Annotated in this window: 40 protein-coding genes and 1 tRNA gene (1 of these 41 running past the window's edge); 11 read left to right on the forward strand and 30 right to left on the reverse strand. The window is 71.4% G+C overall.

The annotated features are described in order from the left end of the window. Positions 1-193: 193 nt before the first annotated feature. The 4 genes from AB0959_RS39480 to AB0959_RS39495 all read right to left on the reverse strand — a co-directional run bounded on the left by AB0959_RS39480 (position 194) and on the right by AB0959_RS39495 (position 2928). A complete protein-coding gene (locus AB0959_RS39480; RefSeq protein ID WP_366831611.1) occupies positions 194-379 on the reverse strand; it encodes a hypothetical protein in 186 nt (61 codons plus the stop codon). A 117-nt stretch (positions 380-496) separates the two neighbouring features. Continuing rightward, positions 497-775, reverse strand: a complete 279-nt coding sequence (locus tag AB0959_RS39485; RefSeq protein WP_366831612.1) for an NAD(P)-binding protein — start codon at positions 773-775, stop codon at positions 497-499. A 42-nt stretch (positions 776-817) separates the two neighbouring features. After that, entirely contained in the window at positions 818-2179 is a 1362-nt protein-coding gene (locus AB0959_RS39490; protein WP_366831613.1) for a 6-phospho-beta-glucosidase, read from the reverse strand. Beyond that, positions 2176-2928: a DeoR/GlpR family DNA-binding transcription regulator gene (locus AB0959_RS39495; RefSeq protein ID WP_366831614.1), complete on the reverse strand. Its 753-nt coding sequence runs from the start codon at positions 2926-2928 to the stop codon at positions 2176-2178. Before AB0959_RS39495 ends, AB0959_RS39490 begins: the two co-directional genes overlap by 4 nt. A 338-nt stretch (positions 2929-3266) precedes the next feature. On the opposite strand from AB0959_RS39495, the gene AB0959_RS39500 reads away from it, so the two are divergent. The 3 genes from AB0959_RS39500 to AB0959_RS39510 all read left to right on the forward strand — a co-directional run bounded on the left by AB0959_RS39500 (position 3267) and on the right by AB0959_RS39510 (position 6428). Then, positions 3267-4541, forward strand: a complete 1275-nt coding sequence (locus tag AB0959_RS39500; RefSeq protein WP_366831615.1) for an extracellular solute-binding protein — start codon at positions 3267-3269, stop codon at positions 4539-4541. A gap of 166 nt (positions 4542-4707) precedes the next feature. Beyond that, on the forward strand, positions 4708-5598 hold the full coding sequence (locus tag AB0959_RS39505) for a sugar ABC transporter permease (RefSeq protein WP_366831671.1): 891 nt from the start codon (positions 4708-4710) through the stop codon (positions 5596-5598). Further along, positions 5595-6428 carry a carbohydrate ABC transporter permease gene (locus tag AB0959_RS39510; RefSeq protein ID WP_366831616.1) on the forward strand — a complete coding sequence of 278 codons (834 nt, stop codon included), beginning with the start codon at positions 5595-5597 and terminating at the stop codon, positions 6426-6428. Before AB0959_RS39505 ends, AB0959_RS39510 begins: the two co-directional genes overlap by 4 nt. Positions 6429-6465: 37 nt before the next feature. Here the strand turns inward: AB0959_RS39510 and AB0959_RS39515 are convergent, their stop codons facing one another. After that, entirely contained in the window at positions 6466-8148 is a 1683-nt protein-coding gene (locus tag AB0959_RS39515; protein WP_366831617.1) for a CocE/NonD family hydrolase, read from the reverse strand. 109 nt (positions 8149-8257) lie between these two features. Between AB0959_RS39515 and AB0959_RS39520 the strand changes: the two genes are divergently transcribed. After that, positions 8258-8974, forward strand: coding sequence for a TetR/AcrR family transcriptional regulator (locus AB0959_RS39520; RefSeq protein WP_366831618.1), 717 nt, complete (start codon positions 8258-8260; stop codon positions 8972-8974). 88 nt (positions 8975-9062) lie between these two features. Here the strand turns inward: AB0959_RS39520 and AB0959_RS39525 are convergent, their stop codons facing one another. The 14 genes from AB0959_RS39525 to AB0959_RS39590 all read right to left on the reverse strand — a co-directional run bounded on the left by AB0959_RS39525 (position 9063) and on the right by AB0959_RS39590 (position 38744). Then, a complete protein-coding gene (locus AB0959_RS39525) occupies positions 9063-10217 on the reverse strand; it encodes an amidohydrolase family protein (protein ID WP_366831619.1) in 1155 nt (384 codons plus the stop codon). Between the two features lies 1 nt (position 10218). Then, positions 10219-11622, reverse strand: a complete 1404-nt coding sequence (locus AB0959_RS39530) for a glutamine synthetase family protein (protein ID WP_366831620.1) — start codon at positions 11620-11622, stop codon at positions 10219-10221. Positions 11623-11651: 29 nt separating this feature from the next. Further along, positions 11652-12455: an SAM-dependent methyltransferase gene (locus tag AB0959_RS39535; protein ID WP_366831621.1), complete on the reverse strand. Its 804-nt coding sequence runs from the start codon at positions 12453-12455 to the stop codon at positions 11652-11654. A gap of 124 nt (positions 12456-12579) precedes the next feature. After that, on the reverse strand, positions 12580-14025 hold the full coding sequence (locus AB0959_RS39540) for an MFS transporter (protein WP_366831622.1): 1446 nt from the start codon (positions 14023-14025) through the stop codon (positions 12580-12582). Between the two features lie 160 nt (positions 14026-14185). Further along, positions 14186-15484, reverse strand: a complete 1299-nt coding sequence (locus AB0959_RS39545; protein ID WP_366831623.1) for an FAD-dependent oxidoreductase — start codon at positions 15482-15484, stop codon at positions 14186-14188. Between the two features lie 58 nt (positions 15485-15542). Further along, positions 15543-16226 (reverse strand): 4-phosphopantetheinyl transferase, encoded by a 684-nt coding sequence (locus tag AB0959_RS39550; RefSeq protein WP_366831624.1) that lies wholly within the window; start codon positions 16224-16226, stop codon positions 15543-15545. Between the two features lie 19 nt (positions 16227-16245). Next, positions 16246-18048, reverse strand: coding sequence for an acyl-CoA dehydrogenase family protein (locus AB0959_RS39555; protein WP_366831625.1), 1803 nt, complete (start codon positions 18046-18048; stop codon positions 16246-16248). Between the two features lie 11 nt (positions 18049-18059). After that, positions 18060-19793: an acyl-CoA dehydrogenase family protein gene (locus AB0959_RS39560; protein WP_366831626.1), complete on the reverse strand. Its 1734-nt coding sequence runs from the start codon at positions 19791-19793 to the stop codon at positions 18060-18062. Next, positions 19790-21409, reverse strand: a complete 1620-nt coding sequence (locus AB0959_RS39565) for a PfaD family polyunsaturated fatty acid/polyketide biosynthesis protein (protein WP_366831627.1) — start codon at positions 21407-21409, stop codon at positions 19790-19792. The genes AB0959_RS39560 and AB0959_RS39565 overlap by 4 nt, the downstream gene beginning before the upstream one ends. Before the next feature lie 31 nt (positions 21410-21440). Then, on the reverse strand, positions 21441-29144 hold the full coding sequence (locus AB0959_RS39570; protein ID WP_366831628.1) for a beta-ketoacyl synthase N-terminal-like domain-containing protein: 7704 nt from the start codon (positions 29142-29144) through the stop codon (positions 21441-21443). An 87-nt stretch (positions 29145-29231) separates the two neighbouring features. Further along, positions 29232-36188 (reverse strand): SDR family NAD(P)-dependent oxidoreductase, encoded by a 6957-nt coding sequence (locus AB0959_RS39575; protein ID WP_366831629.1) that lies wholly within the window; start codon positions 36186-36188, stop codon positions 29232-29234. A gap of 167 nt (positions 36189-36355) precedes the next feature. After that, positions 36356-37225 carry a thioesterase domain-containing protein gene (locus AB0959_RS39580; RefSeq protein WP_366831630.1) on the reverse strand — a complete coding sequence of 290 codons (870 nt, stop codon included), beginning with the start codon at positions 37223-37225 and terminating at the stop codon, positions 36356-36358. Then, on the reverse strand, positions 37209-37475 hold the full coding sequence (locus tag AB0959_RS39585; RefSeq protein ID WP_366831631.1) for an acyl carrier protein: 267 nt from the start codon (positions 37473-37475) through the stop codon (positions 37209-37211). Before AB0959_RS39585 ends, AB0959_RS39580 begins: the two co-directional genes overlap by 17 nt. Positions 37476-37946: 471 nt before the next feature. After that, entirely contained in the window at positions 37947-38744 is a 798-nt protein-coding gene (locus tag AB0959_RS39590; protein WP_366831632.1) for an AraC family transcriptional regulator, read from the reverse strand. Between the two features lie 239 nt (positions 38745-38983). Between AB0959_RS39590 and AB0959_RS39595 the strand changes: the two genes are divergently transcribed. Both AB0959_RS39595 and AB0959_RS39600 read left to right on the forward strand, forming a co-directional pair. Further along, on the forward strand, positions 38984-39775 hold the full coding sequence (locus tag AB0959_RS39595) for an IclR family transcriptional regulator (RefSeq protein ID WP_366831633.1): 792 nt from the start codon (positions 38984-38986) through the stop codon (positions 39773-39775). Positions 39776-40048: 273 nt separating this feature from the next. Next, positions 40049-40819, forward strand: coding sequence for an NPP1 family protein (locus AB0959_RS39600; protein ID WP_366831634.1), 771 nt, complete (start codon positions 40049-40051; stop codon positions 40817-40819). Positions 40820-40874: 55 nt separating this feature from the next. Here the strand turns inward: AB0959_RS39600 and AB0959_RS39605 are convergent, their stop codons facing one another. Next, positions 40875-41846: a TauD/TfdA family dioxygenase gene (locus AB0959_RS39605; protein ID WP_366831635.1), complete on the reverse strand. Its 972-nt coding sequence runs from the start codon at positions 41844-41846 to the stop codon at positions 40875-40877. A gap of 205 nt (positions 41847-42051) precedes the next feature. Between AB0959_RS39605 and AB0959_RS39610 the strand changes: the two genes are divergently transcribed. Then, positions 42052-42128 (forward strand) — tRNA-Pro (locus AB0959_RS39610). Positions 42129-42198: 70 nt separating this feature from the next. On the opposite strand, the gene AB0959_RS39615 is transcribed toward AB0959_RS39610, so the two are convergent. Beyond that, positions 42199-43557, reverse strand: coding sequence for a hypothetical protein (locus tag AB0959_RS39615; protein WP_366831672.1), 1359 nt, complete (start codon positions 43555-43557; stop codon positions 42199-42201). Between the two features lie 176 nt (positions 43558-43733). Between AB0959_RS39615 and AB0959_RS39620 the strand changes: the two genes are divergently transcribed. Continuing rightward, positions 43734-44999 carry a molybdopterin-dependent oxidoreductase gene (locus tag AB0959_RS39620; protein ID WP_366831636.1) on the forward strand — a complete coding sequence of 422 codons (1266 nt, stop codon included), beginning with the start codon at positions 43734-43736 and terminating at the stop codon, positions 44997-44999. A 316-nt stretch (positions 45000-45315) separates the two neighbouring features. Here AB0959_RS39620 and AB0959_RS39625 read toward each other — a convergent pair whose 3' ends face one another. From AB0959_RS39625 to AB0959_RS39635, 3 genes are read right to left on the reverse strand one after another with little or no spacing between them, the layout of a single operon-like run. Then, on the reverse strand, positions 45316-46119 hold the full coding sequence (locus tag AB0959_RS39625) for a methyltransferase domain-containing protein (protein WP_366831637.1): 804 nt from the start codon (positions 46117-46119) through the stop codon (positions 45316-45318). Beyond that, positions 46116-46733 (reverse strand): DUF2064 domain-containing protein, encoded by a 618-nt coding sequence (locus tag AB0959_RS39630; protein ID WP_366831673.1) that lies wholly within the window; start codon positions 46731-46733, stop codon positions 46116-46118. The genes AB0959_RS39625 and AB0959_RS39630 overlap by 4 nt, the downstream gene beginning before the upstream one ends. A gap of 20 nt (positions 46734-46753) precedes the next feature. Next, positions 46754-47473, reverse strand: a complete 720-nt coding sequence (locus AB0959_RS39635; protein ID WP_366831674.1) for a glycosyltransferase family 2 protein — start codon at positions 47471-47473, stop codon at positions 46754-46756. Between the two features lie 127 nt (positions 47474-47600). Here AB0959_RS39635 and AB0959_RS39640 point away from each other — a divergent pair, with 127 nt between their 5' ends. Together AB0959_RS39640 and AB0959_RS39645 are read left to right on the forward strand one after the other, a co-directional pair. Beyond that, entirely contained in the window at positions 47601-48347 is a 747-nt protein-coding gene (locus AB0959_RS39640; protein WP_366831638.1) for a response regulator transcription factor, read from the forward strand. A 2-nt stretch (positions 48348-48349) separates the two neighbouring features. Next, on the forward strand, positions 48350-49462 hold the full coding sequence (locus AB0959_RS39645; protein WP_366831639.1) for a HAMP domain-containing sensor histidine kinase: 1113 nt from the start codon (positions 48350-48352) through the stop codon (positions 49460-49462). A 29-nt stretch (positions 49463-49491) separates the two neighbouring features. Here AB0959_RS39645 and AB0959_RS39650 read toward each other — a convergent pair whose 3' ends face one another. Beyond that, complete coding sequence (locus AB0959_RS39650) at positions 49492-50493, reverse strand: NAD-dependent epimerase/dehydratase family protein (protein ID WP_366831640.1); 1002 nt, start codon at positions 50491-50493, stop codon at positions 49492-49494. 98 nt (positions 50494-50591) lie between these two features. After that, a complete protein-coding gene (locus AB0959_RS39655; RefSeq protein ID WP_366831641.1) occupies positions 50592-51329 on the reverse strand; it encodes a flavodoxin family protein in 738 nt (245 codons plus the stop codon). Between the two features lie 167 nt (positions 51330-51496). On the opposite strand from AB0959_RS39655, the gene AB0959_RS39660 reads away from it, so the two are divergent. After that, positions 51497-53188 carry an acetolactate synthase large subunit gene (locus AB0959_RS39660; RefSeq protein WP_366831642.1) on the forward strand — a complete coding sequence of 564 codons (1692 nt, stop codon included), beginning with the start codon at positions 51497-51499 and terminating at the stop codon, positions 53186-53188. Positions 53189-53272: 84 nt separating this feature from the next. Here the strand turns inward: AB0959_RS39660 and AB0959_RS39665 are convergent, their stop codons facing one another. The 4 genes from AB0959_RS39665 to AB0959_RS39680 form a co-directional block, all read right to left on the reverse strand. After that, the gene (locus AB0959_RS39665; protein ID WP_366831643.1) at positions 53273-53443 is read right to left on the reverse strand and encodes a hypothetical protein; all 171 of its coding nucleotides are present in this window, start codon (positions 53441-53443) and stop codon (positions 53273-53275) included. Positions 53444-53781: 338 nt separating this feature from the next. Beyond that, entirely contained in the window at positions 53782-56715 is a 2934-nt protein-coding gene (locus tag AB0959_RS39670) for a glycoside hydrolase family 2 TIM barrel-domain containing protein (RefSeq protein WP_366831644.1), read from the reverse strand. Positions 56716-56728: 13 nt separating this feature from the next. Continuing rightward, entirely contained in the window at positions 56729-57382 is a 654-nt protein-coding gene (locus AB0959_RS39675) for a polysaccharide lyase family 7 protein (RefSeq protein ID WP_366831645.1), read from the reverse strand. 46 nt (positions 57383-57428) lie between these two features. Further along, positions 57429-57671: the 3' portion of a polysaccharide lyase 8 family protein gene (locus tag AB0959_RS39680; protein WP_366831646.1), read on the reverse strand. The gene runs 2157 nt beyond the window's last position; the window shows 243 of its 2400 coding nt (coding positions 2158-2400); its start codon lies off the right edge, out of view; it ends in the stop codon at positions 57429-57431.

Raw genomic sequence — 57671 nt, forward strand, 5'->3', positions numbered from 1 at the left:
ACGACGAGCACTCACACCTTGCCTAACGACCGCCCACACCAGCCGTCACAAAATCATCCCTAACTACCAACTACTCAGATCAGATGCTCTCTTAGCACAGCACGTCGGACGGTCCAGCAGTGAGCCCGACAACCGTCAGCTGTGACAGCGCAACGCCCCCGCACCAGTCGGTGCGGGGGCGCCGTCGTGCGGGCTACATCTCGGACAACTCGTAGGCGTCCGGGAGTGGCGGTAGCTGTACGTGGAGCGCCTTGCCGAGGATCTCGCGCGCCATCAGCTCCCACTCCGCCGCCAGACGGTTCGCCGTCTGCACGAGAAGGATCGAGCCGTCACCGCGGAGCGGGGCGACGAAGCTCTGCCAGGCGCTCTCGCCGCCCACGTGGGTTCTCGGACCGCTTGAAGAGGGGGAGCACGCTGTTCCGGTCCCAGCCGGGACGGCCCTGGTAGGCCCAGGCGTCGTGGTCGCTGCGGTGCCCGCGGACGTAGATCATGCCGTTCAGCGGTTGCAGCCGCCGAACACCTTGCCGAGGGGCCAGTACAGGGGCATGTTGTCCGCGTGTCGCCGGGGCACGGTCATGGCCGCCCAGTCCAGCCGCAACTGGAGCAGCAGCGGCCAGCCCTGCGGACTGTGCACCCGCTCGTCGTCGTCCGGCGGACCGGCTTCGACGACATGCACGGAGTGCCCTCGGTTCAGCAGCCGCCTGACGATGACACTTCCGGACGAACCGGCCCCCACCACCAGGTAGTCGTGCTCGATACGTGTCCGGTCCGACATGGTGCCCCACTTACGTGACGTGAACTCGCCGTCGGGAACGGCTCAGCCGCCCAGGTAGCCGAGGTCGGGGAAGTGGCGCTGGTAGGCGTCCAGCAGGCGTCTGGCGACGGCGTACGAGTCGATCAGCGGGTGGATCGTCAGTGCCTTGACCGCGTCGGCGCGGTCGCCGGTGGTCGCGGCACGGATGACCGCGCGCTCGACCGACTTGACCGAGCACACCAGGCCCGTGCCGTGGTCGGGCAGCGGGGAGCCGGCGATGGGGTGGGCGCCGTTGGCGTCGACGTGGCAAGGGACCTCGATGACGGCGTCGTCGTCGAGGACCGGGATCCGTCCTCGGTTGCGGACGTTGAGGATGAGGGCCGTGCGCTCGTCCAGGGCGATGGCCCGCATGAGGGCGAGGGCCACCTGCTCGTAGCCGCCGGACTCCAGGTCGCAGGAGTCGCGTTCGCCCATGCCGACGGCGTCGCGGTTCTCCGCCATGTACGTCGTCTCGCGCTCCAGGCGGGTGGCGTCCCAGGCGTGCCAGGCCGCACGGGGTGCCGGCGGGCCGGTGCCGTCGGTGCCCATGGCCTCGTAGAAGCGCTGCTGCTGGGAGTGCAGGAAGGCGCCGCGGGTCTGTTCGGCGGCCCGGGCGGAGCCGACGGACTCGCGGTGGAAGTAGTAGTAGTGCAGGTACTCGTTGGGCAGCGCGCCGAGCGTGCGCAGTAGGTCGGCGCCGAAGAGCTTGCCCTCCTCGAAGGAGGTCAGCGCGGCCTCGTTCCCGAGCAGCGACGGCAGCAGGTCCCGGCCGTCGGCGTACAGGCCGCACAGCCAGCCCAGGTGGTTCAGGCCCACGTAGTCCAGGCGGACGTGGGCCGGATCGGCGCCGAGCGCTCCGGCGACGCGGCGGCCGAGGCCCACCGGCGAGTCGCAGATGCCGATCACGCGGTCGCCGAGGTGGGCGGTCATGGCCTCGGTGACCATGCCGGCCGGGTTGGTGAAGTTGATGACCCAGGCGTCGGGGGAGAGGGCCGCGACGCGGCGGGCGATGTCGACGGCCACGGGGATCGTGCGCAGACCGTAGGAGATGCCGCCGGCTCCGACGGTCTCCTGGCCGAGGACGCCTTCCTCCAGGGCGATCCGCTCGTCGGCGGCGCGCCCGGCGAGCCCTCCGACGCGGATGGCGGAGAACACGAAGTCGGCTCCGGTGACCGCCTCGTCGAGGTCGGTGGTGACGGTGACGGCGGGCGGGTCGGGGTGCCCGGCCGCCTGGTCGGCGAGGACCTTGCGGATGGTCGCCAGCCGGGAGGCGTCCAGGTCGTACAGGGTCACGTCGGTCACGCGTCCCTCGCCGCGGTCGCCCAGCAGCGCCCGGTAGACGAGCGGCACCCGGAAGCCGCCGCCGCCCAGAATCGTGAGTCTCATACCTCGACCACCTCAACTCCCGCCTCGCGCAGCCGACCGCAGGTCGCCTCGTGCCCCGGGGCGTTGGTCACCACGACGTCGAGGTCCTCCGGCCCGCACACCCGGGCCATCCCGGTGCCGGGGAACTTTCCCGCGTCCGCCACCAGGACCACCTGGGCGCTCGCGGCGATCATCGCCCGTTTGACGGGCACCTCGACGGCGGTGGTGTCCAGCACCTGGCCGTCGGGACGGATTCCGCTCGTGCCGAGAAACAGCCGGTCCGCGTGGATCTGTCGCAGATTGTCCTCGGTGAGGAAACCGACCAGCGAGCGGTAGTCGCGCCGGACCACACCGCCCAGCAGGATCAGCTGGACGTCCTTGTCGTCCTGGAGCTCCTCGTAGACGGCCAGGTTGCTGGTGATCACGGTCAGGGACCGGCCGTGCAGAAGGCGCGCCACTCTGTGGGCCGTGGTGCCGATGTCGAGCAGCACCGTCTCGCCGTCCTTGACCAGCTCGGCGCACCACGCCGCCAGCGCGTCCTTGGCCTCGACCCGGACCGCGGCCACGTCGGCGAACGGGTCGTCCTCACCGTCCAGGGGGGCCGCGCCGCCGTAGACCCGCTTGAGCAGCCCCTCCTCCTCCAGCTGCACGAGGTCGCGCCGGATGGTGGCCTGGCTGGCCCCGACCTTGTCGGCCAGGGAGGTCACCGTCGTCGGCCCCTCCGCGCGAAGGACGCGCAGGATCAGCTGATGTCTTCGGTCAGGGAGCATGCGCTGACCATACTCGCCAACTCGCCAAACTCAAGCAAAGTCGCGCAGGAATGTCTCGATCTCTGCTTGACCCTTGTCAAACTCGCGCACCGGGTGCACTCTCTTGCGTAATTCGAGCCAGGCCCGGACCCCACTCCGGTCGGCCGAAGCGGAGAAGAGGCATATTTCGCCGCCCCCGACGCATCGGCACCGTCCGAGAGGACCAGCTCACCACGTTCCGGGTAGCGAGGCGCGTTCACGGAAACCGGCGATCTTCAGCCAGCCGGAACCCCGCCGCGCCCACCGTCGCCCACGACCAGCAGGTCCTTGCCGGACATGTCGAACACCAGGAGAAGACCGTGGACCTTTCCCGCAGACGATTCCTCGAGGCCGCCGTGCTCACCGCCGCGGCGACGGGTCTGACCGCCGCGTGCGGCGGCTCCGGATCGAGTGGCAGCAAGGACAGCAAGAACCTGAAGTTCTGGTACTGGGCCGGCGGCCTGAGCGACAAGGTCGTGGCCGACGCCAAGAAGCACTTCTCGGACGCCACCATCAAGACCTCCGTTGTCGGCGGCGACTTCAAGACCAAGCTGCTCACCGGCCTGAAGGCCGGGGCGTCCGCCCCCGACATCACCGGCCTCAAGGGCGAGGACATCGCCTCCTTCCTGCCCAACGCCAACCGTTTCATCGACCTGAACACCCTCGGCGCCGACAAGCTGGCCCCGCAGTACCTGTCGTGGAAGCTGAAGCAGGCCACCACCCAGGACGGAAAGCTCATCGGCTTCCCCATCGACATCGGCCCCTGCGCGATGTTCTACCGCGAGGACCTCTTCAAGAAGGCGGGGCTGCCCACCGACCCGGCCAAGGTCTCCGCCGAGCTGTCCACCTGGGACGACTACTTCAAGGCCGGCGTCGAACTGCACAAGGCCCTGGGGAAGACCTTCCTGGTCAACAACATCAGCTCGGTGTTCACGATGATCATCGGCCAGGGCACCCAGCGGTTCATCGACGCGGACAACAAGTTCATCGGCGACCAGGACCACATCCGCACCGCCTGGACCACCGCGGTGAAGCCCTACACCCTCAAGATCGACGCCAAGATCAACGACAACACCTGGAACGCCGCCATCGGCAACGGCACCCTCGGCACCGAACTGGGCGCCGCCTGGCACGCGCTGGACATCTCCAACGCGGCCCCCGGCACCAAGGGCAAGTGGCGGGTGGCGAGCTCGCCGGGCGGGGCCTCCAACCTCGGCGGGTCCTTCCTGGCGCTGCCGGCGACCTGCGCCAACCCGGAACTCGCGTTCAAGATCATCACCTGGATCCTCAGCCCCGAGAACCAGGCCCGCGGCTTCACCGACGCCGCCCTGTTCCCGACCGCCCCGGCCGCGTACAAGCTGCCCGCGCTGACCGGAGGCGACGCCTTCTTCGGCGGCCAGAAGACCATCGAGATCTTCGGCCCGGCCGCCGAGAAGATCCCCGCGGCCTATGAGGCCCCGGCCGACGCCGCGGTCTCGGCCGCCTACTACAACGAGCTGACCGCCATCGAATCCAAGGGCAAGGACCCCGAGGACGCCTGGAAGGACGCGGTCAGCCAGGCCAAGCAGATCGCCCAGCGGCAGGGAGTGAAGTGACATGTCGTCAAGCCCGGTAGCCGGTCCGGCTCCCACCGGTCCGTCCTCGGGACCCGCCGCCGGACCCACCGGGCGGCCGGCCTCGGGCCACCGCCGTGGTCCGGGGCGGCCCGGCCGCCGGGTCCGGCCGGTGTCGGCCGGGGCCCCGCGCGGGCCGCGGCGCGGGATCGCCCGGTACTGGCCGCAGTACCTGGCGGTCTCGCCGTACTACCTGCTCTTCTCCGTCTTCATGCTCTTCCCGATGCTGTACACGGTGTACCTGGCGTTCCAGAAGTGGGACGGCATCGGGGACATGCAGTTCGTCGGCTTCCAGCAGTTCCGCTTCCTGTGGGACGACCCGGTCTTCTGGCTGTCCCTGCGCAACACCCTGGTCATCTGGGTGCTGTCGACCGTGCCGATGCTTTTGATGGCGCTGGTGCTGGCGGTCCTGGTGAACTCCACCAAGCGCTTCACCGGCTTCTACCGGGTCGCCCTGTTCATCCCGAGTATCACCTCACTGGTGGCCATCGCGATCTTCTTCGGCGCGATCTTCAGCAACAACTTCGGGCTCATCAACGCCATCCTGAAGGGGCTGCACCTGTCGGCCGTGCCATGGATGAGCAACGAGTGGACGATCAAGCTGGTGATCGCGGCCCTGATGACCTGGCAGTGGACCGGCTACAACGCCATCATCTACCTCGCCGGCCTCCAGGCCATCCCCTCGGAGCTGTACGAGGCCGCAAGGATGGACGGGGCCGGCCCGGCACGGATCTTCTTCTCCATCACGATCCCGCTGCTGCGGCCCATCATCCTGTTCACCGTGGTGATCTCCACCGTCACCGGCCTGCAGAGCTTCACCGAGCCCCAGGTGCTGTTCGGCAGCGAAGCCTCCACCAACCCCAACTCCGGAGGCCCGGGACAGGCGGGCCTGACCACGCTGCTGTACTTCTACCACCAGGCCTTCGACAACAACGACTTCGGCTACGGCGCCGCGATCGTCTGGGCCTTCTTCCTGCTGATCCTGGTCATCGTCACCATCAACTGGTGGCTGGTGCAGCGTAAGGAGCGACGGTCGTGAACAGCCAGAACCGCACACGCCTGAGGGGCCTGAGCGTCCACGTCATCCTGGTGACCTGCGTCCTCATCTCGGTGTTCCCGTTCTACTGGATCGTCGTCATGGCGACCAACACCTCGCAGGCCATCTACAGTTACCCGCCGAAGCTGTGGTTCGGCGGCAACCTGCTGACCAACATCCAGCACCTGTTCGACAAGATGGACTTCTTCGGGTCGCTGTTCAACACCATGATCGTGGCGGTCTGCACGACGCTGCTGGTGCTGTTCTTCGACTCGCTGGCCGCCTTCGCCTTCGCCAAGTACGAGTTCCCGGGCAAGAAGTTCCTGTTCGGACTGCTCCTGGCGATGTACATCCTGCCGACCCAGCTGGCGATCATCCCGCAGTACGAGATCATGGTGCAGCTGGGCTGGCTGGGCACCCTCAAGGCGCTCATCGTGCCGGCCGCCGCCAACGCCTTCGGCATCTTCTGGATGCGCCAGTACACCAGCTCCGGCGTCCCCGACGAACTGCTGGACGCCGCCCGCATCGAGGGCGCCGGGTTCTTCCGGCAGTACTGGCACGTGGTGCTGCCCTGCGTCCGCCCGGCGCTGGCGTTCCTCGGCATCTACACCTTCATCGCCGCCTGGAACGACTACGTCCTGCCCCTGGTCATGCTGGTCGACCCGAGCCGCCTCACCCTCCAGGTGGCACTGGCGCAGCTGTACGCCGGCCACTCCACCGACTACAGCATGGTGATGGCCGGAGTGCTGCTGGCGGTCATCCCGCTGGTGCTGGTGTTCACCTTCTTCGCCCGCGGGTTCATCGCCGACGCCACGAAGGGAGCCCTGCGCTGACGAACTCCCCGGCCTACCGCGCCGCGTCCCTCACCGCTCACTGAGGAAGCAGCAGCGCCGAGTCGCCGTGGAGGGTGATGCGCACCGGGGTGAAGTCGACGGCGTCCACCCGCGACCGGCCGGTGCCGGGGTTGCGCGCGTAGCGCGGATGGGCGCCGCCGCTGATCTGCCAGCGGATGCGGTGACCGGCCGCGAACCGGTGGGCGGTGGCGCTCATTCCCGCGGTGACCTCGGACGGAACCCCGCCGGACGTCGTCACCGGGACCAGCCCGTCACAGACGTTGACGGAACGGCCCTCGGCGTCCACGTCGCACAACCGGACGAAGACATCGGCGTGTCCGGTGTCCGTGGAGACGGACAGCCGCGCGGAGACCGGGCCGACGACGTCGACGGGCCCGGTCAACGGAGGACCGGTGAACGTCAGGACGTCCGCCCTGGCCTCCAGAGTGCCGTTGTCACGAGGCCCGGCGTCGGGGGAGAGCAGGGGGCCGCCGACGGACGGCGTGGGGTCGGCCGGGTCGTAGCGGAGGGAGGCCAGGGGGCCGTGGTCCGTGGGCGCCTGCTGGATGAGGTGTCCGTCCGGAGCGGGAAACCATGCCGTGGTGGCGGCCGGGGCCGTCGGCCAGTCGTCGAGGTCGCGCCAGGTGTCCTCCCCGCCGACGTGCACGCGCACCGCGGTGGAGCGCAGACCTGAGGGGTCGCCGCACAGATGCGCGCGCAGCCAGGCGAGGCTCTCGGTGAACACCTCGGGCCAGCCCTGTTGCATCGCGGAGGTGTGGGTCCAGGGGCCGACGAGCAGAGCGGTCTCGCATCCGGCCCGGCGCAGTCGGCCGTACTGCTCGAGGTTCTGGTCGACCAGTGCGTCGTGCCACCCGGTGATCACACTGGTCGGGACGGTCAACCCGTCCGCGGCTGCGGCCACTGACGCGCCGTGCCAGTAGGGGGCGTCGGCGTCCGGATGCGTCATCACCTCGTCCAGCCAGGGCACTTCGTCGCCGAGGGCTGATGCGTACGCCCCGCGCAGCGGCCGGGCGGTGGTGATCTCGCGCAGCCGGCGCTTCAGTCGCAGGGCCGCCTTCAAAAACGGTACGAAACCCCGGTGCTGATACGTCATACCCATGGCGACAGCGAGCGCGTTGTCCAGCCGGAGAGCGCTGTTCCCGTAGAACAGGGCGTGGGGATCGTGCAGACCCGACTGCATGACCATCGCCTTCAGCTCCGGGGGCGGGTCCAGGGCCAGCGCCCACTGCACGTAGCCCAGATAGCTGGTGCCGATTGTCCCCAGGGTGCCGGTGAACCAGGGCCGGCCCCGCAGCCAGGAGACCGTGGCCCGGCCGTCGGCGGCCTCGTTGCGCCACAGGTCGAACGCGCCGCCCGAGCCGCCGGTGCCGCGGCAGCTCTGCAGGACCACGTGGAAGCCCTGTTCGGCGAAGAGCACGCCGTACATCGGGGACCACGGTATGCGCCTGCCGTAGGGCGAGCGCACGAGGAGGGTCGGGAAGTCTCCCTCGGCGCGGGGGAAGTAGTGGTCGGTGACCAGCGGGCTGCCGTCGGCACCCGGGACCTTCAGCCCCGGCTCCCATCCGACCTCGTACCGCCTGGCCGGAAGGCCACGCCAGGTCGCCCTCAACAGCCGTGACGACAGCGGCGGTTTCCCGGTGGGAGGTGTCCAGGCAGGCCTCGACGCGGCGTCGGCGGTGTCGTGGGTGCGTGATGTCATGGGTCCCCCTTCTCTAATTCCGTACGTCGTACGAGAATAGAGCATGCTTGGATGACGACGGCAAGGGCCGCGGTGACGAGGCCGCGACGAGGAGAGGAAGAGGAACACGGTGACCCGTGACGGCGGGTCCGGCGCCACGGGCGTCGACCCCCAACAGCTCTGGCTCGGCCACGACCGGCCCCGCAGAGGCCGCAAGCCTGCCTTCAGCCGCGAGGCGATCACGGAGGCGGCCGTCGCCCTGGCGGACGCCGAAGGGCTCGAAGCGGTCACCATGCGACGGGTCGCCGAAAGGGTCGGAGCCGCCGTCATGTCGCTCTACAGCTACGCGCCCGACAAGGAGACGCTGCTGGAGCTGATGGTGGACCACGTCAGCGGCGAACTGCCGGCGGCCCCCGGCCCCACCGGCGACTGGCGTGCCGACCTACGGGCCGTCGCGCACCTCCAGCGTGACCTCATGCTGCGCCACCCCTGGCTGCCCGCCGCCCTGTCCACCCGGCGCGTGCCCGGCCCCAACACCCTTGCCTTCCTTGAACGTGCGCTTGCCGCGCTGCGGCCCACCGGTCTGGACGGCGTGGCGAGGGTGGAGGCGTTCGCCCAGCTCACCGCGTTCGTGGCCGGGCATGTGGCCCATGAGCTCGCGCAGGCGTCAGCGGCGCGGTCGGCTGAACGGGTGGCTGCGGAATCTCGTTACCTGGCTGCCGTTGCGGCCGACGGGCGGCATCCGGAGCTTGCCGAGGTGCTGGCTGCGCCGGGGCGTGCGCTTGATCCGGAGGCCACCTTCGCTCGTTTTCTGAATCGGCTGATCGACGGGCTGGGTACGGAGTGACTCCGTCGTGGGTGGGGAGTCGGGTCTGCCGGGTTGCGAGTGGGCGGCTGCGGGTTCGTCGTGGCTTGTCGCGCAGTTTTCCGTGCCCCTAAAAGCCGTAGACGTGACTTGCGTTCTCTCGGGCCGTCCAGCCGGCGATCCGTATGGCGTCCGGCAGGCTCAGTTCGTCGGTGTCCACCCGGGACTGGAGCAGGTCGGCCAGGCCGTGGCGGAAGGTCAGGGCACCGAGGTGGTAGAACTCGGCCACCCCGTACGCGTCCGAGCTGTGCAGCAGTTTGCGGAACGGGGTGATCTCCAGCGCCTCCTCCAGCACCGCACGCGCCCGCGTCGGGCCGACGTGGTGCAGGGTGAGGCCGACGTCGAGGTACACCTGCTCGAACACCGCCGACAGATAGGCGGCCTGGCGCTGGTAGGGCCAGCAGTGCAGCAGCATGACCGGGATGGTGCCGGAGGTCAGGTGCAGCCAGTCGGTCAGGTGGGTGGGGTCCACCCGGTGCATCCGGATGTCGCTGTCCCCGAAGCCGACGTGCAGTTGGAGAGGGAGTCCGAGGTCCACGGCGGTCCACAGCAAGTGCCGTACGAGGACGGGGTCCTCCAGTCGAAAGCCCGAACTCCTGGTGTTCAGCCAGCGCGTGGCCGCCGCCGTGACGTCCGCGTCCGACGGACGGCTCGGGTCCAGGTCGAAGCCCGTGCGGTAGGCCGTGACCGACTTCACCGCCACCACGTCCCGCCGCTCGGCTGCGTCCTGTGCGGCGGCGCGGAACGCGGTGGCGTACTCGCCCGGTTCCACGCCCGCTGCCGCGATGGTCTCGGCGACGCTCTCCAGTCGTACGACCTCGTAGGCTGCGGCGGTACCGGCCGACGCCGCCAGTTCCGCGGGTGTCGTGATGTCGTCCGGGGCGTACCCGGTGTCGACGCAGAACACGTCGGTTCCCGCGGCCGTGACGAACCGTCGGTTCACCTCGCGCCAGCCCAGCTCGGCACGCCGTGCCAGGTACTCCCCGGCGGGCGCGTGCCGAGGCAGGTTCAGGAGCGGAGCGCAGTGGCGGCGGATCGCCACGCCGAGCGGAGTGTCGAAGGGCGAGATTCCGCTGCCGGGCCAGGCATCGCCCTCAGTGATCAGCGACCCGAACCTCTCCATGTCCGGATCGAAGGTGACCACGCCGTGGCAGTGGTGGTCCACGAGCGGTAGTTCGGCCAGAGCCTCGTGGACCGGCCCCGTGGCGGAGGGCACGGCGCTCACGTCAGTACTTCCACCGGTATGCCTCCGCCACGAGCTCGTCGTCCAGTCCGGCCACGGCCTCGATCTCGCCGAGGCGCACGGCGATCACGGCGTCGGCCAGGACCGGCTCCAGCGCGGCGCGCAGCACCTCGTCGCGGCGGAACTCCTCGACGGACTGCGCCAGTGAGGTCGGCAGGCGGCGCACGCCACGGGCCGCCGCCTCCTCGGCGGCGAGACGCGCGGGGTCCCCCGTGGTCTCCTCGGGGAGGGTCGCGGCCGACTCCAGGCCGTCGAGTCCGGCGGCGATCACGCAGCCGAGGGCGAGGTACGGGTTGGCGGCCAGGTCGACGGGCTTGACCTCCAGGTTCGCCTCCCTGTCCTGGCGGCCCGTCGTCCCGGTGATGACGCGTACCGCGGTCTCACGGGTCTCGCGTCCCCAGGCGGTGAACACCCCGGCCCACTGCGACGGTCTGAGCCGCAGATGGCTGGCCGGGGACGGGGCGGTGACGGCCGTCAGCGCGGGGAGGCGCGCGAGCAGGCCCGCCGCGAACGCCTCGGCCTCGGCGGTCATGCCGTACCGTCGGTCGCCCCCGGCGTGGAGGTTCACCCCGCCGCGCCAGGCCGAGAGGTGGATGTGCCCGCCGTTGCCGACGCCCCCGGCGAGCACGGCCGGCGAGAACGACGCCCGGAGTCCGTGGCGCCGCGACACCGCACGGATGGTCTGCCGTACCAGCACGCTGCGGTCCGCGGCGGCCACCGGGTCCAGCGCGCCGACCGAGATCTCGAACTGGCCTGCCGCGTACTCGGGGTGGATCTGGTCGACCTCGACGCCCTGCTCCGCGAAGGACGTCAGCAACTCCAGTGTGTAGTCGCTCAGTTCGACCTGCCGGGTGGCGCTGTAAGCCGGGCCCGTGACGCCGGGGACGAACGTGTCGTCGGGTGCCGTGGCCTGACCGACGGACCACTCGACCTCGAAGGCCGCCTTGAACTCGACGCCGTGGCGCAGGACCGCGTCCCTGACGATCCGGCGCAGGAAGGTGCGGCTGCACGCCGGGTGCCGCGCCCCCTCCTGGGTGATCCGGTCGACCGGGGCCCACGCCCAGCCGGGCTGTGCCGACAGGGCCACGACCTGGTCGAGGTCGGGGTAGAGACGCAGGTCGCCGTCCGGTGAGCCGAGCACGTCGGTGGTGACGATGGAGTCGTTCGCGAGGAACGTGTCGAACACCGGTGACATCCCGACGCCCCAGGCCGAGGCCGAGGCGAGCCGGGACACCGGGATCGTCTTCACCCGGCAGATGCCCGCGGTGTCGACGTAGGCGAGGACGACACCGTGCACGCCCTTCGTGGACAGGTCCTTGGCCTGTGCCCTGGCCCGCCCGACGTCTTTCGGGCGGCCGCCGGGCACCGGATCGGCCAGGGTCGTCATACGTCCTCCTCGCGTGCTCGCTGCTCGGCTCAGGGTTTCACGGCCACCGCCCCGAACTGCGGTACCACGACCGGGGAGTCGGAGTCGGCACGCCAGTGCGAGCACGACACCAGCCCCGGACCGAGCAGCTCCAGTCCCTTGAAGAACGCCGTGACGTCCGCGCGGTTGCGGGCGGTGATGGGCGGAGTGGCGTTCTCGTTCCAGAACCTCATGGCGGGGATCTGGCCCTCACCACCGAGGTCGGCGTCGGACGTGGGGTGCGTCAGGACGAGGAAGCTGCCCGAGGGGACCGCCGCCATGGTCCGCCGCACGATGTCGCGCGCCTTGCCGGTGTCCAGGACGAAGTTGAGGACGCCCAGCATCATGACCGCGACCGGCCGGGTGAAGTCCAGTGTGCGCGCGGCCTGTTCGAGCACGGAGTCCGGGTCGTGCACGTCGGCGTCGATGTAGTCGGTGACGCCTTCGTGCGTGCCCGTCAGCAACGTGCGGGCGTGCAGGAGGACGACGGGGTCGTTGTCGACGTAGACGATGCGCGACTCGGGGGCGACCTGCTGGGCGATCTCGTGGGTGTTCTGCGCCGTCGGCAGTCCGGTGCCGATGTCCAGGAACTGCCGCACGCCGCGCTCCTCGGCCAGGAACCGCACCGCCCGGCCCAGGAACTCGCGGTCGGCGCGGGCGATGTCCCGGATGACGGGGAACATCGAGGCGACGTGCTCGCCGACCCGCTGGTCGACCTCGTAGTTGTCCCGGCCGCCGATCCAGTAGTTCCAGACGCGGGCGTTGTGCGCCACGGAGGTGTTCAGCCGGCCCGGCAGTCGCTGCTCGTCACTCACGTCTCTCCCCCTTCGGAACCGTCCGCCATTGTGCCGCCCGGTGATCACCGTGTCAGCACCTCGGCACAAGGGGCTGCCCGGTGCGTCCGTCCGCACCGGGCAGCCCCTGTCGGCTGAAGGAGACTCAGTCCTGTCGGTCCTCCGCGGGCCGCGGGTGCCGCGGGATGCCGAGCGCGCACAGCGCGCCGGCGAACACCACGGCCACACCGACCCACACCGCGGGCCGCAGCCCGTCGACGAACTCCTGCGGCGTACGCGTGCTGCCGTACGCCACGAACACGGTGCTGAGGACCGCGATGCCGAGGGCGCCCCCGATCTCGCGGACCGTGGTGTTGGCGCCGGACGCCTTGCCCGCGTGCTCCTTGGCCACGGAGCCGAGGACGACCGCGGCGGTGGGCGCGAACACGAAGCCCATGCCGATACCGGCCACGACCATCGGTCCGACCAGGGACGGGTACGCGGTGTCGGTGTCCGCGACGAGGTTGATCCAGCCGAGCCCGACGCCCTGGAGGAACAGCCCGAGCGCCATCAGCCGGCCGCCGCCCACCTTGTCCGTGAGCAGACCGGCGACGGGAGCCACGAACATCGGCATGAGCGTCCAGGCCAGGGTGCGCACGCCGGCCTCCAGCGGGGTGCGGGACGGCACGATCTGCAGATACTGGGCCAGCAGGAAGAGAGCGCCGAAGACGCCGAAGTACATGGCCGCCGACACGACGTTGGTCAGGGTGAAGGCCCGTACGCGGTAGAAGGACAGCGGCAGCATCGGCTGCGGGACCCTGGCCTCCCAGGCGACGAACAGGGCCAGCAGCACCGCGCCGCCCGCGAACGCGCCGAGCACCGTGCCCGAGGTCCAGCCGTCGGTCTCACCGTGGACGATGCCCCACACGACCGCGCACAGCCCGGCCGCCGCCAGCACCATGCCGACGAGGTCGAGACGCGTGCCGGGCAGCCTGCTCTCGCGCAGCGCGAACAGCACCAGTGGGATGGCGATCACGCACACCGGCACGTTGATCCAGAAGATCCACCGCCAGTCCAGTCCGTCGACCACCGCGCCGCCCACCACCGGGCCCATCGCGACGGCCAGACCGCTCACCCCGGACCAGACGCCGAGCGCCATGCCGCGCAGTCGCTCCGGCACCGCCTGGGACAGCAGGGTCAGCGACAGCGGCATCACGGCCGCCGCTCCGAAGCCCTGGAGCGCGCGGAAGGTGATCAGTTGCTCGCTGGTGTCCGCCAGTCCGCAGCCGATGGAGGACAGCGTGAACACGGTGATGCCGATGACGAAGACGAGCCGGCGGCCGAAGCGGTCGCCGAGCGCCGCGCCCGTCATCAGCAGACAGGCGAAGCTGAGGACATAGGCGTTGACGAACCACTGGAGCTGCTGGGTCGTGGCGTCGAGGTCGACGGCCAGGGTGTGCAGGGCGGTCGAGACGACGAGGTTGTCGAGCGCGACCATGAACATCGGCACGCTGGCCGCGACGATCGCCAGCCACAGCGGCACGCGCCGGCCCTCGCCCGGTGGGGTGACGGCTGCTTCCTCGACGTCCGGGGTCTTTTCGGAGAGCGTCATGGATGGGACTCCTGTGAGAGGGCTGGGGAGAGAGGTCATGCGGTCATGCGGTCATTCACGCAGTGCCTTGGATACCTCCACTATCCATCTTAGACAGTGAAGCTATCCAAAGGCTAGACAGTGGGACTATCCAATGGCCGGAGCGGAGCCCCGCCGAGGCTCAGCTCAGCTCGCTCAGCAGCTGTGCCGCCGCGTCCGCCCCGGACGAGAACGCGGCCTCGTGGGAGCCGATCAGGTCCGGGCCCAGCTGCCTGGAGTGGAAGTACGACCCGGCCAGCTTCACCCGGGGGCCCTCGTTGGCCTGGTAGATCACGGACTGCCGCTCGCGCACCGCCACGTCGATGACCGGGTGGGTGTAGTCGAACTCGGCGATCACCGACTCGGGGTCGAGGTCACGGGGCGGGTCGAGGATGACGAAGTAGTCCTTCTCGGCCGTGAAGTCCTGCAACTTGTTCAGGTAGTAGGTGACGAAGCAGTGGGTGCCGCCGTCCCTGCGGACCTTTCCGTAGTTCCAGGCCAGCCAGCTCTCCCGGGCGGTCGGCATCAAGGAAGGGTCGGTGTGGAGCACCGCCTTGGAACTGCTGTAGCGGATGCCCTCCAGCGCGGAGCGCTGTGCGTCGGTCGGGTTCTCCAGCAGGGCGAAGGCCTCGTCGGCGTGGGTGGCCAGCACCGCGTAGTCGAACGTCTCGGTGCCGGACGCGGTGGTCACGGCGACCCCGTCCGCCTTCTGCCGGACGGCGGTCGCGGGCTCGGACACGCGCAGGTCCGGACCGATCGCCGCGAGTGCCTTGCGGACGTAGGAGATCGAACCGCCGCCCACCGTCCGCCAGTCGACCCGCCGGCCCCCGAGTCCGCCCTCGCCGTGGCCGACGAAGAACGCGATCACCGTGGCCGCCGGAATCTCCCAGACCAGCTCCGCCGGCACCGACCAGACGGCGGAGCAGAGCATGATCAGGTACGAGTGGCGGAACTCCATGCTGTATCCGCCCTGATCGAGGTATTCGCCCATCGACATGGTCGCCCGGCCGCGCACGAAGTCACGGCGGCCCTCCTCGTGGAAGCGGCGCACCTCCCGCCAGACGTTCGGGAATTCGGGGTACCGAGCGGCGTAGCGCTCCTCGATGGAGGCCTCGTCCAGTTCGAGCTCGTCGCTGCCGAACTCCAGTCCGCTGTCGAGGTCGAAGAAGGTGAAGCCTCCGGGGTGGGGGACGGTCTCGACGCCGAGTTCGTCGAAGAAGCCGCACAGCCGCGGGTAGGCGGGCTGGTTGAAGACGATGAACGCCGTGTCCAGACCGAGGACGCGGCCGTTCTCCTCGACCTCGACCGTGTTGGCGTGGCCGCCGGGGCGGGGCTCGCGCTCGAAGACGGTGATCCGGGCGCGGTCGCGCAGTCGGTAGGCGGCGGAGATCCCGGCGGGGCCGGCGCCGATCACGGCGATGTTCGGGATGGGCTGGGACATGAGAGGTCCTTGTCTGTATGGGTCTGTACGGAGCTGTACGGAGCTGTACGGGGCGGGGTCACGGGGTTGGCGTGAGTGCGGTCCAGGCGGGTTCGCGGTGGCGCGGGGGCCCGCCGTCCTCGGTCGCGACGGCCACGAGGTGGTGCGGGGACGGGCGCAGCAGGTCGAGTCGCCAGCGGGCCGCCCCGGCCGGCCTGCGGTGGTCGGTGACGGTGAACCGGCCGCCGCCGTGACGTCGGAAGGCAAGACCCTGGAGCCCGTCCGCCAGACCGACGCCGAGTCCTTTGAGGTAGGCCTCCGTCAGCACCCATCGCTCGCTCACGGCGCCGCCGGACACCCCGCCGAGGAAGGTGTCGAGCAGCCGCGTCTTCTCGTCGTCGAAGGGAACGCGTTCCACGTCCACACCGCAGCGGCGCCCGCGGGTCACCACACAGACGATCAGGCCGTCGGTGTGGGACAGGTTGAAGCGCAGCCCGCCGTGGTCCGCGGCGAGTTCCGGACGCCCCTGCCGGGTGACGGCGAACCGCCAGGCGTCCGGCGGCAGTCCGGTGCGGGCGCTGAGGGCCAGCCGGCACAGCAGGCGCCCGCCCAGGAAGCGGTGCCGGGATCCGGTGCGCCGCAGTCGGCGGTGGCGTGTGCGTTCCTCCGGGGTGAGGAGGCCGAGTCCGCCCATGTGGAGGGACAGCTCCGGGACCCGGTGTTCCGGCAGCGTCCACAGGTCCACCGCCCGCGGATCGTTCACGTCGTCCTCCTGGTCGCGCTCAGTGGCGGGCGGCGGCCTGGTCGGCCGTGCGGGGGGCGAGTGGGAACTGCCAGTACGAGAACAGCCGGTCGCCCTGGTGCAGGTGGCGCAGCACCCGCATCACCTCGTCGATGTCGCTCTCGCCCGTGACCGCCTCGTGCGGACGCAGATGCCTGCGCAGCCGTTCGAGCTGGAGCAGCAGCACCGCCCCGCTGGGCAGTGGCTCCTCCAAGGCCTCGTGGGAGTGGACGAAGGTCAGCACGCACGCGGCGGCGGCGTGCACGAGGCAGTACTCCTTGGCCAGGTCGAACAGCTCGGCGCACTGGCCGAAGTCGCGGCCCAGCCGGGAACGCAGCTCCTCGCAACGGGTGGTGAGCGAACCGACGTGGTCGAGCAACTCCGTGGCCACGTCGGCGGCGCGCGACAGCCTGTCCCGCTCCTCGTCCTCCTTGTCCTCCTCCGCGAGGGCGCGCAGCCTGTTGATCCCGTCGGGCGCCGCGAGCACCGTGTCGTCCCGGCCCCGGCTGGACAGCTCCTGCCTCCACGGCTCGTACGCCGGCATGGACCGGGTGATGCCGTACAGGACGGCGGCCCGCTCCCGCGCCGTGCGGCGCAGGCCGTCGTCCTTGGGCGTGGCCGACGCCGTCACGAGCAGGGAGCGCAGTTGCTGCCCGAGGTTGCGCAGGTTCACCACCGTGTTGCCGTCGGCGAAGTTGGCCACCAGCAGGTCGCGCATCAGCTTCTGGAACACCCCGTAGTGCGGGTGGCCGCGCAGGAAGAAACGGGCGCCCAGCACCACCGACAGCTGCGACATGGAGCGCTCCATCAGCGTCGGCACGAAGTACTTGACCACCGACGACCCGACGCTGACCTGCTCGGGGGCCACCTGCAGGGCACGTACGGCACCGAGGCTGACCGCGTCGGCGACCATCAGGTCGGCGAAGCACTCGGTGATCTGGCGCCGACTGTAGGGGATGTCGCTGACCGGTTGGCCGAAGAGGACGCGGCCCTCGGTGAAGTCGAGGGTCAGCCGCAGCCCGGTGTCGACGGCCGACATGGCCAGGCAGCTGATCTGGGCGCGGGCGATCTGGGTGGACTTCAGGGCGATCTCCAGCCCCTGCCCCTCGGCACCGATCCGGGCCGACTCGGGCACGAACAACTTCTCGACGCGCAGACCGCTGATGTCCATGCCGCGCAGTCCGTGCAGCCGCTCGCGAGGCAGCTCCGCCACCGTCCCGACCGGGGCGGTCCGCTTGTCGAGGACGAAGAGCGAGAAGCCGGCCGGGCCGCCGCGCTCGCTCGTACGGACGAGCGCGGTCATCCCGTCGGACCAGGTGGCGTTGCCGATCAGCCACTTCTCACCGGTCAGCAGGTAGCCGCCGTCGACCCGCTCGGCGGTCATCGCGCCCGCCAGCAGGTCACTGCCGGAGGCGCGCTCCGACAGCCCCCAGGACAACCGGTAGCCGTGGAGGACGTCATGGACCACCCGCCGCTTCTGCTCGTCCGTGCCGGCGATCCAGAGCGGCATGAAGCCGAGGTTGGTGATGATCAGGGCGGTGGCGGTGGTCGGATCACGGCGGGCGACCAGGCGCAGCAGGTTGAACTCCGCCTCGACGTCACCCGCCCTGCCGCCCTGCTCCCCGGGCAGGGCGTACTCGGGCACGCCCCAGGCGCGCAGCGCGCCCACGAAGTCGTAGGGATATGTCTCGCGTTCGTCGTACTCCAGGACCGTGCGGTACGACATCCGGCTGCCCGGATCGTGCGGGTCGCCGAGGTGTTCCTCGAGCCGCGTCGCCAGGTCGGTCAGGTCGGCCTTGGGCATGAACGGTCTCCTCAGGACTCGGCCGCCACCCGCACGGGGGCGGCGGTGAACAGCAGGCCGTTCTCGCGCAGCGCGGACACGGCGTCGACGGCGGGCAGCAGATCGGGGCCGCAGCGGCGGGGATCGACGCCGTCGGCGCGCGCGAGCAGGAAGGCCAGGGCCGCCCGCAGCCAGCCGGACGCGCCCGGCTCGCCCCCGTACAGTGACCGGTGCCGGTTCGCCCACCACAGGTGGACACAGACCGCGGCCGCGTGCAGCCACGCGTAGCGCTCGGCGAGGTCCACCAGGGCGTTGGGATCGGCGCCGGACCGCCGGACCGAGGCGGCCTCGGGACCCAACTCGGCGACGGCGTCGGCCAGTCGCCGCACCAGAGCCGCCGCGCGCGGGTCGGTGAGCTCCGCGTGAACGGCCCCGGCCGCCCTGGCCGCCCCGCCCAGTCCGCCCAGTCCGCCCAGGACGGGATCCGCGCCCCGGGCGACCAGGTCGAGCCGGGTGGGCTCATACGGCGGCAGCTCGGCGTCGAGGGCGAAGATCCGGCGCAGGGTGTCCGGCTCGGTCACCCCGTCGCGGGTGAGGAGAGTGGGGATCTGGGCCGCGTACGCGCGCAGGTTGGCCAGCGGGCTGGCGTCGATCACCCGGACCACCGCAGCGTCCCGCTGGAGCTTCTGGAACAGCCCGGAGCCCGGCGCCTGTTCGCGCAGGACCGATCGGGTGGCGAGCACGCCCGCGCAGCGCCGCATCAGCTCGTCGCCCGCCTCCGCCACCACGTGCTTGGCGGCGAGCGCCCAGACGCTGAACACCTCGGGTACGACATGGACACCCCGCGCCGCGGCCAGCGCCACCGCGTCGGCCGCCACCAACGCCGCCGAGGCGACGGCCAGTTCGCGGCGGGCGTGGGGTGTCCGGTCCAGGGGCGTGCCGGCGGCGCGGCGCCCTTCGGTGACGCGGCGCCCGCCGGCGAAGCCGAGGGTCAGGCGCAGCGCACTGTCCGCGCAGCCGAGGCTGCCGGCCATGCTCATCAGGCGTACGGCCTGCTGGGCGAGGATCGCCACCTCCAGACCCTCGCCGGCCTTGCCCACCAGGGCGTCCTCGGGCACCGGCAGCCCGGTGAAGCGCAGCCGCGCGGTGTCGATGCCGCGCATACCGCCCGTGCGGGGAGCCGGTTCGCGGACCAGCCCGCCCCGCCGCTCCGCCTCGGCCGTGTCCAGCAGGTACGCGGAGAAGGCGCCCGGTCCGCGCTCGCCGGTGCGGGCCACCACGTAGACGGCCTCGCAGCGCAGGCCGTTGCCGACCATCCACTTCTCGCCGTACAGCCGCCCGCCCTCGTCGAGGCGCACCTCGCCCGCCAGCAGGTCGCTGCCGTGCTCGGCCTCGGTCAGGGCGAACCCGACCGAGCCGCCACGGGTCAGGATCTCCGCCACCCGCCGCCGCTGCTCCTCGTCGCCGTGCAGTTGGAGGCAGGTCGCGGCGATGATGCCGAACATCGTGCCCGGCATCACGTTCACGTCCCGGCGGGCCGCGGCGCGCACCAGGGTCAGGCTGCGGTCGAAGGAGCCGAACGCGCCGCCCCACTCCTCGGGCAGGTAGTTCAGGTGGAAGCCCGCCGAGACGAGCGCCTGGCACAGCTCGTCGGGGTGCGCGTCGGCCTCGTCACGGGCGACGGCGGCGGCGAAACCGTACGGGTTGCCCGGGTCCTCGGGGTTCCCCAGCAGTTCCTCCACGCCCTCCGGAGTCAAGGCGCTCATCCGGCGGCCTCCATGAGCGCGGGCAACTCCAGCGGCACCGGGCGGTAGTCCGCCGCCGAGGCCGGGACGGTCACGCCCGAGGTGGCCAGCTGGGCGACGCGCGTGTGGAAGGCCGCCCCCCGCATCAGGTGATGGGCCACGTCGGCCACGGTCCTGTTCTCGGGGGTCTTCAAGTAGCTGCCGGACACCCAGGCGTTGAAGCTGCCCATCGCCGGGCCGCACCAGATCTGGTAGTCGGAGGCCCGGTCGGCCTCGCCCGTCACCGCCCAGCGGGAGGCCATGCCCAGGTACCAGCGGAACACCAGCGCCATCCGGCGCCTGGGATTGCCGGCGGCCCGGTTCAGCTGGTCCGGGTCGCGTCGGCTGAAGTACTCGACGCACTCCCGCCAGACGTCCTCCAACGGCCGCTTGAAGACCTGGGACTCCAGCCGCGCGCGCTCCTCGGCGGGCAGCGCCTCGATACCGTCGTACGCCTGGTAGAGCCGGTACAGCTGCTGGGCCCGCATCGCGAACATCGAACCCCGCCGCAGGACCTGGAGCTCCACGCCCATCTCGAACATGTCGGCGGCCGGAGCCATCACGCAGTCCGTGACGTCCGCCTGCGCCAGCAGCGCGCGGGCGGCCGGGGACGTGCCGGACTCCAGACAGGACTGGTTGACCGAACCCGTCACCACGTAGGCGGCGCCCATCGCGAACGCGGCGGCGACCGCGGTCGGGGTGCCGAGGCCACCGGCCGCGCCCACCCGGATCGGGGTGGCGTAACGGTGCTCGCGCTGGATCTGGTCGCGCAGGCGCAGGATCACCGGGAACAGCGCCGGAAGCGGGCGGCGGTCGGTGTGCCCGCCGGAGTCCGCCTCCACCGTGATGTCGTCGGCGAGCGGCAGATGATGGGCGAGCCGCGCCTGCTCCTGGGTGATCAGGCCGTCCCGCAGCAGCGCGTCGACCATGGCCGCCGGCGCGGGGCGCATGAACCGTTCGGCGGTCTCGGCGCGGGACACCTTGGCGATGACCCGGTGCTCGGCCACGATCCGGCCCGCCGGGTCGAGGCGCAGCCCGGTGAGCCGGTAGCGGACCAGATGCGGGGTCAGCCCGAGGAAGGCGGAGGCCTCCACGCACCGCACTCCGTGGCGCAGGAACAGCTCGACCGCCTCGCGCTCCAGCCGTTCCTCACTGGGGCTGTGAATGAGATTGACGGCGTACGGCAGCCCGGGGATCTCGGCCGCGAACCGGGCCAGCGCCTTCTCGATGTCCCGGGGGAGCAGGCCCGCCGCGCCGAAGGACGCGAGGAAGCCGTGGCGGGCCAGCGCGATCACCAGCTCGGCGGAGGCGATACCGCCGGCCATCGCACCGGCCATGTACGACTGCCGTACGCCGTGCGCGGCGCGGAAGCCGGCCGAGCCCAGCCGGTGCGGGGGCAGGGGCGGGGCGGCGGCCAGGACGGCCGGGCCCTCTCCGCTCGCGGCCGCCGTTCCGCCGGCGACCGCGCCGACGCCCTGGGCCGTGGACACGATGAAACAGGGGTGCTCCACCTGGGCGAGGACCTGGTGGATCCCGGCCGGGTCGACGCTCGGGTAGCCGTCTCCGCACCAGCGGAGCGGGGCCTGTGACGTGCTCATGGGTAGTCGATCTCCTCGGCTGTGCCGGACGTCAGTCGGCTTCGGGACGGGTTGCGGCAGCCGTGTCGGCGTGGGCTGCGGCAGGTGCGTCGGGGCGGGACTCGGCAGCTGTCTCCGGGCGGACCTCTATGGCCACGTCGGTGAGTTCGTAGATGCGCAGGCCCGGCTTCCACAGGTCCGCGTCGGCGATCAGCAGCAACCGGTCCGCCTCCACGCGCACCTCCTTGACGTGCACGTCGAAGAACAGCTCGCGGTCGTCGCGCAGGATCTGTCCCCGGTACTTCCAGGACATCTCGACGTCGGTGGCCATGGCGAAGCGGGGCCGGGACATCCCCTCGGCGAGGTTCCGCTCCAGGACGAACAGGCGCATCGCCTGCAGCACCGCCTCGACACCCAGCGAGCCCGGCATCACCGGGTCGCGGTGGAAGTGGCAGTCGAAGTACCACTCGTCGGGGCGGATGCCGCGGTGGCCGTGCAGATAGCCCGCGCCGTGACGGCCTCCGTCCGCGACCAGGTCGACGCGGTCCACGAGGTCGAAACGGCCGCCGGGCAGATGCAGGCGGCCCCCCGACTCGCTGTGGAAGGCGGACGAGCCCTCACCCAGCTCGATCCGCCTCACCCGCTCGGCCGCCGGCTTCTCCGCCTCGATCCACGGCTGGACGTAACTGCCGCTGTCGAGGCCCACCTGGTTCGACAGGGCGGCCTCGTTGAAGTAGCCGAACAGGGACTCGCCGGTGTAGAAGACCTCGCCGTCGGCGGACAGTTCGTAGGAGAAGTTCTGCAGCACCGCGCCGGAGACGACGCTCGTCATCAGCAGCTTCGAGTGGTGCCGGACGGTCTTGCCGCGCAGGTCGATGTCCTTGACCAGCGTGGCCCGGCCGTCGAGGTTGCGGATGGAGTACTCCTCCTCGGGCTGGCGGAGCGTGGCGCCGAGGTAGTAGCCGAGGAAGATGGCGGCCTGCAGCGAGCTCTCCATGTACACGCAGTTCGGCATGTACGGCGAGGAGTTCTGGCGGTAGTACCAGGCGTCGTCGGGCGAGTCGTACTCGGTGACCATCTCCGCGCCGGGGCTCAGGTCGCCCCGGGTGCCGGTGAGCGACATGACCCGGTCCACGAACTGGAAGTCGCCGTTGGGAATGTAGGGGGCGCGACTGTCGCGGTAGACCTCGAACTCCGGGCCCATCGCCATGTCCAGCAGGCCCTTGGCGGAGTGGGCGAGGTGCAGCTCGTTGATCATGGCGGGCTCGCCGTCGCGGTTACGGCGCCCGAGGAACTCGGGCACGCCGCCGATCCCCGGCCGGTACGGCGTCCCGGGCTTCTCCACGATCTGCAGGCCGAGGTTCTGCATCCGGACCACCGGCTTGTCGCCGAGGTGGACGAGGACGTCCGCGATCACCGTGGGCCTGGGCAGCAGGGTCAGCTCGGTGACCTCCACCTCGTAGCGGATCTCGGCGTCCTTCGGCGTGACCTGGCCACGCACCTGGACGTCGATGCGCCGATCGGTCACCGTCTGGAAGCGGGCGTCCGGGAGCGTGAGGTGCATGCCCTGGTGCATCAGGTAGATCTGCAGCAGCTGCACGGCCCCCTCGGCGATCAGGGAACCGGCGAGCACCGGGTCGTCCGGGAAGTGGCAGGTGAAGTACCAGCCGTCGGGCCGAAGTCGTTTGACGGCGCTCAGCGAGCCCAGCTCGCACGGTCCGCCCTCGCGGTCGACGGTGACCTCGTCCACCATGCGCAGCCGCTCGTCCGGCAGCCGGAGTGCCGGGTTGATGCCCGGGTCCTGGGCGTGGTCCGGGCCGAAGACCTCCCCGGGCCTGCCCTGGGCAAGCAACTCCAGGTCATGCGCGACGAGTTGGTGCTTGCGTGCGTACGCGAGAGGCTTGAACGTGCCCTTGGGCAGCGCGGCCCGCCGGGCCCGGTCCTTGTCGGTGAGGACGACGCCGAGCGGGGTGTCCAACTCCTGCTTGCTGAAGAACCCGGCGCAGGCGTCCCGCAGTTCGAGGATCAGCTCGTCGTCCGCGTAGCAGTCGTAGCTGAAGAAGAAGATCGTGGTGTCGCCCTGGTGGACGAACCGGTCGATGGAGATCTCGTAGCGGAGCGTCTGCCCGGTTGTCGGCAGCCCGCCGCGGAAGGTCAGCGAGCTGTCGAGCAGCCGGTAGACCCGTTCGCCCTTGTTGCGGAAGTCGATGCCCAGATAGCTGACCAGCAGCAGGTCGCACTGCCCGGACTCCACGGTGACCGCCGGCGGCACCCCGCCGTCGACCGCGTACCAGGCGTCCTCGGGCACGACGTACTCGGTGGTGATGCGGGACGGTTCGAGCACCCCGGGCTTGGCGTCCAGCCCGGTGACCCGGGTGACGAAGTGGTACGGCGGGGCCGGCAGCCGCACCCGGGCCTTGAAGGTGTCGATCTCGGCGAACTCGGGGCCGAAGACCGTGGCCAGGGATCCGGTCGCGAACTCCAGCAGGTCGGCCTCGTCCCAGATCACGCCCTCCTTGACCTCACGTTGCGGCGGCGCGGGGAGTTCGGCAGCCGGGAGGGGTACGGCGGTGGGGCGGTCCACGGTCACGGACGGCGGCGGTGACTGCCGTGACAGCGGTGACATCGGTGACACGGCGGGCCGGGAGGCGGACGACGGTTCGTCGAGCAGGGCCTCGGCGCGGTCCAGGGTCGCTCCCTGGAGCACGCGGTGGGTCTCCATCACGACGCTGTGGGTGGCGAGCATCTCCTGGCGCAGGTCCCGCACCAGGTGGGCGGCGGGCGCGTGGCCGGCCGGTGCGTGGTCGGTGGGTGCCTGGTTCGTGGGCGCGTGGCCGGTGGGCGTCGGGGCGGGCGGTGTCTGGGCGCTCCGTGCCGGGACGTTCGGCGCCGGGACGTTCGGTGTCGGGGCGGGCGGCTCGGGCGTGGGCGTCGGGGTGCCGGCCGCCGGTGGCGGAGGGCTGCCCCAGGGCAGGGCCGTGAGGGGATCCCCGTCGAAGGTGATCACCTCGGAGACCTCTAGCGTCGGGTCGGCGGGCATGGCGGCGGGCTCCTCCGGCGGGACGGACAGAACGGGGGCGGGAACGGCGGTGACGGGAACGGTGGAGGGGGGAACGGTGGAGGGGGGAACGGTGGAGGGGGTGCGTTCGGCGGGCGGAGCCGTGGGCTTCGTCCGGGCGACGGGGTGGGGCACGGCCTGGGGCACGGCCTCGGGTGCGACCGGCTCGGGGTGCCGTGCGGTCACGGACGCGGCCGTCTCGTGGGGGGCCGGTGCAGGCACGGACGGTTCGGGACGCCCGGCGGCCAGGGCCGCGACCGCCTCGCGGGCGATACGGTCCGGGATCGGCTCGCCCCGGCCCACCCGGATCGTGGGCAGGCGGCGGGCGGCCCGTGACGGCGCCGGGCGGTCGGCCGGTTCCGGACCCAGCAGAGCCGTCGGATCCACCGGCAGCCCGTGCCCCACGAGCCGGGCCACGAGGTGGGCGAGCGGTGTCGTCGCCGGGACGCCACGGCGGTCCACACAGGCGGCCACGTGAGGTGCGTCGCCGAGCGTCTCCCGGATCCAGCGGGAGCAGGTGGCACCGGGACCCACCTCGATGAAGTAGCGGTATCCGCGCTCGTACGCCGCGTTCACCAGACGCGGGAAGTCGATCGTCGAGCGCAGGGTCGTCGCGATGCGCCGCGGGGACTCGCCGAGGCGTTCGGCGGGCAGCGGCAGGTAGTCGTAGGCGCTGAACAACTCCATGTCGCCGAACGAGCCGGTGGGATAGTCGTTGAGCCGTGCCAGGCCCTCGAACTCGGCGTCCACCACCGGGCAGTGCATGACCACGTTGACCGGGGAGCGGGCCGCGCGGCACCCCACCTCCTCGATCAGCGCCCGGCACTGGGCCGGATCCCCGGCGATCACCAGCTCCTGCGGGGTGTTCACGTGGGTGAGGTGGACGCGGTCGTAGCGGGCGAGGGCCTCGCGTACCGGTCCTACGGGCGCGAGCAGTACGTGGGAGGCCCACACCGCCTCGTCGGGGGTCTCGTCGGGCAGGTCCCACAACTCCCGTACGGTGCGGCGCGGCCCGCACAGCCGGTCCTGGAAGACCGGACTGTCGCTGATCAGCGAGTCGCTGCGGCCCGCAGGGTCCCAGCCGCCGGTCGCGAAGAGCATGCTGGACTCGCCCAGGCTGTAGCCGAACCCGCCGTGCGCCGTGATGCCGAGCACCTCCCGCACCAGCGCGGTGTACAGGATCGCGAAGCTGGTGCCGGTGGCGAGCATGAACGGGACGTCGTCGCCGAGCCGTTCCTCGATCCGCATCAGGGCGCGCCGGTCGAGGGCCTCGCGGGTGCGCGGGTACAGCTGCGCGGCGCGCAGCATCCGGGCCGGCCGGGCGGCCTGCCGCTCGAAGCGGTCGAGCAGGCCGGGGAAGGCCCGGAAGAGGTCCGTGCCGAGCCCCGGGTAGCTGTTGAAGGCGCCCGGGTAGACCAGGGCCACCCGCCCGTCCGGACCGATGGGCCGCGGGGTGAAGAAGGAACCGGCCGGGGTGGCCCACTCCCTGCCCTCGGCGTGCGCGGCGGGCACGTCCCGTACCGCCAGCTCCAGTTGGCGGGTCAGCGCCTCGCGGTCCTTGCCCACGAGGACGGCCCGCAGCCGCCCGTCCACCGCCGCGCGTGCCGCCGCTTCCCGCGCGAGGGCGAGCGGGTCGGCGCCGTCGTCGAGCAGCGCCCGGTACCGCTCGGCCTCGGCGACCAGCCCGTCCGGTGTCTCTGCGGCTATCGGCAGCAGCAGAGGACCGTCCGCGCGGGACCAGTCGGCCATGCGGCGGGGGCGCTCGGCGTCCGGTACCGAGGAGAGGATCACGTGGGCGTGGGAGCCTCCCGTACCCAGGATGTTCACCGCGGCGTGGCGGCGGCCTTCCGCCTCCTCGCGCAGCCAGGGGCGGGAGCCGTCCGGGACATGGAGCGCGGAGGCGGCGAAGGCGTCGGCGAGGTCGCCGGCCGGGCGCCGCCAGCCCGGGGTGCCGGGCAGGTACGCGTGCCGTACACACAGCACGGCCCGGATCAGACCCGCCAGCCCGGCCGCACAGCCCGCGTCGCCGATCTGCGCCGTGACGCTGCCCAGGGCGATGGTGCAGGTGTCCGTGGCGGCGCCCGAGTCGTTACTGGAGTCGTCACATGAGTCGTCGCAGGAGTCGGCGCCGGAGCCGTCCGACCGGTACACGCGCGACAGCCCGGCCATCTCGGCCCGGTCCGCGTCGTCGGTACCTGCCGCGTGCGCCTCGACGTATCCCACGTCGCCGGCGGCGACTCCCGCCTCGTCCAGGGCCGCCCGCGCGGCCTCGGCCAGCCGGTCAGCGACCGTGCCGGGCATCGGGCCGGTGGCCGGGGCATGCCGCACGGCCACGCCGTCGATACGGGCGTACACCCGGCCCCGGGCCGCGTCCGGGCGGGTGACGACCAGGGCACCCGCGCCCTCGCCCACCCGCCTCCCACGGGCCCCGTCACCGAAGGACAGACCGGCCTCGGCCGACAGCCCGGGACCCACCAGCAGGTTCTCCGCCGAGCCGGCCAGGTCGACCGCGCCGACCAGTACCGCCTCCAGGTCCGGGTCGAGCAGCAGCAGCCGCGCGACCTCCAGGGCCTCGGCGGTGCCCGCTCCGTCGGCGGAGAGGGTGAAGGACGGGCCGGTGAGGTTCCACCGGGAGGAGATCCGCCCGGCCATCACGTTGCCGATGTAGCTGAGGACCTCGTTGGCGCCGATCGGGTCCACGACGGCGTCCCTGGCGACCTCGGCGAGCGCCGCCCGCTGTTCCTCGGTGAGCCGGACACCCGCCTTGTCGAACTCGCGGCGCAGGAACGCCCCGAGCCCGTACCGGCTCAGCCGGGCGTGCGTGTACGGCTCGATCTCGGTCACCACCACGACGGCGACGCGGCGGGGGTCGGGGGTGTCGCGCGCCCCGCTGCCGAGCCGGTACCCGGCGTCGCGCAGCGCCTCGTCGGCGACCTTGGTCATCAGCGCGTGCTGCGGGTTGTAGATGCGCAGGTCGGACGGCGGCACACGGAGCTGCGCGGGGTCGACCTGGACGCCGTCGACGAACGCCCCGTGCGGGGCGCCCCCGGCGAGGCCGGCCTCGTCCAGGGTGCCTCCGCCGGTGCGGTCCAGGCCCCGCCACCGCCGCTCGGGCAGCGGCCGCAGGTCGTGCTCGCCCCGGTGGACGGCGCGCTCGAAGGAGTCCACGGTCTCCAGCGACCCGAAGTGCGCACCGAGGCCCACGACGTCCAGGGCGGGCAGTACGGCAGGCCCGGCGGGGGTCGTACGGTCGGCGCCCGCAGGGGCGTCCGTACCGGACGTGGCGGGCGCGGAGGAGAGCACCACCGCGTCCGTACCGGACGTGGCGGGCGCGGAGGAGAGCACCACGTGCGCGTTGGTGCCGCCGAAGCCGAAGGCGGAGACCGCCGCCCGCCGCGGGCCCGGCCGCTCCTCCGGCCAGGCGCGCACGGCGCGCACCAGCCTGTCCTCGCCCACCCGGCCGTCCGGGGAGGCGATCGGCTCGTCCACCCCGATGGTCGGCGGAATCGTGCCGTCCGCCATGGCCAGCACGACCTTGAGCAGACTGCTCAGACCGGCCACGGTCAGCAGATGCCCCACGTTGCCCTTGACCGAGCCGAGCAGCGGCACCTTGCCGTGCGGGCCGAAGAACTCGGCGACGGACTCCGCCTCCGTCGCGTCCCCGATCGGTGTGCCCGTGGCGTGGCACTCCAGGTAGTCGATGTCGGCCGGGTCGACACCGGCGTCCGCGTAGGCGCGGGCCAGCGCGTCCAGTTGGCCGCTCTTGCGCGGGACGAGCGGGTGGCGCCCGGAGCCGTCGTTGGACAGCCCGATGCCGTCCACGACGGCGTGGACGCGGTCGCCGTCGCGCAGCGCGTCCTCCAGCCGCTTGACCGCGACCATGCCGGCGCCCTGGCCCGTGACGATCCCGCCGGAGCGGCCGTCGAAGGGCTGGCTGAACCCGTTCTCCGGATAGGCGTGCAGATCGGAGAACGACAGGTGGATCAGTGTCGGATCGGGGGCGCACACCCCGCCCGCCAGCACCAGGTCCGCCCGGCCGGAGGCGAGATGGCCGCACGCCAGGCTCAGCGCGTACAGGGCCGACGAGCAGGCCGCGTCCAGACAGTAGCGGGGCCCGCCGAGGCCCAGCGCGGCGGCGGTGACCGCTGCGGGCGAACCGCTGACCCGCAGGTTCTCCGGGACGACGGACGCGCGGTCGATCAGCGGGTGCGCGCCCGGTAGCCCGGCGAGCTCGGGCAGCTCCGCGCGGCGCAGCCCGTCGAGCACGGCCTCCTGCGCCAGCGGGACGCTGACCTCGGCCGAAGTGGGCGTCGGGAAGGAGTAGTTGCCCATCACCAGGCCGGTGCGGGCCAGGGTCTCGGCGGCACTCCCGGTCGACCGGTCGGACAGGCCGCAGTCCCGCAGCGCCTCCCGCGCGGCGTGGATCGACCAGTGGAAGATCCGGTCGAGGCCGGCCAGGTACCCGGCGTCCAGCCGATAGCCGGTCGGGTCGAACTCGAAGTCGGTGATGAACCCGCCCCGACGCGAGGTGATGCGGTGGCGGGGGTCGAGGTCGCGCTCGTCGAGCGCCGCCCCGAAGACCTCCTCACCGCCGTCCCGGCGGCTGTCCGCGCCGCTGCGCAGGTTGTGCCGGAACTCCTCGGGCGTCCGGGCGTCGGGGAACAGGCAGGAAACTCCGACGATCGCGAACTTGCTCATGGAACTTGGTCCCCTCCAGGGTTCTGGGGGCCCGGCGGGGGCAGCGAAGGCCGCCGCCCGCCGGGCCCACCAGTCCGGTACGTCGGCTCAGCGGCTCGCGAACTTGGCGGCCAGCTGCGGGGTGGACACGAGGGACACTCCGGTGAACCGGGTCAGCACTCGGCCGTCGGGCGCGCACGCCGTCACGGTGAGCGTGGCGCTCGTGTCGCCCGCCGACTCCGGCTCCACCACCACGACGAACGGTTCGCCGTCCGGCAGCGCCTCGTACAGGTCGGCTCGCGCGACCGACATCGGCAGGCTCGCCGTGTCGCGGTACCGGCGCATCCACACCAACGCGGCCTGCAGCAACAGGTCGGCGGTGCCGGGCGCGTACCGGCTGCTGCCGAACGCGCCGCCGGCGGGCCGGTGTTCGGGCAGCGCGCACTCGACGACCAGGCGCGACGGGCCGTCATCGAGCACCCGGCGCAGACCCCGCAGGGACTCGCCGTGGAAGAGGGTGCCGTCGGCATAGCAGACCTGTGCGTCACTGCCGCCGCCCACGGCGGGCAGTCCCGGCAGTCCCGCGATGTGCTGTGACCGCGCCTGCTGCCGCGCGGCACCGCCGAGGAGGACGCGCGCCGCGTAGTGCGGGCGGGCCGTCCCGGCGCCGCCGACCGAGCGGATCGCGACATCGGCCTCGGCGCCGTCGGGCGTCGGGTCGACGGAGAGCTGGAAGCGGCTGTCGTCGAGCCCGCCGTCGAAGACCACACCCTTGTGGACCACGAAGTCCCGGACCACCGAGACGTCCTCGCCGGTCAGCCGCTCGACGGCGCCCGCAGCCCAGCCCAGTGCCGCCGCGGCGGGCAGCACCGGCGCGTCCCCGATGACATGGTCGGCGACGAGCGGGTCGGTGACCAGCGAGGCCAGGTTCCGCTCCATCACGACCGGCGCGGAGGGCACCACGTCCTCGCGCACGGACAGGGGAGTGGTCGGCCCGAGGACCGTGACCACGTCGCCGGCCCGCTCGGCGGCGAACTGCTCGGTGAACAGCCGCGCCCCGGCGTCCTCCGGAATGAGGGTGAGGCCGCGTTCCTCGAACACCGCCTTGATCTGCGGCGACACCATGCCGCTGTCCCAGGCGCCCCAGTTGAGGGAGGACACGTGGGCCCGCGGGTGGCTGCGCTTGAAGGACGCGGCCCAGGCGTTGAGCACCTCGTTGGCCATGGCGTAGTCCGACTGGCCGCGGTTGCCGAAGAACCCGGCGACCGAGGAGAACAGCACGACGTGACGCAGCCGTTCGGCGGGCAGCGCGGCGACGACTGACCGCAGTCCGCCCAGCTTCACGGAGAACACCCGCTCGATCTCGGCCGCCTTCTTCGCGGAGATCAGCTGGTCCGCCAGGACCCCGGCACCGTGTACGAGGCCGGTGATCCGCTCCCTGTACGGCGCCAGGGCGGCGGCGGTCGCGGCGACGTCGGTGATGTCCACCGCCACGTACTCGACCTCGCTGCCCGCGGCCCGTATCGCGGCGAGGGTCTCCCGCACCTCCCTCTGGCCGACGACCGCCTGGTAGAGCTGCTCCACGCGCTTGGGGGTCGGCTTGTCACCGGCCTGCTTCAACCGGTCCGCGGCAGCCGCCTTGAGGGCAGCCTGGTCGGTCAGTCCGCGCGCCCACTCCGGCTCCTCCTCCAGGGCTGTACGACCGAGCAGCAGCAGACCGGGGCGGTGCGCGGCGGCCAGGTCGAGGGCGCAACGGGCGGTGATGCCGCGTCCGCCACCGGTGACGACCAGCAGGTCGTCGGAGGTCGGCGGGGCCGTCGCCGGGGACACGGGCTCGGGCTCGGACTTGGACTCGGACTTGGACTCGAACTGGGTGAGGGGCTCGTCCGCGAGCGAGAGCGCGACCCGGCGGGTGCCGTCGCTGCCGTTGCGCCCCACCTGGACCGGCCCGGACGCGGCGTCGTACACCTCTTCCAGGACCAGCTCGGCGGCCTTCGCGGCGCCGAGCGCAGGGTCCAGGTCCACGGCCCGGCAGTACAGTTCGGGCGCCTCCACCGCCAGGGTCTTGACCAGACCGCCGACACCGCCGGCGGGCACCGCGTCCTCGGCCACCCCACCCAGGCCGAAGGCCCCGTCGAGCCGGGTGACGGTGACGAACGCGGCCCGGTGACCGGTCGCCGCGGCCGTGGTGAGCGGACCGGCCACGTGCTTCGCGGTCAGCAACTGGTGCGCGAGCCTGCGCACACCCTCCGCCCAGCCGAGGTCGCTCTCCGCCGCGAAACCGAGCACGAGGTGGACGGGCTCGTCACCCAACTCCTCGACAAGTCCAGCCAGTTCAGTGGCACCCCAGCCGCTGAGCGGGCTGTCGACGGCCCCCGTGACGCGCTGCGGCACACCGGGCAGCCGCAGCACGCGCACCCGCCAGCCGCCCTCGACGAGCCGCTCGGCGGCCGCCCGGGCGACCTCACTGCCGTCATCGACGACGATCGCGGTCGCCCCCTGCGGGTACGCCCCGACGATCCGGTCCGGCACGGGCAGCTCCGTCAGCGCGGCCTGCCCACGGCCGATCGCGGCCGGCGGCGCGGCGCTCGGTCCGGGAGTGGTGCTCGCTTCGGGAGCAGGGGGGACAGTGGGGCCGGAGAGCCCTGTGACGAAGGTGACGATGTCGTTCAGGGTGCGGAGTTCGGCGAGGTGTTCGGGTCCGATGGGGGTGGGGCTGGGGAAGTGTTCCTGGAGGACGCCCATGATCTCGACGCGCTTGATGGAGTCGATGCCGAGGTCGGCTTCGACGTCCATGCCGAGGTCCAGCATCTCGGCCGGGTAGCCGGTCTTCTCCGACACCACGGCCAGCAGGGCGGTCTCGACGTCGGCGGCCGATACCACGGCCGGCGTGGGCTGCTCGACGGCGGGAACGGGAGCGGGCGCAGAAGTGGGAACGGTGTCGGGTCCGTTGAGCTCGAGGACGAAGCCGACGATCTCGTTCAGGGTGCGGAGTTCGGCGAGGTGTTCGGGTCCGATGGGGGTGGGGCTGGGGAAGCGTTCCTGGAGGACGCCCATGATCTCGACGCGCTTGATGGAGTCGATGCCGAGGTCGGCCTCGACGTCCATCCCGAGGTCCAGCGTCTCCGCCGGGTAGCCGGTCTTCTCCGCCACGATGCCGAGGAGCGCGGCGGAGATGTCGTCCGTGCTGATGGCCGGTGCGTTCGGCGCGGGGGCCGTGGCCGACGCCTGGGGACGAGCGCTCGGGCCGCCGAGGCTGAGGACGAAGCCGACGATCTCGCTCAGCGTGTGCAGTTCGGCGAGGTGTTCGGGTCCGATGGGGGTGGGGCTGGGGAAGCGTTCCTGGAGGACGCCCATGATCTCGACGCGCTTGATGGAGTCGATGCCCAAGTCAGCCTCCACGTCCATGTCCAGGTCGAGCATGTCGGCCGGGTAGCCGGTCTTCTCCGCCACCACCGCGAGCAGCGCTGCCTCCACGTCGGAGGCCGAGGCGGAGGGGGATGCGGGCGCCGTCGGCACGGAACCCGTCGGTACGGGACCCGTCGGTACGGGACCCGTCGGTACGGGACCCGTCGGCACGGAACCCGTCGGTACGGGACCCGTTGGCTCGGGACCGGTCGGCCGGGGAGCGGCAGGCGCGGGCAGCGCTGCTGCAGCCGCGGGGGCCACCGGAGCCACCGGAGGGACGGGTACGACCGGTGCGGCCTGCGGGGCCACCGGGGAGGCCAGGGCCACCGTGGTGGCCGGAGCGGCCGGAGCGGCCGGAGCAGGCGGCGCCGTCGGGGCCGACGCGGCGTACTCCATGGCCGCCAGGTCCCGCAGGATCTCGTTGGCCCTCAGGTGCGTACGGCCGATGGCCAGTCCGTGCTCCTTGACGGTGGCCACGCCCGGGAACACCTCGTCGATACGGCGCTGCTCGTCGGCTCGTTCGAGGATGCCCATCAGGCGCTGTGCGCTGGACAGCTGGCCGCTCAGGTAGTCGTCGTGGAGGGCCAGGTGATCGGCGATCAGTTCGGACAGCCGGTCGCCGCCCGCGGCAGGTGGTGTGTGGTGGTGTTCTTGCACGAGCTCGCTCTCCAGGACGTCTGTGGGGACGGGCGGCGCGGCGGGCGCCACTTCGGGCAGGGCGGGGCGTACGTCGACGGCCGGCGCGGCGGGCGCGGCCACTTCGGGAACGGCCACCCCGGCAGCGGTCACCACGGGCGCGGCCTCCGGCAGGGTCACCCGATAGCCCGTCTCCAGCGCCTCGCGGTACGCCGCCTTTCGCGCCTCAGGCACGTGGTTGATGCCGTTGAGCGGCACGGTCATGCCCTTGACCGGCACGGCGACGACCGGCGCGGCCACGTAGGGGTCCTCGGTCGTCAACGGCAGTCCCAGAACCGCGAGTTGAGCTACCGACCGCTTCAGCGCGAGCTCGGCGTCACCCTTGGGGCCCGGGTCGAGCCGCACCGCGAAGTGCTCACGCTCGCCGAGGACGCGGCCCACCAGTTGCGTCAGCACGCCCTTCGGGCCGAACTCCACGAACGTACGGAAGCCGGCCGCGTACATCTCCTCGACCCGCTCGGCGAACTGCACCGGCTTCACGAGCTGTTCGACCAGCGTCCGCCGGTTGGCGTCGATGTCCGGACCGTACGAAGCACCGGGGGAGTTGGCGAACACCGGGCCCCGCGGCCGGCCGATCGCGGCGTCGGCCACGCGACGTCCGAACGCCTCCACCGCGTGCGCGACGAACGGGGTGTGGAACGCCGCCGACACCGGCAGCCGCACCGCCCGTACGCCGGCCGTGCCCGCCGCCGCCACCAGCCGCTCCACGGCGTCGGTGGCGCCGCCGACCACCACCTGATCGGGTGCGTTGCGGTTGCAGATCGCCAAGTCCGGGTTTTCGGCGAGCAGTTGACCGACCTGCTCCTCGGAGGCGGTGACCGCGGCCATCGCTCCGGCGTCGAAGCCGGGGTCGGCGTCTGCGGGCGGTGCCATGGCGGCGCCCCGCGCGCGGGCGAGCGCGAAGTACGTGTCGTCGTCGATCGCGCCGGCGGCCCACAGTGCGGCCAGCTCGCCGAAGCTGTGCCCGAGGAAGCCGTCGGCGGCGAAGCCCAGTCCGCTCAGATACCGGAAGTGGCCGGCCGCCAGGGCGCCGATCGCGGGCTGCGCGTACTCGGTGCGGCGCAGCTCGGTCTCGTACGCCTTCCGCGTCCCCTCGTCGAAGGACGGCGGCGGGAACGCGACCCGGGACAGCGGGAGTTCATGGTCTCCGAAGGCCGCATTCGCCCGGTCGAAGGCCGCCCGCAGCGGGGGCAGCGCGAGCACCGCCGTCCGCCCGGGCTCGACGTACTGGCTGCCCTGTCCGGCGAACAGCGCGCCCACCTTGCCGGTGCGGGCGGCGGCCCTGCGGAAGTAGACGCCCTTGGGGTGGGACCAGTCCTCGGCGTCGGGTTTGGCGCGCAGTTCGGTGGCGGCGAGGGCGCGCAGCTCGGCGAGTTCGCCGTCGCCGCGGGCGACGAGGGCGAGCCGGGGGTGGCCGGCCGGGGCGGGCTCGGTACGGGGCTCCGCGTCGCCTTCCAGCGCCCGCACCAGACTGTTCATGTCAGGTTCATGCCATACATGGACCCGGCTCACGGGGAACATGACCCGCAGGTCGTCCCCGTCGCCGTGCTCCTGGAGCACCAGGTGGAAGTTGGTGCCGCCGAAGCCGAACGACGAGACGCCCGCGCGCCGTTCGGGCCTGCGCGGGTCGCGAATCCACGGGCGGGCCTGACCGCTGACGTAGAACGGGCTCTCAGCCCAGTCGATCGCGGGGTTCGGCCGGTCCACGTTGATGGTGGGCGGCAGCACCTTGTGGTGCAGGGCGAGCGCCAGCTTGATCATGCCGGCCGCGCCCGCGGCCGCCTTGGTGTGGCCGATCTGCGACTTCACGCTGCCGACCGCGGCGTACCGCCGCTCCTCGGAGTGCTCGGACACCACGGCCGTGAGCGCGGACAGCTCGGTCGCCTCGCCCACCGCCGTCCCCGTGCCGTGCGCCTCGAACAGCTCGATCGAACCGGGGGAGACGTCCGCGTCCTCGTACGCCCGGCGCAGCGCCGCCATCTGCCCCTCCTTGCGCGGGGCGTAGATGGACTTGAAGCGGCCGTCGCTCGACGAACCGATGCCGCGGAGTACCGCGTAGATCCGGTTGCCGTCCCGCTCGGCGTCGGAGAGCCTGCGCAGCGCCAGCATCCCGATGCCCTCGCCGATGAGGGTGCCGTCGGCGTTCTCGTCGAAGGGGCGGATGCGGCCGGTCTTGGAGAACGCGGGCGTCTTGCTGAAGCAGAGGTACATGAAGATGGTGTTCTCGGCGTCGCAGCCGCCCACCAGCATCGTGTCGGAGCGCCGCTCCAGCAGATCGCTGACCGCCGACTTCACCGCGCCCAGCGAACTGGCGCAGGCCGCGTCGATGGTCATGTTGGTGCCGCCCAGGTCGAGGCGGTTGGCGATGCGGCCGGCGACGACGTTGCCCAGCATGCCGGGGAAGGAGTTCTCCTCCCAGGGCGCGAAGGCCATCTTGAACTTCTCGGCGATCTCCTCCGCGTCCCGTTGCGTGAGGCCGCAACTGCGCACGACCTCCTTCAGGACGGGGGTCTGCAGACGGGCGGTCAGCGGCTGCGTGAGCTGGTTGGCGCCGGTCACGCCGAGGACCACCCCGGTGCGCGAGGCGTCGTACCAGTCCTGGTCCGCGCCCGCGTCCTTGAGCAGGTCACGTGCCACGACGAGGCTCAACAGCTGCAGGACGTCGGTGACTTCGAGGGTGTTCGGAGGCAGACCGAACTCGAGCGGGTTGAACGGGACGGTGGGGATGAAGCCGCCCCGCCTGGAGTACGTCTTGTCGGGCGCCGAGGGGTCGGAGTCGTAGTGCTCCGCCACGTCCCAGTGCGTCGAGGGCACGTCCTCGATGCAGTCGGCGGCGGAGACGACATTGGCCCAGAACTCGCGCACATCACGGGACTTGGGGTACAGAGCGGACAGCCCGACGATCGCGATGGGATCCCGGGCGAGCCGACGGTCGAGGTCGGCGGAGTGCGTAGCGTTCACGGCGAGGCTCTCTTGGTATGGGGACCTATGAGTGACGCGTGGAGGATGGGGACGGGAGCGCCCCTGGACGGGGCGCGGGGCTGTACCGATGTGCGGCGCCGCCGCGTGGGCGCGACCAGCCACAGCCGGTCCGCAGTCTCGAAACAACCCGCTAGAGCGAACCCGCTTCAAGCGGAGCGTGAAAGCAAGGGCGCGATCACGTCGAGCGAGTCCGGGCGACTGAGCATCGTGTAGTGGTCGCCCGGGCTGGTGAACCGGGTGAGTCCGTGCGGTGCGAGCGGCTGCCAGCCGAGCGTGGGGTCGCCGGGGATCAGGCTCCGCTCGGCCCGCACCAGCACCAGGGGGAGCGGAGAGGGCCCTGGACGATGGGGCGTCGTCAGTCGGTTGTTGCGCAACAGCCCGTCCACGTACGCCTCGTAGAGCTTGCGCAGACCCGGCAGCGGGGTGTCGGGGAGCAGAGCACCGGCGGCTACCGCGGCGTCGAGGACCACGGGGAGCCCCTCGTCGACCTCGCACCCGGCCAGCCGCGCCGGATCGGGCTCGACGGGCCGGCCCCGCTTCGCGCCCAGGTACATGGCGAACCAGCCGAGCAGCAGGGCGGCCTCCAACGCGTCGTCGGACTGATGGTAGTCCTCGGTGGGGGCGATGCTGTCCAGGAGCACCAGGCGCCCGGGGCGCCGCTCCGGTGGCATCCGGTGAGTCATCGCCAGAGCCAGTACGCCACCGAAGGACCAGCCGGCCAGGGTGTACGGGCCGTGGGCCGGGTTCGCCTCCTCCAGCGCCACCAGCAGCCGGGCGGTCAGCTCCTCCACCGTGGTCGCCGCCCTGCCGCCGGTGAGGGCGGCTTCGGCGTACTCGGGTACGGAGCCCAGATCGAGCACGGTGAGCCCCGTGCCCGTCGGGAGGGTCGTGGCGAGTCCCTTGTACACCTGGGCCGAGAGCGCACCCGGATGGACGACGTAGACCGTGTGCCGGCCGGGTGCGGCGGCACGGAAAGTACGGGCTACCGGCGGGCGCGCCTCACGCGGCGGGCGCACGCTGCGCGCTCTCCTCGGCGATGTGGGCCGCCAGGTCCTTGACGGTCGGGTGGTACCAGAGGGTCGTCGTGCTCAGCTCGAAGCCGAGCCAGCTCTCCATCTCGCCCGCGAGGATGAGCGCCTCGGTCGAGTCGAGGTCGAGTTCGTCGAAGTACACATCGGGCGACACCTCGGTCGTCGCCACGCCCAGACGGTGGGCGATCTTCTCGATCAGCCAGTCCTGGGCCTCGGGAACCGTCACTACAGCCATGGTGCGTCCTTCTGTGGGGCGCGGTCCGGGGCAGCCCGGAGATGCGCGCGTGAACGGTGTGGGGCGGGGGCGACACGGCGCCGCCGCGCCCGCTGAGTTTGCTGCCGAGTCCATGGAGCCGAAAAGCGGCCCGAGGGAAAACCCGTTCCTCGAATGGTCGGTAAAGTGCGGCAGCTGGTTTCTCACTGATTCCCGCCCACCGCCGACAACTCCGTGAGTCGGGCCGGGCGGGGTTCGGGTGGTATGTGTCGGTCCGGACTGCTGTGCCTATTGGTCCAGGCATGCGGGCCCGCATGCCTGCCCGTGCCTTCGGGATTGGCCGCCCGAAGCACGCTGGTCACAGTCTTGCCAGTGCGCCGAATGTCAATCAACAGTCCTTCCGGAGAGTGGAAAGAACGCTGGATATACGGCCGTGGACCTGCGAGGTGACCAGTGACCGGCCGGTGAACGAACCGGCCGACGCCGATGACACTAAGGTTGATTACGTACTTTGTGGTCGCGGCGAAACGCCCCGGGAGTCATATTCACTCGGCGTATGAAGAACTTGGTGAAGTTGGTGACTTCGGTGAATCCGAGTTGTCGGGCCACGGCCCCGATGGGCAGGTCCGTGTGGACGAGCAGACGGCGTGCCTCGAGGGCGACCCGGGAGTCGACCAGGTCCTTGGTGGAGGTGCCGGCCACCGCGCGGCAGGCCCGTGAGAGGGCGCGCGTGGTGCAGTTGAGCGCGGCGGCGTAGTCCTCCACCCGACGGGTGGTGCGGAACGAACTGTCCAACTCCCGCCGGAACCTGAGGAAGAGTTCACCGCTGTCGTTGCTGAGCGCGTCATGGGCCGCCGGGTCGTCGTGGTGGGTGCGGCACATCTGGTCGATGTGCAGCAGCACCACGGCCAGGAGGTGTTTGAGCAGGTCCTCGCCCAGGCCCTGGTCGGGTCTCTCGAACTCCTCGCGCAGCAGGTCGAGGTAGCGTCGGAGTTCGGCCAGTTCGGTTTCGGACAGCTGCCAGTGAGAGGGCCGCAGCACGTCGTCGAGCATCCCCATGTGGGCGTTCATGCGCAGGGGAAACGCCTCGGTGAACATGATGAGGTCGGCATCCATGTCGGGTTGCGGAGCGGACTGGATGACCTGGTTCGGCCGGGTCCACAGCAGGCTTCCCGCGCGGCACTCGAAACGTGTGGAGTCGATGGAATAGGTGCCCGTCCCTCCGGTGACCAGCACGATCTGGTGGAAGTCGAGTCGGTGGGGGGAAGCCAGGAACTCCAATGTGGTCATTTTGCGTAGTTCGTGGAGTGCCGTCACCGCGATACCGATACCCGGTCGGCAGACGGGGGTGTAGGGGACGACGGGGATCGGTAAAGATGCGAAATCGACCATGGGCGTTCCGGAATCGACCTTTCACTGGTCACTTAAAGGTTCAATGATAAGGGTGGCCGCCCGTTGCCGGATGACCTCCGGCGTGTGCACGAGTAAACACCCCTGCATGCTGTGCAGATCGAAAGGAACCAGACGGGATGACCACCCCTCACCCCGGCGCCCCGGAGCGCTCGGTCGTCGACCGCACTCTGAGCGTTCTGGGCGCGTTCGACCGGGACAACCGCACTCTCACGCTGAGCGACATCAGCAGACGCTCGGGCCTCCCGGTCGCGACGGCACACCGTATCGTCAACAAACTGCACGGCTGGGGGGCCTTGGAGAGGAGCAACGAGGGCGCGTACAGCATCGGTCTGCGACTGTGGGAGACCGGCACGCTGGCGCCGCGCTGCTCGCCCCTGGTGGAGGCCGCGCAACCGCACCTGATGGAGCTCAACGACCGGACGTCGGCCCAGGCGCTGCTGATGATCCGCGACGGCGTCGAGGGCGTCTGCCTCTCCTTCGTCACGAAGGGCCCCAAACCCTTGGCGCCCTGGGGTGATTCGGGGTCCCGGATGCCGCTGCACGCCACCTCGGCCGGTCTGGTCCTGCTCGCCCACGCGAGCGAGGTCGTTCAGAACGAGGTCTGCGCGGGGCCGCTGCACGCGTACACCCCCGCGACCCTCACCGAGGGCCCCGCCTTGCGGCAGGCCCTGGCGAGGGTCAGGCGTGAGGGCTACGCGGTGGCGTACCGCACGCTGACCCCGGACTGTGCCGGAGTCGCGTTCCCCGTGAGCAACACGCGGGGGAACGTCGTCGCGGCCGTGTGTGCCGTGGCGGACGCGGAGGGGTTCCGGCCGGCGAAACTGGCACCCCTGGTCTCGGCCGCCGCCGATGCCGTGTCCCAGTACGTGCGGACCTCAAGGTGGCGGATGGCGCGCGTGGGCGCGTGACAGGCGCGCACCGCCGGCCCTCCCGTGTCGCCGGGCGCATCCCCGAGGGGTCCCGCAGCGAGCGGGACCCCTCTCTGGTCCTGTCTCTTCGTCCCCTCTGGGCGTCTCCCCAACTCTTTTGTGAGTGCTGTCTGTTGCCCGACCCGTCATCGCCGGGACACCCATTGATCTTCGATGTGTCAACGAGCTCGGCCGACACTGTTCTGGGCATGTCAAACCTGCTTGAATGCCTCCACCCCCCACCTCCCCCCACGGCCGAACCAGGAGGACGCATTGAAGACGCGTGCGCCAAGGCTCCGCAGAGCATCCGTCATTTCCGGCAGCGCGGTCGCGCTGGTGATCGCCTTCCCCGGCAGCGCGCTCGCGGCCCCGCCCCAGGCCCTGCCTGCCAACGCGGACACGACCGAGCAGACCTGGCAGCCGGCGTACGACTACGACACGGACGGCTGCTACCCCACGCCCGCCATCGGCCCCGACGGCACCGTCAACGGCGGCCTGAACCCGACGGGTGCCCTGAACGGCGAGTGCCACGACGCCTCGGATCTCGACAACACCAACGGCTACGCCCGCTCCAAGTGCAACAACGGCTGGTGCGCCGTGATGTACGGCCTGTACTTCGAGAAGGACCAGGCCGTGGCCGGCAGCAGCGTCGGCGGCCACCGCCACGACTGGGAGCACGTCGTGGTGTGGGTGCAGAACGGCCAGGCCCAGTACGTCTCCACCTCGGCTCACGGCGACTTCGACGTCTACACCCGCGACCAGATCCGCTGGGACGGCAACCACCCCAAGATCGTCTACCACAAGGACGGCGTCGGCACGCACGCCTTCCGCCCCGCGAACTCGGGCGACGAGCCGCCGGAGAACGACAAGGGCACCTGGCAGTACCCGCCTTTGGTGGGCTGGAACGGCTACCCCGCCGGCCTGCGGGACAAGTTGAGCGCGTACGACTTCGGCAGCGCCAACTTCGGCCTGAAGGACGGCAACTTCACCTCCCACCTGGCGGCGGCCAAGCCGTCCGGCATCGCGTTCGACCCCAACGCCTGACAGCCGTCCGTGACAGGGTGTTCCGCGACATGGCGCCCCTCGTCGGCCGGCAGCCCTAGGGTGAGTCCGGCCGGTGCAGGGGCGCCCCGCTGATCGACTCGGACGGCCTGCCGTCCACCCCCACGGGAACCTCGCCCGCCGTCATGACCCGGTGCATGACGCGGGGAGCGTCCAGGTGGGCGGTGTCGCCCGGGGCCAGGTGGATCGTGGCGCGGTTGTCCCACATGGCCACGCTGCCGGGCTCCCAGCGGAAGCGGACGGTGTACTCGGGCCGCGTCACCTGCTCCACGAACATCTCCAGCAGCAGCCGGTTCTCGAACCGCGAGACACCGAGGATGGTCTCCACGTAGTACGGGTTGACGTAGAGCACCCGCTCGCCGCTCTCCGGGTGCGCACGGACCACCGGATGCGCCGACGCCACCTGATGGTCCTGAAGGTGCCGCGTGTACGCGTCGGGGCCCGAGCGCGGCAGATAACCGACCCCGAGCCGGTGCTCCGCGCGCAGCCCCTCGGCGAACCTCCGCACCGGCTCGGACAGCCCCGCGTAGGCGGTGGCCAGGTTGGCCCAGGTGGTGTCCCCGCCGTACGGCGGCACACGCTCGGCGCGCAGGACGGTCAGGGCGGGCGGGTCGATCCGCGCCGTGTGGTCCGCGTGCCAGCCCCGCAGCGTGGAGTGGCGCCGACGCTCCAGCCACTCCGCGTGCGTCATCCCGTGACGCCCCGCCAGCTCCAGCCGGTCGGCCGTCGTCTCCACCTGCGGGAACTCCGCGGGAGAGGCGGAGCCCCGGGACCGCAACGTGATCGGCTCCCCGAAGCGCCGGACGAAGGCGACGTGGCCCGCGTGGTCGAGCTCCTGCCCCCGGAAGAACACCACCTTCCACCGCAACAACGCGGCCCGGATCTCCGCGACGACCTCGTCCGCCAGAGGACCGGCCAGGTCGACACCGTGAATCTCGGCCCCGATGTACCCGGCGACCGGCCGCACCTCGACCTTGCCCGACCCGTTCCAGGACGTCTCCACACCCATCAGCTCCCCGCGACGCTCTCCGCCGGCCGACAGCCCCGGCAGCCGGCACGGTGTGCCGGATCTTCCCGCCCCGCCCCTTGCCCATGCCGAGCACCCACGAAGCGACCGGTTCCGGACGCGACGGCCGTCGCCCGGGGCGTTGGCTCCCGTCCAGGTGCGGTAGGGTTGACGTGCGTGATCACGCGGAACACCCGCGGTGACGCATCGGGACGTGGCGCAGCTTGGTAGCGCACTTGACTGGGGGTCAAGGGGTCGCAGGTTCAAATCCTGTCGTCCCGACCAGCTTTGATGCAGGTCGGAGGCCGTTCTCTCGCTTCAGGGAGGGCGGCTTCGCGTATTTCCGTTGCCGCTGTCACCATCCCGTCATGAGCAGGTGGTTGACGAGAAGGGCGAGGCAGGCCTGGGCCGCGAGCCAGGTGCGTGGCCGCGGGAGGAAGGCGCACGCGGGGAGCAGCCACAGAGCGAAGGGCAGCCAGATGCGTTCCGTCTCGGCCTTGCTCATCCCGGACAGGTCGGCCACGAGAACGGCGAGTGCCGCGACGGACACGAGCAGGGCGAGGCGGGCATCGGCGGAGGGACCGCTCCCGCTGCCCGCCCGGACACGGAGGCCGCCGCGTTCGGCGAGCAGGGTGGCGCCGGAGTGTCGCAGGCCCGCCGCCGTCGCCAGGCCCACGAGGAACACGGTGCAGGCGAGGTTCGCCCACACCCAGTACCCGTAGGGCCGGATGCCGCCGGCCCCCTGGAAGTAGCGCTCGACCAGGAGGTGGTACGCCTCCCACCAGTGGAAGCCGACGAGCGTGAAGGCGAGCGGCACGACGGTGGCTCCCGCGAGCACGAGGGGGAGTGGTCGCGCCCTGCTGCCTCCGAGCAGCACCACTCCCGCCGCGATCAGCGCGAACAGTGTCAGACCGTAGGAGAGGTACCAGGTCAGGCCGAACAGCAGCCCCGCGGCGAAGGCGGCGGCCCGCGCGCGCGGCCCGGGCCCGGCGGTCACGGCGAGCGCGAGCAGCGCCACGGACCATGCGGCGACCGCTGCGAAGTACCCGTCGGCCGACGTGCCCATCCACACCGCGGCAGGGGCCAGTACCAGGAACGGTGCCGCTCGTCGTGCGAGGTCCTCCCCGGCCAGTGCCCGCACCGTCACCAGCACGGCGAGGCACGCCGTGGCGCCGACGGTGATGCACCAGGTCCCGGCCCAGCCACCGCCGCCCAGGCCGATCCGGTCGAGAAGGACGAAGGTGAGGGTGGCCGCCGGTGGATGCCCGGCGACGTGCGGGGGCCAGTGGTCCGGTGAGCCGAGCAGGATGTGGTGGGTGAAGTCGCGCAGGGTTGCCGGGATGTCGTGGAAGCGGTCGATGACCTGGAGGTACTCGTAGCGGGTGGTGAGCCGCACCGCGATGCCCCGGTGCCAGCCGTCGATCAGGGCCAGGGACCAGATCCAGGCCATGGCCGTGCCCCACGCCACCGGGAGCAGGGCGCGCCAGGGCAGCCTGGCTGCGAGGACGGGGCCGTACGCGACGACGGCGGCCGCCACCGCCAGGGCGGCCGGGGTACCCGGACCGGCGTGCGGGCCCCAGTTCGCGTACAGCGGGGGCCAGCCGACGTGCAGGGTGCCGTGGGTGTGTTCGATGTGCCGGCCGACCAGGACGGCCACCACGACGAGGAGGGCGGCGGCCAGGGCGGCGACCAGGTCGCGGAGCGGAATGCGGATCGAGGCGCGGTTCGACGTGCCGTCGAGGGCGCGGTGGGAGATGCCGATCGGGGTGCGGATCACATGGGAACGCTAGGGCCGAAGGGGGCGAACACCGTCGCTCGCGACGCTGACGTCAGCGTTTCGTCATGGGTCGAGCACCCCTTCGCAGGCCGGCTCCGGCCTACCGTCGGGACATGCCCGACCAACGGCTTCCCTCCTCTCCCGGTTTCTGGCGCAGTCCCCTGCGCGGTCCCTGGTTCACCTCGGTGCTCGGTGTCGTGCTGCTCGCGGGCATCACGGTGCTGTTCGTGACGGGGCTGCTGTCCTACGCCGCCTACAACCCCGACCTGTCGCCGGTGAACGACAAGACACCGGACAAGGGGCTCCTCGGCTTCTACCTCTTCGCCTGGCCGACCGACCCGTACTGGCTGTACCGGCTCACCCAGGGCGTCCACGTCACGCTGGGCATCACCCTCGTCCCCGTCCTGCTGGCCAAGCTGTGGTCGGTCGTGCCGAAGCTGTTCGCCCTGCCGCCCGCCCGATCCCTCGCCCACGCACTGGAGCGGATCTCGCTGCTCCTGCTGGTCGGCGGCGCGCTCTTCGAGTTCGTGACGGGCGTGCTCAACATCCAGTTGGACTACGTCTTCCCCGGCTCCTTCTACCCGCTGCACTTCTACGGGGCGTGGGTGTTCTTCGCCGCGTTCGTCGTGCACGTCGCGCTGCGGGCGCCGGCCGCCGTACGCAATCTGCGTCGTGCGAGGGAGGGCGAGAGCCCGCAGGAGGAGACCGGCGTGCAGCCGGAGTTCCCGCTGGTGTCCCCGCGGCCGTCGGAGCCCACCGTGTCACGACGTGGTGGGCTGTGGCTGGTCGGCGGCGGTTCGCTGCTGCTGTTCGGGACCACGGTGGGGCAGAACGTCGACGGTCCGCTGCGGCGGACGGCTCTCCTCGCACCCCACGGAGGCGCCGACCCGGGCAGCGGCCCGAACGGCTTCCAGATCAACAAGACGGCCGCGTCCAGGGGCATCGTCGCGTCGGAGACGAGTGAGGAGGCGTGGCGGTTGGTCGTCCAAGGGCGCTCCGGGACCGTGCGGCTGAGCCGGGCCGAGCTGCTGGAACTTCCCCTGCACAGTTCGGCGCTGCCCATCGCCTGCGTGGAGGGCTGGTCGACCTCCGACCAGTGGTGGCGGGGCGTACGGCTGCGGGATCTCGCCGCCCTGGTGGGCTACGACGCGGAGGAGGCGCCCGACGTCCTGGTGGAGTCCCTCCAACGTCACGGCGCCTTCCGCCGGGCGGCCCTGCGCGCCAACCAGGTGCGGGACCCGCGCTCCCTGCTGGCGCTGGACGTCAACGGAGAGCCGCTGACCCCCGACCACGGCTTCCCGGCGCGGGTCATCGCGCCCGCCGTGCCCGGCGTGCTGAACACCAAGTGGGTGGCGCGGATGACGTTCGGAGACCTGTGATGCGCCGATTGTTCCCACCGCTGGGAAGCCCCCTGCAGATCCTGCTCCTGGCCTGCTCGTTCGCGCTGGCGGGGTACGCGGGCGTGCGTCTGCTGTCCGGTGACGGGCTCGGGGTGGCGCTGTGGTTCGTGGGTGCGGCCGTGCTGCACGACCTGGTGTTTCTGCCGCTGTACGCCACGGCGGACCGGGGCGTCACCGGTGCGCTCGGTGCCGTCGGCCGCCGGAACTGGACCCTGTACGTCCGGGTGCCGGCGGCCCTGTCCGGGCTCCTGCTGCTCGTGTGGTTCCCACTGATCAGCGGCCGCGTGGCGGACCACTACCCCGCGGTGACGGGGCTGTCCGCCGACGGCTTCCTCGCCCGCTGGCTCCTGATCACGGCCGCGCTCTTCGGCGGCTCGGCGCTGCTGTTGGTGCTGCGGCTGCGCAGGGCGACGAAACAGCGGCCACCGGCCGACCACTGATCGACGTTGCGCCAGCCCAGCGGGCGGGCGTACCGGAGCAGCGCCGGGGTGCCGAGCCGGGCCCAGGGGAACGGGGTGCCGGCGCCGCCCCGGGCATCGGTGCCGCGCACGAGGCGGACGTCGACACGCTCGTCCACGTCCACCGGGACCGTCTCGGCGATCAACAGACCGCCGGGCAAGAGCAGTTCGGTCAGTCTGTGGAGCAGGGCCCGCGGATCGCCGCCGATGCCGAGGTTCTCGTCCAGGAGCAGGACGGTGTTCCAGCGGCCCTCCCCTGGCAGCGGTTCGAAGACCGAGCGCCACAGGGCCCGCCCTCCTAGCCCCGTGGTGTGGGCGACGGCGGCCTCGCTGACGTCGATGCCGAGTACGGACCGGCCCCGGGCCACGAGCTCCGCGACCAGGCGCCCCGGCCCGCAGCCCACGTCGAGCACGGTGCCCTCACACCGGTCCAGGACCCGCAGGTCCACGGCGTCGGCCCGCGCACACCACCGCTCCACGTCGAGCGGCAGCAGCCAGCCGTCGCTGCGGCGGAGGAAGAGCGGTCCGCGGCCGGTTCGCAGTGCGTCGGCGTAGGGGTCGGTGGACCAGCTGTGCTCCTCGGTGTCCCGCCGTATCCCCTCGTGTGCCGTTGCCGTGCTTGTCTCGTGTGCCGTGCTCATCGTCCGCCGTCCGCTCGCAGCCCGGCCAGCTCCGAGGCGAAGCGGCCGTCCGGCGCCACGGCGGCGACAGCCTCGGCGTCGGCGGCGGTGTCGACGTCCCGCAGACGCGGCAGGTCGCGCACGCGCAGGCCCGCGGTGACGAGCCGGTCACGCTGTACGGCGCCCGTGGCAGGTGTCGACATCGGGACCCCACGCAGCAGCTCGGGGTCCGGCTTCGCCAGCCCGAGAGCCCAGAAGCCGCCGTCCTCGGCCGGACCGAAGCACGCGTCGCTTCCGTCGAAGTCCACGGTCAGCAGGCCCGGTGTGACCTGCGGGGTGTCCATCCCGATCAGCAGGGCCGGGCCGTCGCATTCGGCGAAGGCCGCGGCCAGCCGCTCGTCGAGGCCGCCCGCGCACTGCGGTACGACGTCGAAGCCCGGCGGCAGCCAGGGTCCGCTCTCCCCGTCGAGGACCAGGACGCGGCGCCGGGCGGGTGCCGCGGCCACCGCGCGCAGGGTGTCCGCGAGGGCGGCCTCGGCGAGCGCCGCCGCCTCATGAGGTGTGAACGGCGGGGTGAGGCGGGTCTTCACCCGTCCGGGCCGCGGCTCCTTGGCGATGACGAGCAGGGTGTTCATCGGTGGACTCATCGGTGGATTCATCGTTGGACTCCTCCTGCCCGTCCCGCGGTCGTCGTGGTGACGGTGGGCGCTTCGGCCAGGACGCGGCTCATGTCCCGTACCGCCTGCCAGGTGCCGCGCCAGGTCCCGGTCACCTTCGAGGCGCCGGAGCGCGGCAGGTACGGGACGTCGTGCTCGGTGACGCGCCAGCCCTCGTCGGCGGCGCGCACGACCATCTGCAGCGGGTAGCCGCTGCGCCGGTCGGTCAGACCGAGGCCGAGCAGTGCCTCGCGGCGGGCGGCGCGCAGGGGACCGAGGTCGTGCAGGCGCAGTCCGGTGCGACGGCGCAGCATCAGGGAGAGCGCGAGGTTCCCCGCCCTGGCGTGCGCGGGCCAGGCGCCCCGGCCCCGCGGGCGGCGCCGTCCGAGCACCAAGTCGGCCTCGCCTTCCCGCACTTCGCGGACGAAGGGTGCGAGCAGGGCCGGGTCCAGCGAGGCGTCGCAGTCGCAGAAGCACACGATGCCGGCCGTGGCCGCGGTCAGTCCGGCGTGGCAGGCGGAGCCGAAGCCGCGCCGTGGCTCGTGGATCACGGTCGCACCGAGTGCGCGGGCGATGTCGGCCGAGCCGTCGGTGGACCCGTTGTCCACGACGAGCGCACGCCAGCCGGGAGGGATGCGGCCGAGCACCCAGGGCAGGGCTTCGGCCTCGTTCAGGCAAGGGAGGACGACGTCGACGTCCTCGGGTGGGGGAGAGGTCATCACGGTTGTCACCCTACGAACGCGAACGGTACATATCGGACTCCGGCTCCTTACGAAACACGGACGCCGGAGTCCATGGGCGGCTCGAAGCGCGACGGAGAACGTCCCACGGTGCGAGGCTGGCCGCATGGAACAGCAACCCTCCGAAGTGGTGGCGGTCGGCCGGGGGCCCGGGGCCGGTCGCGTCCTCGTGGTCGACGACGACCCCACGGTCGCCGAGGTCGTCTCGACGTACCTGGACCGCGCCGGATACATGGTGGACCGGGCCGGGGACGGGCCGGCGGCGCTCGCGCGGGCCGCCGCGCACTGGCCGGACCTGGTGGTGCTGGACCTGATGCTGCCCGGCATGGACGGACTGGAGGTGTGCCGCCGGATACGCGACCTCGGCCCCGTTCCGGTCATCATGCTCACGGCCCGTGGCGATGAGGACGACCGCATTCTCGGCCTCGAGGTGGGCGCGGACGACTACGTCACCAAGCCGTTCAGCCCCCGCGAACTGGTGCTGCGGGTGGAGTCGGTACTGCGCCGGACACGGCCCGTCGCGGCGACGCGCCCCCTGAGCGCGGCCGGACTCACCGTCGACCCGGCCGCCCGCCGAGCCGCCAGGAATGGCACCGAACTCGCCCTCACCCTCCGTGAGTTCGACCTGCTCGTGTTCTTCCTCCGGCATCCGGGCCGGGCGCACAGCCGCGAGGACCTGATGCGTGAGGTGTGGGGCTGGGACTTCGGCGACCTGTCGACCGTCACGGTGCACGTCCGACGGCTGCGCAACAAGGTCGAGGACGATCCGGCCCGGCCTCGCCTGATCCAGACCGTCTGGGGCGTGGGCTACCGGTTCGATCCGGCCGCCGCGTCCGCCCAGGGAGGGGAGTGATCATGCGCGACACCTTCCTCATCGCCCTGTTCGCCTTCCTCGGCGCCGCCGCGGCCGGGCTGCTGGGCGCGGGCACGCTGTGGCTGCTGCGCCGCCGCTCACTGACCGCCTCGCTCACGGTCGTGGCCGCCGTCGCCGTGACCGCGATGCTCGCGGGCACGCTGGCCGTGGCCTGGGCGATGTTCCTGTCCGCGCACGACCTGTCCGTGGTCACGACGGTGGTCGCGATGGCGGCCGTCGTCTCCCTGGTCACCGCGCTGCTGCTGGGCCGCTGGGTGGTGGCCCGAAGCCGCGAACTCCAACTCGCGGCCCGCTCCTTCGGTGACGGAGGCGACTTCGCGGCCCCCACCGGCGCCGCGACCGCCGAACTCGCGGCGCTCAGCCGCGAACTGCAGGCCACCAGCACGAAGCTGGCCGAGTCCCGGGAACGCGAACGCGCCCTGGAGTCCTCCCGCCGTGAACTCGTCGCCTGGATCTCCCACGACCTGCGCACACCGCTGGCCGGACTGCGTGCGATGGCAGAAGCGCTGGAGGACGGCGTCGCCACCGACCCCGACCGCTACCTGAAACAGATTCGCACCGAGGTCGAACGCCTCAACGACATGGTCGGCGACCTCTTCGAACTCTCCCGCATCCACGCCGGCACCCTGGCACTGTCACCCTCGCGGATGTCCGTCTACGACCTGATCGGCGACGCCCTCGCCGGGGTGTATCCGCTGGCCCACGAACACGGGGTGCGACTCGTCGGGGATCGCGTCGAGCCGGTACCGGTGGAGGTGGACGGCAAGGAGATGAGCCGCGTGCTGGGCAACCTCCTGGTCAACGCGATCCGGCGCACTCCCGCGGACGGCACCGTCATGGTGGCCGCCGAACGCCTGCCCGACGGCGTGGTGCTGTCCGTGACGGACGGCTGCGGCGGCATCCCGGAGGCGGACCTGCCACGGGTCTTCGACACCGGCTGGCGTGGCACGCACGCCCGCACGCCTCCGGCGGGCGCCGGGCTCGGCCTCGCCATCGTCCGCGGCATCGTGGAGGCCCACCAGGGCCGGGCCACGGTCCGGAACATCCCCGGCGGCTGCCGCTTCGAGGTGGTGCTGCCCGCGGCCGCTTCCTGAATGCGGGCAGCACCACCGGTCCTCGGGACCTACGAGCCGCGCATCTCGGCCCGCGCGAACTCGCGCATGCCCTCGGCGAAGCCGACCTCCGGCTTCCAGCCCAGCTCGGCCCGCAGCCTCGACGAGTCGGCGGTGATGTGCCGGACGTCGCCCAGGCGGTACTCCCCGGTCACGACGGGCTCGGGCCCGCCGTACGCCGCGGCCAGCGCCCGCGCCATCTCCCCGACGGTGTGCGGCTCACCGCTGCCGGTGTTGTACACGGCCAGCGCACCCACAGCCGCATCCGCCTCCAGCGCCGTCGCGTTGGCCGCCGCCACATCCCGTACGTGCACGAAGTCCCGCCGCTGCAGCCCGTCCTCGAACACCCGCGGGGCCTCACCCCGGGCGAGCGCCGAACGGAAGAACGACGCGACCCCGGCATACGGTGTGTCGCGAGGCATCCGGGGCCCGTACACGTTGTGATAGCGCAGCGACACCGCCGACCCGCCCGTCGACCGCGCCCACGCGGCAGTCAGGTGCTCCTGGGCCAGCTTGGTCGTCGCGTACACGTTGCGCGGATCGGCCGGTGCGTCCTCTCCGACCAGCCCCGGCGACAGGTCCTCCCCGCACACCGGACAGCGCGGCTCGAACCGCCCGGCCGCCAGATCGGTGACCGCTCGCGGGCCCGGCCGCACGACTCCGTGGCGCCCGCACGTGTACCTGCCCTCCCCGTAGACCACCATCGAGCCGGCCAGCACCAGCCGTCGAACACCCTTCTCGGCCATGGCGGCGAGCAGTACGGCGGTGCCGAGGTCGTTGCGGGAGACGTACTCCGCCGCGTCGGCGAACCCCGTACCGAGTCCGACCATCGCCGCCTGATGGCACACGGCGTCGACACCCGACAGGGCGCGGGTGACAGCCTCCCCGTCCCGCACGTCCGCGTCCGCGTTCTCGCGCACGTCGAACACGACCGGCTCATGCCCGCGCGCCCGTAGCGCCTCGACGACATGGGACCCGATGAACCCGGCACCGCCGGTGACCAGTACACGCATGAGCCCACGCTAGGGCGGCACCCCCGCCGCGCCACACGACCACGCCCATCACGTCACGAGTCCGTAAGACGACACCGGCAGCAGCACGATGACGATCGCTACCGGTGCTCGGGGTTCTCGTAGTCGTGGCGGCAGCCGGCGTCCCAGGCGGTGCGCTGGTTGCCGTACGCGGGGATGCCACCGAGGTCCTTCAGCGCGCGGGCCAGGTGCAGCAGGTTCCAGGTCATGAAGGTGGTGTTGCGGTGGGTGAAGTCGTTCTCCGGGCCGCCCGAGCCGGGATCGAGATACGAGGGCCCGGGACCCGCCTCACCGATCCAGCCGGCGTCCGCCTGTGGCGGAATCGTGTAGCCGAGGTGCTGCAGACTGTAGAGGACGTTCATGGCGCAGTGCTTCACGCCGTCCTCGTTGCCGGTGATCAGGCACCCGCCGACCCGCCCGTAATAGGCGTACTGGCCGGCTTCGTTGAGCAGGCTGGAGCAGGAGTAGAGCCGTTCGATCACCTGCTTCATGACGGAGCTGTTGTCGCCCAGCCAGATGGGCCCGGCCAGCACGAGGATGTCGGCCGCGAGGACCTGCTGGTAGAGCTCCGGCCAGACGTCCGTCTCCCAGCCGTGCTCCTTCATGTCGGGCCACACGCCGGTGGCGATGTCGTGGTCCACCGCCCGCAGGACGTCGACCCGCATCCCCTGTGCGTCCATGATGGCGGTGCTGCGATCGATGAGTCCCTGGGTGTTGCTCGTCTCCGGCGAGCGCTTGAGCGTGCAGTTGATCACCAGGGCACGCAGGTCGTCGTACCGCGCCGGCGGTGCGTCGGTAGCGGGCGGCGTAGCGGTCACACGGTCCTCCCAGAGCCCTGCCACCGTGCACGGCGGCGCGTCCGTCACAGCCAGCGTGGGGACAGACCGCGGCAGGCGCCACCGCAGCGCCTCCGGATGGCTCAGGCGGACACCTGGTCGGCGGTCGTCGAGTGGCCGGGCGGACGGGCCCTGCCTAGGTTCGCCCCATGGGCACCGAAGGCGAATCCGAGTCGGGGAGCACGGCAGCGGTGGACGATGTCGCGCACCTGCTGGTGCGGTGTCTGCGGGCCGAGGGCGTGGAGTACGTCTTCGGGATTCCCGGTGAGGAGAACATCCGCTTCGTCGACGCGCTGAACGACTCCGGCATCCGGTACGTCCTGGTGCGCCACGAGCAGGCGGCCTCGTTCATGGCGGAGATCTACGGACGGCTGACCGGTCGGGCCGGGGTGTGTTCGGCCACGCTGGGACCTGGCGCGATCAATCTGCTGCTCGGCACCGCGGACGCCATGACCAACAGCGCACCGGTGGTGGCCCTGGCGGCTCAGGGGTCGCTGCGGCGTATCCACAAGGAGTCGCACCAGGTCATCGACCTGGTGTCGATGTTCGCGCCCGTCACGCGGTGGGCGGCCCGCATCGAGTGTCCGGACGCGGTACCGGAGATGGTGCGCAAGGCGTTCAAGACCGCGCAGAGCGAACGCCCCGGCGCCGTGTTCCTGGCCGTGCCGGAGGACATCGAAGCCGAGCGTCCCGCCGGGCCGCTGGCACCCCTGCACATCGACGCGGTCCACGCCGACGCGCCCTCGCCCACCCAGATCGCACGGGCGGCCGAGGTGCTCACCGCCGCACGGCACCCTGTGGTGCTGGCAGGCCACGGCGCCGCCAGGGCTGGGGCCACAGCCGCCCTCGTGCGGTTCGCCGAGCGGCTGAACATCCCCGTCGCGACCACGTTCCACGGCAAGGGCGTCTTCCCCGACGACCATCCGCGCGCCCTCGGCGCGGTCGGCTTCATGCGCCACGACTACGGCAACTTCGGCTTCGACACCGCCGATGTGCTGCTCTGTGTGGGTTACGAGATCCAGGAGTTCGACCCGGCCAAGATCAACCCGGACGGCGCCAAGCGGATCGTGCACGTGCACCGTTTCCCCGCGGAGGTGGACGACCACTACCCGGTCACCGTGGGCGTCGAGGGCGACCCCTCGCAGGCGCTGGACGCACTCGCGGCCGCACTGCCCGACGGACTCACCTACGGCGCGGAAAGCAGCGAGAAGATCCGTACGCTGCTCGACGAGGAGCTCCACTACGGGCGCGGCAACGACGCGTTCCCCCTGGTGCCACAGCGCGTCGTGGCCGACGTCCGCACCGCACTCGACCGCCCCGACATCGTCCTCGCCGACACCGGCGCCGGAAAGATGTGGATGGCCCGCCTCTACCCGACCTACGAACCGGACACCTGCCTGGTCTCCAACGGCCTGTCCACCATGGGGTTCGCGCTCCCGGGCGCGATCGCCGCCAAACTCGCGCGACCCGACCGGCGCGTGGTGGCGATGATGGGTGACGGATCGTTCCTGATGAACTCCCAGGAGTTGGAGACCGCCATCCGCGAACACGTCCCGCTGGTCGTCCTGGTCCTGGTGGACCAGGAATACGGTCTGATCACCTGGAAGATGGAACTCGAACTCGGCCGCCACAGCCACACCCGATTCACCAACCCCGACCTCGTCGCCTACGCCGAAAGCTTCGGCGCGCGCGGCTACGCCATCGAGGCCGCCGACCAACTGCTGCCCGTACTGCGCCACGCCCTGGACGACGACGCGGTCTCCGTGATCGCCTGCCCGGTCGACTACTCCGAGAACCTGCGTCTGACCGACAGGCTGGGCAGCCTCCACGGCCCGTTCTGATTCTGGTTGCCGCCACTGCGACGGTGGCACAGTCCCTGGCCGCGGGTCTTCGCGGGCGAGAGCCTGTGGGGCCCTTTTCGTGGTTCAACCCGGCCCGAGGCCTGCGAGCAGTGTGGCCAGTGACGCGCTGGGTTCCCGCCCGGCCGTGTCGACGACGACGCGCTCGAGGTCCCATCGCTCGTACTCCCGGTCGACCACCTCCTGCCAGTCCGGCAACGGCAGGTCCGGGATGCCGACGCCGCCTCCTCCTCTCACCTCTCCCCACCGCACTGAACCGGCCTCCGATAAGGGGCGGTTGTGACCGTGCAGTCGGCTCGCCGTTGCTGGACGCCCGTCAGCAGGCCGCGGCCGAAGTCACGCCCGGCCTGGTGCGGCTGTCCGAACCCCACCCTTACCGAAGGAGAACGCGTGAGTTCGACCAGAATCCGTCCCGGCCTCGTCGTCCTGGGCGCGGCGGCGCTGCTGACCGCGTCCGCCCGACCCAGATCACCAACAGCCGTCCCTGGGCCGTCGTGACCGCGTACGAGGAACCGGCGCACGGCGGCCCCGGGAATGTCCCGGGGCCGCCGCTGTCAGATGTCACACCACGGCCGTCATGGTTCCGCGGTCAGTTCGCTGATGCGGAAGAAGCCCGTGGCCGCACCGGGTGTCGGGCTGGTCATCTCCAGGCGCAGCCTGCTCGTCTCCACCGGGGAGAAGGCGAACGTGCTGGGTGCGTCCGAGGTGTCCGCCCAGGTGGTGCGCACGCCCGGAGCGGGCACGTACCGCGTGCCGTTCCAGTAGGTGACACGGACGGACTGCGGCAGAGTCAGGGCGCCACCGGTGGTGAACCGCGCGGTCAGGCGCGAGACGGAGCGTTCGCCGGTCCAGTTGAGGGCCACCCACTCCCGTGCGTGGGCGTGGGTCATCGCCGGGAACTGAAGGCTCGCGCCCTTCGTCGCGAGGCTCGACCAGCCGGTCGCGGGGTCGTCGTCGGTCATCGCCTCGGGCAGCGTGGTGGCCGAGGCCGAGAAACTCGCGTCGGCCGGTGGCGCCGGGGACGCCGGACCCAGGCTGGCGGTGACGTGCGAACCCGTCGTGACCACGGCCATCACCCGGCCGTGGAAGGCGCGTTGCGCGGGTGAGGCGTAGGACGTTCCGTTCTCCTGCCGCCCGTTGTCGGTGGCGACGACGCGGCCGTCCTTCGCGCGGAAGGCGACCAGGTTGTCCGCGTACGGGACCAGGACACCGCGGGCGTCGACGACGTCGGCCGTGACGAACGACAGCTTCTTCCCGCGCTCCACGCGCAGCCGGACGCCTGCCGGAGAACCCGCCGTGCGCACCGTGTCCCGGGCGACCGGCTTGCCGTCCCGATAGGCGACCGCGGTCAACTCGCCCTTCGCGAACGGTACGTTCCAGCGCAGCTTCAGCGATCCCGTGGAGCCGTTCGGGCTGGTGTAGCTGCCGGAGGGGTACTGCTTGTCGTCGCCCGTCGGCTCGGTCGTCTCCCGGTATGCCGCTCCGTACGTCGTCGTCTTGCGGTCGAAGGAACGCGCGCCCAGCGAACGGCCGTTGAGGAACAGTTCCACCTTCTCCGCGTTGCTGTACGCCCACACCGAGACCTGCTCGCCCGGCTCGTGGGTCGTCCAGTCCATCGGCACCAGGTGCACCATCGGCCGTGACGTCCACTGGCTCTGGTACAGGTAGAACTGGTCCTTCGCGAAGCCGGCCGTGTCCACGGCGCCGAAGTACGAGGTCTTCACCGGGAAGACGTTGTTGTACGGGGTCGGCTCCCCGATGTAGTCCTGGCCCGACCAGATGAACTGGCCCGCGAAGAACTCCCGGTCCCGGTCCTTCTTCAGGGCGTGCTCCCCGCTCGATGCCCACGACACCATGTTGTTGTCGTAGGAGGACGGCTCGCGCCGGCCGGGCGTGTAGTCCTGTGCCGTGTTGCCCCACTGAGGGTCCTGGTAGGCGCCGCGCGCGGAGGTCGCCGACGCCGACTCCGACTCGAAGAAGAACGTGTTCGGGTACTTCGCGTGCAGTGCGTCGATCGACTTGGCCGAGTTGTAGTTGAGGCCGACGCCGTCGAGCATGCGCAGGATCTGGTCCTGGGCGGAGCCGTCCTGGGGCACGCTGGTGTAGCTGTGCGAGCCGATGACGACGGGCCGGGTCGGGTCGGCGGCCTTGATGTCGTCGATGAGGCGGCGGGCGATGGGCACCCCGATCTCCACGGACGTGCCGTCGGGGATCTCGTTGCCGATCGACCACATGACCACCGCGGGTGAGTTCCTGGCGGCCCGGACCATCTCCGTGATGTCGCTGTCGGAGTGCTCGTCGAAGAACCGCCCGTAGTCGTACGGCTTCTTCGGCGTGCGCCAGGTGTCGAACGCCTCCACCATCAGCAACAGGCCCAGCTCGTCGCAGAGTTCCACTAACTCTGGCGCCGGTGGATTGTGCGAGGTGCGCACCGCGTTGACGCCCATCTGCTTCATCTTCGTCAGCTGGCGCCGCATCGCGTCCTCGCTCACCGCCGCGCCGAGCGGACCGAGCGTGTGATGGAGGTTGACGCCCCGCAGCTTGGTGCGTCTTCCGTTGAGGGAGAAGCCGTGATCGGGATCGAAGGAGAACCAGCGGATCCCGAACCGGGTCCGCACCGAGTCGACCTTCCTGCCGTCGACCGTGACCGTCGACACGGCCGTGTAGCGGTAGGGGCGGTCAGGGGACCACAACTGGGGGTCGGGCACGCGAAGTTCGGCGTCCGCGCCGTCCGCCCGGGCCACCTCGGTGCCCTTCGCGTCGTACACGGTTGTCGTCACGGTGCCGTCGCCGCCTGCCACCCGCGTGCGCGCGCGGACCTTCGCGTACCCGTCCTGGTAGGTGTCCTTGAGGTCAGGTGTCGTGACCGTGACACCGTGCCGGTCGATGTGCGTCCGGTCCGTGGTGATCAGCCGGACATGGCGGTAGATGCCGCTGCCGGAGTACCAGCGGCTGCTCTGCACCTGGTTGACGACCTTGACGGCCACCGTGTTCGGCGTGGAGCCGTCGGTGTGGACGAGGTCCGACAGGTCGACCTCGAAACCCGTGTATCCGTACGGGTGCCGGGCTGCCACCTGTCCGTTGACGTACACCGAGGAGTCCATGTAGACGCCGTCGAACTCCAACGACAGCCTCTTGCCCGCGAGTCGGGGTGGCAGGGTGAAGGTCTTGCGGTACCAGCCGAGGCCACCGGGGTAGAAGCCCTCGCTGTAGGTCGAGCCGGTCGTGGTCGGCGGGCGCTCGATCGCCCAGTCGTGCGGCAGGTCGAGCCTCCGCCACGCCGAGTCGTCGTAGGAGGGCCGGTAGGCGTCCGCGTACGCGCCGGTCGGGTCGGTGGCGCTCTCGGTGTTGACCAGCGCGAACCGCCAGCCCTCGTCGAAGCTCTGGCTGCGTGCCTGCGGCGCGGCGCCCGCTGCTCCGGCGGCGGGCGCCGCGGGCGCGGTGAGCAGGCCGAGCAGCAACGCGGCGACGGCCGCGCAGAGAGCGGCCGTGCGTCTTCCTCGCGTCATGACCGAAGCACCGTCACTTCTTGTACAGGTGAATGTTCTTGAGGTAGATGTCGCTGCGTGCAGACATCCCATCCCGGCCGTACAGGCCCGCCTTGAAGTAGTGCATGCCGGCGCCGTGGTCCTGGAACGTCCTGACGAACGTCCGGTTGACGAAAACGTGGATGCTGCCGGTGCTTGTCTCGTGCACCACGTTGAGGCGGATGTACGTGCCGTAGACCGGGGTGTGTATCTGTGTCGTCGTGTCGTAGTAGTTGATGCTGTTGGTGTTCATGGCGAGCGTCATGAGCGCTGTCGCCCAGGAGGTGCCGCCGAAGATCTGGAAGACGGACACCCGGTGTGCCCCCGAGCCGATCTTCATGTCGCACTCGAACTGCGACTGCCCGCTGGTGTAGTCGTTCTTCCAGCGCATCTCGCTGCGCGGCCCCGAGGAACTGTCGGGCCACAGCCACGGGTCACTGTCGTTCAGCCACAGGTGGTGCTCGCCTGTCGCCGACAGGTACTCGTAGCGCGTCGTGCCGGGCGGGGTCTGGAGGGTGAACCCCGGATTCACCTCGGTCCAGCCGGTGCCGATGGGGGACGCCTGGGCCTGTGGCGCACCGGCCACGCCCCAGCCGGCCAGGCCGAGCCCAGCGGCCGCGCCGCCACTCAGCAGCGTTCGTCTGCGCATGTCGAACTTCCCTTCGTGTGGGGGGAGTTGTGTGAACCCGGCAGGGTCAAGAGAGGATGAGGACCGCCGCGTGCGTATGCCCGCGCGACCCGGCCGTGCGAACCGTCATCGTGCGCCGTCGCGCGTCGAGCGAGACCGTCGTGTCCGCCGACTCCACGCCCCTGACCCGCCACGGCAGGGTCAGCGTCACCGTGTCCGTGGTGCGCGAGGGGTCGGACACGGCGAGCCGCAGCCGCCGGCCGTCGCGGCGCAGCAGCACCGAACACGGGCCGTCGGAGCCGAGGACGCC

Source organism: Streptomyces sp. NPDC046862 (assembly GCF_040704615.1).
GTDB lineage: Bacteria > Actinomycetota > Actinomycetes > Streptomycetales > Streptomycetaceae > Streptomyces.

Coding starts and splice junctions, on each gene's coding strand:
- AB0959_RS39485 (WP_366831612.1), bottom strand. CDS start 775: ATGTCGGACCGGACACGTATCGAGCACGACTACCTGGTGGTGGGGGCC.
- AB0959_RS39490 (WP_366831613.1), bottom strand. CDS start 2,179: ATGAGACTCACGATTCTGGGCGGCGGCGGCTTCCGGGTGCCGCTCGTC.
- AB0959_RS39495 (WP_366831614.1), bottom strand. CDS start 2,928: ATGCTCCCTGACCGAAGACATCAGCTGATCCTGCGCGTCCTTCGCGCG.
- AB0959_RS39515 (WP_366831617.1), bottom strand. CDS start 8,148: ATGACATCACGCACCCACGACACCGCCGACGCCGCGTCGAGGCCTGCC.
- AB0959_RS39530 (WP_366831620.1), bottom strand. CDS start 11,622: ATGACGACCCTGGCCGATCCGGTGCCCGGCGGCCGCCCGAAAGACGTC.
- AB0959_RS39540 (WP_366831622.1), bottom strand. CDS start 14,025: ATGACGCTCTCCGAAAAGACCCCGGACGTCGAGGAAGCAGCCGTCACC.
- AB0959_RS39545 (WP_366831623.1), bottom strand. CDS start 15,484: ATGTCCCAGCCCATCCCGAACATCGCCGTGATCGGCGCCGGCCCCGCC.
- AB0959_RS39555 (WP_366831625.1), bottom strand. CDS start 18,048: ATGCCCAAGGCCGACCTGACCGACCTGGCGACGCGGCTCGAGGAACAC.
- AB0959_RS39560 (WP_366831626.1), bottom strand. CDS start 19,793: ATGAGCGCCTTGACTCCGGAGGGCGTGGAGGAACTGCTGGGGAACCCC.
- AB0959_RS39565 (WP_366831627.1), bottom strand. CDS start 21,409: ATGAGCACGTCACAGGCCCCGCTCCGCTGGTGCGGAGACGGCTACCCG.
- AB0959_RS39570 (WP_366831628.1), bottom strand. CDS start 29,144: ATGAGCAAGTTCGCGATCGTCGGAGTTTCCTGCCTGTTCCCCGACGCC.
- AB0959_RS39585 (WP_366831631.1), bottom strand. CDS start 37,475: ATGGCTGTAGTGACGGTTCCCGAGGCCCAGGACTGGCTGATCGAGAAG.
- AB0959_RS39590 (WP_366831632.1), bottom strand. CDS start 38,744: ATGACCACATTGGAGTTCCTGGCTTCCCCCCACCGACTCGACTTCCAC.
- AB0959_RS39595 (WP_366831633.1), top strand. CDS start 38,984: ATGACCACCCCTCACCCCGGCGCCCCGGAGCGCTCGGTCGTCGACCGC.
- AB0959_RS39605 (WP_366831635.1), bottom strand. CDS start 41,846: ATGGGTGTGGAGACGTCCTGGAACGGGTCGGGCAAGGTCGAGGTGCGG.
- AB0959_RS39620 (WP_366831636.1), top strand. CDS start 43,734: ATGCCCGACCAACGGCTTCCCTCCTCTCCCGGTTTCTGGCGCAGTCCC.
- AB0959_RS39625 (WP_366831637.1), bottom strand. CDS start 46,119: ATGAGCACGGCACACGAGACAAGCACGGCAACGGCACACGAGGGGATA.
- AB0959_RS39630 (WP_366831673.1), bottom strand. CDS start 46,733: ATGAACACCCTGCTCGTCATCGCCAAGGAGCCGCGGCCCGGACGGGTG.
- AB0959_RS39635 (WP_366831674.1), bottom strand. CDS start 47,473: ATGACCTCTCCCCCACCCGAGGACGTCGACGTCGTCCTCCCTTGCCTG.
- AB0959_RS39640 (WP_366831638.1), top strand. CDS start 47,601: ATGGAACAGCAACCCTCCGAAGTGGTGGCGGTCGGCCGGGGGCCCGGG.
- AB0959_RS39645 (WP_366831639.1), top strand. CDS start 48,350: ATGCGCGACACCTTCCTCATCGCCCTGTTCGCCTTCCTCGGCGCCGCC.
- AB0959_RS39650 (WP_366831640.1), bottom strand. CDS start 50,493: ATGCGTGTACTGGTCACCGGCGGTGCCGGGTTCATCGGGTCCCATGTC.
- AB0959_RS39660 (WP_366831642.1), top strand. CDS start 51,497: ATGGGCACCGAAGGCGAATCCGAGTCGGGGAGCACGGCAGCGGTGGAC.
- AB0959_RS39670 (WP_366831644.1), bottom strand. CDS start 56,715: ATGACGCGAGGAAGACGCACGGCCGCTCTCTGCGCGGCCGTCGCCGCG.
- AB0959_RS39675 (WP_366831645.1), bottom strand. CDS start 57,382: ATGCGCAGACGAACGCTGCTGAGTGGCGGCGCGGCCGCTGGGCTCGGC.